Below are 55,203 nucleotides of genomic sequence, written 5' to 3' on the forward strand. Positions count from 1 at the left end.
CGGCGGTCCGGTAGCCCTGTCCGGCCCAGGCGGCGCGCTGCTCGTCGTCCAGCAGCGCGGCCAGGATCATCGTGGCGTGGCCGACCTGGGCGGCGGCCTTGCCGACGGTCATCGGGACGTGCGGGTTGAGCAGCAGCAACGGGACGCCGTCCGGGACCGGGCCCGGCTCGTCCGGCGGCAGTTCGCTGCCCGAGATCTGCAGTCGCGCGACCTCCTTGGGCGTCTCGGGGACCAGGCCGGGCAGCAGGGCCCGCGCCTCGGCGCCATCGACCTCGACGGTGATCCCCGGCAGGTCCTGGACGGCCGCCCAGTGCGCGCCCCGCGCCCGCCGCGCGACCTTCCGGATCCGGTTGTCGAGCCACGCGTGCACCGGCTCGGCCCACTCGCCGCCAGGCCGGGCCCGCTCGTCGAGACAGACCGCGAGCGCGGCCGCCGCGGCGGCCTCCAGCAGCGGGGTGCGGCCCGGCGGCTCGGCCCGCTCGATGCGGAGGATCACCGGCATCGCCCGGACTTCGTCGGGAAGCTCGTCAGAGGTGTCCGAAGTGTCTTCGGCCGGAAGCCCCAGCCAGTAGGCATAGCGGGCGCCCAGAGGATCGAGAAGGCTGCTCACGGACGCGTCAGCTCGAGCCCGTCGGCGGCGTCGGCCGCTTCGACCTCGCCGCGGGTGAGGCCGAGGACGAACAGCACGGCGTCGAGGTACGGGTGCGACAACGCGGTGTCGGCCACTTCGCGCAACGCGGGCTTGGCGTTGAACGCGACGCCCATGCCGGCGGCCGCGAGCATGTCGATGTCGTTGGCGCCGTCCCCGACCGCGACGCACTGCTCGAGCGGGATGTCGTACTCGTCCGCGAAGCGGCGAAGCACCTTCGCCTTGCCCGCCCGGTCGACGACGTCGCCGACCACGCGCCCGGTGAGCTTGCCGTCGGCGATCTCGAGCTCGTTCGCCGCCGCGAAGTCGAGGCCGAGCTCCGCCACCAGGCCGCCGATGACCTGGCTGAACCCGCCGGACACCACGCCGGTGCGGAAGCCCATCCGCTTGAGCGTGCGGATCGTCGTCCGGGCGCCGGGGGTCAGCTCGATCGCCGCCGCGACCTCGTCGATCGCCGAGGCCGGGAGACCGGCCAGCAGCGCGACCCGCCGTTCGAGCGATTCGGTGAAGTTCAGCTCGCCACGCATGGCCGCTTCGGTGATCTCGCGGATCTCCGGCTCGACCCCGGCGTGCGCGCCCAGCATCTCGATGACCTCGCCCTGGATCAGGGTCGAGTCGACGTCGAACACGACCAGCCGCTTCGCGCGGCGCATGATGCCCGCCCGCTCCACGGCGATGTCGATGCCCGCCTCGACCGCCGCGTCGGCGAGTTCCGTGCGCAGCGCGGCGTCGGCTTCGGGGGTGTCCCGGTCGACCGAGACGTACAGCTCCAGCCCCGTCACGGGGTAGTCGGCGACGCTGCGGATCGCGTCGATGTTGGCGCCGAGCGACGCGATCCGGCGGGCGACCTCCGAGAAGCCCCGCGCGGTGACCGGGCGGCCCAGCACCACCAGCACGTGGGAGGAGTCCCGGCGGCCGAGCGCGAACGGGTCGTCCCCGATCGCCGCCCCGATCTTGACGTCGACCTGCATGCCGACCGACGCCATGGCCTGCTCGACGGCCTCCTGCAGGCCCTCCGGGTCGCGGTAGACCCCGGCGAGCACGCCGAGCACGAGCTGCCCGCGGATGACGACCTGTTCGACGTCGAGCACGTCGACGTCGTGGCGCGTCAGCACGGCGAACAGCACGGACGAGACGCCCGGCTTGTCGGGACCGGTCGTCGTGATCAGGACGGGGGTCTGGGTCACTGGTCATCCCTCGTTCGGCAACGCTGCACAGCCAGTCTGCCGGTCCGGGCCCGGACATAAGTAGAGCGCGTGCCCGGCTTCACATCAGCCGGGCACGCGCTCACTCGATCAGGTTGTTACTTCTCGTCCTGCTCGCTCGCGTTGTCCTTGGAGTGGTCTCCCGGGATCACCGCTTCGGTCAGCAGCTGCGACGGCGCCGCGTGGCTGTTGACCTTCTGCTTGCCGAAGAAGCCGATCTCGCCCTCGTTGTGGATGCGCTCGATCATGTGCGGGTAGTGCAGCTCGAACGCCGGCCGCTCGGAGCGGATCCGGGGCAGCTCGGTGAAGTTGTGCCGCGGCGGCGGGCAGGAGGTCGCCCACTCGAGCGAGTTGCCGTAGCCCCACGGGTCGTCCACCGTGACGATCTCGCCGTACCGGTAGCTCTTGAAGACGTTCCAGATGAACGGCAGCGTCGAGGCACCGAGGATGTACGCGCCGATCGTGGAGATCGTGTTCAGCGTGGTGAACCCGTCGCTGGCCAGGTAGTCGGCGTACCGGCGCGGCATGCCCTCGGCACCCAGCCAGTGCTGGACGAGGAACGTGCCGTGGAAGCCGATGAACGTGGTCCAGAAGTGCCACTTGCCGAGCTTCTCGTCCATCATCCGGCCGGTGATCTTCGGGAACCAGAAGTAGATGCCGGCGAAGGTGGCGAACACGATCGTGCCGTAGAGCACGTAGTGGAAGTGCGCGACGACGAAGTAGCTGTCCGACACGTGGAAGTCGATCGCCGGCGCGGCCAGCAGGATGCCGGTCAGGCCGCCGAAGAGGAACGTGACGATGAAGCCCATCGAGAAGATCATCGGCGTCTCGAAGGACAGCTGGCCCTTCCACATCGTGCCGATCCAGTTGAAGAACTTGATGCCGGTCGGGACGGCGATCAGGAACGTCATGAAGGAGAAGAACGGCAGCAGCACGGCGCCGGTGGCGTACATGTGGTGCGCCCACACCGCGACCGACAGCGCCGCGATGGCCAGCGTCGCCCAGACCAGGCTCTTGTAGCCGAACAGCGGCTTGCGGCTGAACACCGGGAAGATCTCCGACACGATCCCGAAGAACGGTAGCGCGACGATGTAGACCTCTGGATGGCCGAAGAACCAGAACAGGTGCTGCCAGAGGATCACGCCGCCGTTTTCGGGGTCGAACACGTGCGCCCCGAGGTGCCGGTCCGCCAGCAGGCCCATCAGGGCCGCGGTCAGGATCGGGAAGGCGAGCAGGACCAGGATGCTCGTGACCAGGATGTTCCAGGTGAAGATCGGCATCCGGTACATCGTCATGCCCGGCGCGCGCAGGCAGACCACCGTGGTGATCATGTTGACCGCGCCGAGGATGGTGCCGAGACCACCGACGATCAGGCCGGAGATCCACAGGTCCGCGCCGACGCCCGGCGAGTGGATGGCGTCCGACAGCGGGGTGTAGGCGAACCAGCCGAAGTCGGCGGCGCCACCCGGCGTCAGGAAGCCGGACATCACGATCAGGCCGCCGAAGAGGTACAGCCAGTACGAGAACGCGTTCAGCCGCGGGAAGGCGACGTCCGGGGAGCCGATCTGCAGCGGCAGCACGAAGTTCGCGAAGCCGAAGAGGATCGGCGTCGCGTACAGCAGCAGCATCACCGTGCCGTGCATGGTGAACAGCTGGTTGTACTGCTCCTGGGACAGGAACTGCTGCCCGGGCCGCGCCAGCTCGGTGCGGATCAGCATGGCCATCGCGCCGCCCGCCATGAAGAAGGCGAACGACGTGACCAGGTACATGATCCCGATCTGCTTGTGGTCCGTCGTGCGGAACAACCGCAGCAGGTACGAACCCTTAACCGACTCGCGCGCGGGGTACGGGCGCGTGGCGATCGGCTTGGGGGCTACGGCCGTCACTCCTGCCTCCAACACTGAAACCTTGTGGTGGTCATCGTCCGGCCACCGGGCCCGGGAGACCCGGATCCGGCGGCTTGAGGGGATCGTAGCCCTCGCTACCGACAGTCGCGCGCACCGGCTGGCAAGATCGGGGCGTGGCCGACGACTACACCCGCGCGGCGGTGCGCGCGGCCCGCGCCGTCACCGCCCGGCTCGGCCTGCCCGACCACGATCCCGACGTGCTCCACGAACGGTCGAACGTGCTGGTGAGGCTGGGTCCGCTGGTCGCGCGGGTGCCGGCGACGACCCGGCTGCTCCGCCCGGAACCGGCGGCCTGGCTGGAGCGCGACGTCGCGCTCTCGAGGTTCCTCACGGACCGTGGTGTGCTCGTCGTCTCACCCGCCACGGATCCCCCGGCGGGACCGCATTTCGCGGACGGGCTGCCGGTCACGCTCTGGCACCACACCCCGCACGATCCGGATCACCGGTACGCACCGGACGTCGTCGCGCGCTCGCTCGCCGAGGTGCACGCGGCACTGCGCGAGTACCCGGGCGAGCTGCCCCGCCGCGGGCCGCTGGACGACCTGGACCGGCTCTTCGACCGGTATGACCTCGACCCTCGCTTGCGTTCGGAAGCCGCGCGGATCGAAGGCGCGTTGCCGGACGGCCCGGTCCAGCCGCTGCACGGCGACGCCCACCCCGGCAACCTGATCGCGACGGCGGCCGGGCCGTGCTGGCTGGACTTCGAGGACACCTGGCTCGGCCCGCTCGCCTGGGATCTCGGCATCCTGGCGCGGCAAGGCGGCCCGGAGTACCTGGCCGTCTACCCCGGCTCCGTGTCCGATGAGGCCCTTGGCGCGTATACGCAGTTGCGGGAACTCTTCGCCGTCGCGTGGCGCTTCGTCATCGCCCGGCGGTTCCCGCACCGGCTTCCGGAGGCCCGCTCCGCGCTCGCCGGCTACTTCTCGCTCTCGTGAGTCGCGGGGTACCAGGACAGGATCGCCTCGACGACGCCCGCGGGGTCCTCCAGCGGGGTCAGGTGGCCGGCGCCCGGCAGCACGACGAGCGTCGCGCCGGCCATGACCTGGGCCATTTCGCTCGCCGCCGCCACCGGGGTGATCGGGTCCTCTTCTCCGACGACGACGAGCGCCGGAACCCCGCAGTCCCGCAGCAGGTCCAGCGAATCGGGCCGGGTCCGCAGCGCCAGTGCCGTCCACGAAACCCCGGCGGCCGGCTGGGATTCGATGATCTCCCGGACGGTTTCGACGACCTCGGGACGCTGTTCGCGCGTCGAGGCGGCCAGCAGGTTGGGCAGGTTGGCCTCGGCCAGCCAGGTCTTGGTGCCTTCCCGCTCGACGCGGTTCGCGACGTCCAGCCTCGACTGCGCGGCCTCGGGTGTGTCGGGCGTGGCCTTGGTGTCGATGAGCACGAGCCCGCCGACCCGCTCCGGAGCCAGCCGCAGCACGGCCATCGCGAGGTAGCCGCCCATCGAGCAGCCGCCGAGCACGACGCGGTCCAGTTCGAGCTTGTCGAGCAGGGCGACGACGTCCCGCGCGGCGTCTTCGAGACTCGGTTCGCGCGGGGACTCCGGCAGCGGGGAGCGACCGAGTCCGCGCTGATCCGGCGTGATCACCCGAAGGTGTGAAGCGAGGGGCTCGCGCACCGCGTTCCACATGCGGGAATCCAGGGGAAAGGCGTGGAGGAGGACCAGTGGCAGTTCGGTCATGCCCGTCATTTTGTCGGACCCCCTCGCTAGCTTCGCCGATGTGTTCACCGACATCGAAACCGACCGGCTCCTGCTGCGTCCGCCCCGCGAGGCGGACCGGCAGGCGATGGTCGACATCCACACCGACCCGCGCACCAACCGCTTCAACCCCGCACCACCCGGCGTCCCGGAGGCGTCCGAGATGTTCTCGACCTGGCTGGCGCACTGGGCCGAGCACGGCTTCGGCTACCCCGCAGTGCTCGAACGCGACGGCACCGAGGTGATCGGCATGTGCGGTGTGCGGCTGCGGGAGTTCCACGGCGAGAAGGTGCTGAACCTCGGCTACCGGTTCCGGCCGTCCGCGTGGGGCAAGGGCTACGCGGTCGAGGCGGGGCAGGCGGTCCTGGCGTGGTGCGCCCGCGAGCTGCCGTCCGTGCCGGTGCTGGCGAGCGTGAGCATCGCGAACAAGCCGTCGCTGCGGGTGGCCGAGCGGCTCGGCTTCACCGAGTACACGGAGGAGATGTACGACGGCGCGATGTCACGGCACTACCGGCGCTGAGCCGGGCGTTGTTTGACAACTCCAGAGCGAATCACCGACGGCGGTGCGGCCGCCGCCTCGCCCGCGCTTCCCAGCAGGCGCGGTGCCAGTGCCGCCGGTCGGCGACCGAGCCGGTCTCGTCGGCGGGCCAGACGACGAGGTGCGGTGTACCCGGCCGGATCTCGTGGTCGCAGCCGGGGCAGCGGTAGACCTTGCCGGCCTGGGCCCCCGGCACGGTCCGGACCAGCCAGTCCCCGTCGGCACCGGACTCGGCGCGCGCCCAGCCGGTCGCGGCACCGAGGTCACGCTCGGGCGGCCCGCCGTCCGCCCGGCGGCCGGGACGGTTGCGTCGAGGCACGCCCGAAACGGTAGCGGCCCACCACCCCGCCCGCGGTCACCCTCCCGCCTCCCGAGCCGACCCTCCAGGCACGCAAACCGACCCTCCAGGCACGCAAACCGACCCTCCAGGCACGCGAGTCGACCCTCCAGGCACGTGTGATGACCCTCCAATCACGTGTGATGACCCTCCAATCACGCGAGATGCCTCTCTGATCACACGTGATGCCCCCTCAGGCCGCGCGGCCACCCACCGCAGCCGGTGGCCCGTCCCGGCCGAGCCGAGAGATCCCGCGTGGAGAGGTGCACGGGCAGCTCCAGCGCGGCGAGGTGGGCGGCCACGGGCCGCCCCTCACCACCGGCCCCGATCCCGTCCAGCCCCGCTCATTCCGCCCACTCCCGTCAGTCCGGCGCGCAGTGGACAGGCCGGCACGGGGAGCGGGAAAGTTCCCGGGTACGGGGGTCAGCCTTGGGCGAGGGCCAGCGGGACCAGCTGTTCGGCGGTGGTGAGCGAACCGTGCTGGCCGACCAGCGACGACTCCACGGCTTCCGCGAGCCCCCGCACCATCCCGAACCGGTCCCGGGCCGCGGCGACGACGTCGCCGATGCGCGGCAGCACCCGGTCGCTGACCGTGTGCCCGAACCAGCCTTCGGCGACGGCCTCCTCCCGCGAGCGCACCCACGCCCGTTCGCCCAGCACCTCTCGCCAGGCCGCGAGGACGTCCGCGGCCGCGCCCGGCTCGGTGTAGACGTGCCGGGCCCGGACCTCGCCCCCGAACGTCCGGACACCCGAAAGGAGCTCCGGGGCCTCTTCGAGGTCGAGCTTGTCGTCGAGGGTGACCATCCCGTGGTCGGCGACGACGGCGAGCAGCGCACCGGGCGGCAGACCGTCCACAAGGGACTCGACGAGCCGGTCGATCTGCCGCAGCTGCATCCGCCAGGCGGCCGAACCCGGGCCGTAGACGTGCCCCAGCAAGTCCAGCTCGCTGTGGTAGGCGTAGCAGAACGCCCGGCCTTCGAGCACCGACAACGTCCGGGCGGCGAGGTCGCCCAGCGCGTGCACCCCGGCGTACCGCGCCCCGCTCTGCGTGGCCCGGGTCAGAGCCGTGTCGGCGAACTGGGCCGAAGACACCACCGCGGCGTCGATCCCGGCCGCGGCGGCCCGTTCGAACGTCGTCGGCAGCGGCTGCACCTCGCGGGGCGGGAGCGCGCCGCGGAGGTCGCTGCCGTCCTCGTGGCTGCGCCAGCGCAGCGCGTTGAGCACGCCCGTGCCGGGCATTTCGAACGTGTAGCCGACCATGCCGTGCTCACCCGACGCGAGCCCGGTGCCGATCGCGGCGACCCCGGCGGCCGTCGTCGACGGGAAACCCACGCGCAGCGGCTCCCGGGCGAACTCGGCCAGCACCGGGGCGTCCGCGGCGTGCTCGGCGAGCAATTCCCAGCCGAGCCCGTCGACGAGGAGCACCCCGGCGCTGCGTGCCTCCGGCAGCGCCAGCGTGTTCCCGCAGCCGGGGACTCCGAGGGTGGCCAGCAGGGACGAGACGACCTGGCCGAGGTGCGGGACGTCGGCGAGCGAAGGCGGCTGCACGCGCCCAGCTTGCCACTCGCCGGCGTTCGCGGGGGCCGAGCCCGGCCGAGGGTGGCACGGCGGGCCGCTCCGGCGATAATCGCGGTATGCCGACCTACGCCTACCGCTGCCGTGAGTGCACCGAGACCTTCGAACTCCTGCGCCCGATGAGCGAATCGAGCGCACCGGCGGCCTGTCCGGAGGGGCACGCCGACACCGTCAAGCTGCTCACCACGGTCGCCCTCACCGGGGCCGCGAGCGGTCCCTCGGCCCCGGCGGGCGGCGGCGGCGGTGGCTGCTGTGGCGGCGGCTGCTGCGGCTAGCGCGTCTCTACAGCGTCTTCAGTGCCTGCTCCAGATCGGCCCACAGGTCCTCGACGTCCTCGAGGCCGACGGACATCCGGATCAGCTGATCGGACACCCCGGCGCCGCGGCGGTCGCCCTCGTCGACGATCCGGTGGCTGATCGAACCGGGGTGCTGGATCAGCGTGTCGACGCTGCCCAGGCTGACGGCAGGCGTGATCAGCCGGACCGCCCCGATCAGGGCGTGCGGGTCACCGTCGACCTCGAACGCCACCAGCGGCCCACCCAGCCGCGGGTAGTGGACGGCGGTCACGGCCGGGTGCTCGCCGAGCCGTGAAGCCAGCGTCGCCGCGGTCGCGGACGCGGCGTTGACGCGCAGCGGCAGCGTGGAAAGCCCGCGCAGCAACAGGTATCCGGCGAGCGGGTGCAGCACGCCGCCGGTCGCGAAGCGGATCTGCCGCAGCCGCGCGGCTTCCGACGAGTCGCACGCGACGATCCCGCCCATCACGTCGCCGTGGCCGCCGAGGAACTTCGTCGCGCTGTGCAGCACGATCCGGGCGCCGTGCCGGCCGGGGCGCTGCAGCACCGGCGTGGCGAACGTGTTGTCCACCGCCAGCGGAACGTCCCCGCAGGCCTCCGCGAGTCCGGCGATGTCGACCTCGGCCAGGGTCGGGTTCGCCGGGGTCTCCACGAACACCAGCCCGGTGTCCGGCCGGATCGCGGCGGCGACGGCGTCCGGCGCGGCCCAGGTGACCTCGGTGCCGAGCAGCCCGGACTCGAGCAGGTGGTCGCTGCAGCCGTACAGCGGGCGCACGGCGACGACGTGCCGTTTCCCTTGCGCCACCGCGGAAAGCAGGCAGGCCGAGACGGCGGCCATGCCGCTGGCGAAGGCGACGCCGTGGTCGAAGCCCTCGAGCTCGGCGAGCGCCCGCTCGAACCGTTCGACGGTCGGGTTCCCCACCCGGCCGTAGATCGGCGGCCCGTCGAGTTCGCCGCCGGCGGCGAACTCGTCGATCCGGGCGGCTTCGGCGGCACTGTCGCGGGACGGGTAGGTCGTGGACAGGTCGAGCGGGGCGGCGTGCACGCCGAGGTCCGTGAGATCGTCACGGCCGGCGTGGACGGCTCGCGTGCGGAGCGAGGAAGTCATGGCAGCATGGTCGAGCTTTCACCGGACCGGGAGCAACACTCTCGGATATCATTCGGCGATGTCCGCTTCCGTCGAACTCAGTCCGGTGGACCTCGAGATTCTGCGCCTGCTGCAGAACGATGCCCGGATCACCAACAAGGACCTGGCGGCCGCGGTCGGCATCGCGCCGTCGACGTGCCTCGACCGCGTCGCCCGGCTGCGGGACACCGGCGTGATCACCGGGCAGCACGCGTCGGTCGACGCGGCCAAGCTGGGACGGCCGCTGGAGGCGTTCCTGTTCGTCCAGGTCCGCCCGCACCGGCGGCCGCTGGTGGACCCGTTCGTCGACCACCTGCTGTCGCTGCCGGAGGTGCGCGCGGTCTACCACCTGACCGGGCCGGACGACTTCCTCGCGCACGTCGCGACCAGCTCCGCCGGCGAGCTGCAACGCCTGGTCCTCGATGAGCTGACCGCGCGCGACGAGGTCGCCCGCGTCCACACGAACCTGGTGTTCCAGCACTGGAGCGGCGGCCCGCTGCTCCCGCCGAGCACCTGACCTCAGAGCGTCTCGAGCCAGCGGCGGGTCTCGCGCGGAGTGGTCAGCCGGACGATCGCCGGACCGCCCGGGTCGGCGGCCAAGGCACGGATGCGCTCCCGCTTGTGCGTGAACGACCGGAAGTGCCAGCGGATGATCGAGTCCGCGGAGAACATCTGGCGGAACGACTCGACGTTGCCGTTGCAGATCCGTTCGCGGGTCAGCGAGCGCACGGCCGTCCGGCGCAGCAGGCGGCCCAGCGAAAGCCAGCGCGGGTAGTCGAGGCCGACGACGAGCTGGGCGCGGGCCAGCACGATGTCGTGCCACTTCCCGTACGCGGCGTCGAGGACCCAGCGTTCTCCCGCGCACAACTCGGTGATCCGGCGGCGCTGCTCCTCGTCGGGCACCGGTACCCAGCCCGGCTGCCAGGTGAGGTCGTCGGCGGGGTGGTAGGGCAGGCCGGTCCGCTCGGCGATCCGGGCCGCGAGCGTCGACTTGCCCGAGCCGGTCACGCCGTCGACGACGATGCGCTCAGGCGTCAAGGTCATGCGCCGAGGTTATCCGCGGGCTCCCGGGGGCCGCGGTAAGGCAGGGTCTGGCTGTAGACGACGTTGGTGGTCGTGCCGCCGAACTGGGCCAGCTCGTCCATCGTGCGCTCGAGGTGGGCCATGGAGGCGGCGGCGACCTTGAGCGTGTAGCAGTCGTCGCCGGTGGTGCGCAGGCATTCCAGGATCTCGGAGCGCTCGCCGAGCAGCTTGTGCAGCGCCTCGTGCCTGCTGCCCGGGTACTTGAGCCGGACCACGGCGAGCACCGGGTAGCCGACCTTGCCGAGGTCGACTTCCGCGCGGTAGCCGGTGATCACGCCGGTGGCCTCGAGCCGCCGGAGCCGTTCGGTCGCCGCGGACGCGCTGAGGTTCACCCGGCGGCCCAGCTCGGTGAGCGGCAGCCGGGCGTCCTGCTGGAGCTCGACCAGGATGGCCCAGTCCGTCGGATCGAGACTCTCGGTCATCCGCCGAACATACCGTGGGATCCACGGCCGGCAGCGCCGAACGCCGTGATCGTTCCCTTCCGGATCCGGGCAAGACGTCGATAGCCTTTCCCGGTGAAATTCGGCGTGAACGTCCCCAACTTCGGGCCCGGCACCGACCCGGGTGTGCTGCGCGCCTGGGCTCAGACGGTGGAAGGTCTCGGCTTCGACCTGCTGATGGTGTCCGACCACGTCACGATCACGCCGGACGTCGCCGAGCAGTACCCCGCGCCGTTCTACGAGCCGTTCACGACGCTGTCGTGGCTCGCGGGCGTCACCCGGCGGGTGCGGCTGGGCACCACGGTGCTGGTCGTGCCGTACCGGCATCCCCTGCTGGTGGCGCGGATGGCGGCGAACCTCGACGCGCTCAGCGGCGGCAGGTTCGTGCTCGGCGCGGGCATCGGCTGGGCGAAGCAGGAGTTCGACGCGCTGGGCGTGCCGTTCGAGCAGCGCGGGAAGCTCACCACCGAGTACCTGCGGACGATCCGCACCGCGTGGGCCGGGCACGACGACTACCGCGCGGGCCCGATCCCACTGTGGATCGGCGGGCACAGCGACGCCGGGCTGCGCCGCGCGCTGGAACTCGCCGACGCCTGGCACCCGCTGCGGCTGACCATGGCCGGCTTCCGGGAAACCCTGGCACGGTTGGAAAAACTGGCCGGCGACCGGCCGGTGCCGTCCTTCGCGCCGCGGATCCTGCTGCGGTTGACCGGCGCCCCGGTGACCGGGCCGGACCGCCGTGCCGGCGAGGGCACGCTCGACCAGGTCCTGGACGACCTGGCGCAGCTACGAGCACTGGGGGCGGACACCGTCGTGCTCGACCCGTTCGACTCGGACCCGGCCGAAACCCTCCGCCCGGAGGCGGCGTGGCGGGACCTCGCGGCGGTGGCCGCGTCCTGGAAGGAGAACCGGTGAAGGACACCGAAGAAGCCCTGCTGCGGCGGGCGATCGAGCTCGCCCGCGAAGCGCGCGAGGAGCACGGCAACCCGCCGTTCGGCTCCCTGCTGGCCGACGCCGACGGCAAGATCCTTGCCGAGGACCGCAACACCTCGCTGACCGACAACGACATCACGGCGCACCCGGAGCTGAAGCTCGCCCGCTGGGCGGCGCAGAACCTGGACCCGGAAACCGCGGCGGCCACGACGATGTTCACCAGCACGCAGCCGTGCGGGATGTGCACCGGTGCGATCGAGCGGTCCGGCCTCGGCCGTGTCGTCTACGCGCTTTCGACGGAACAGTTCCTCACGCTGCGCCCGCCGGTCACCTGGGGGTACGAGCTGGAGGGCCCGGCCCTGTTCGACGAGGCCCGCGTCCCGGTCGAGGGCTACTACCGGTGACGAGTTACGAGGTGCGCCCGGTGGCGCGCATCGAGTCGTCCCTGACGGACCGCGCGACGGCCCCGAAGCAGGGCGACGAGGGCGCGCCGCCGTCGCGGCTGGTGTTCGCGCATGAGTTCGCCCCGGCGGCGGCCGACGTCCGGCCGGGCGATCGCCTGGTGCTCCTGACGTGGCTGCACGAAGCGGACCGCGACGTCCAGGCGGTCCACCCCCGTGGCGACCGGAACCGCCCGAGCACCGGAGTGTTCTCGACACGCTCACCGGACCGCCCGAACCCGATCGGCCTCCACACGGTCACGGTGACGGCGGTCGAGGGCACGACGCTCACGGTGACCGGCCTGGAGGCGATCGACGGCACCCCGGTGCTCGACGTGAAACCGGTCCTCGGCGAGGTGGCCGAGCGCTGAACAGCTGATCAGTAGTCCTTGAAGCCCTTCCCGGTCTTCCGGCCCAGCCGCCCGGCCGTCACCAAGTGCTCCAACAACGGCGCCGGCGCGAAGCCCTCTTCGCGGAACTCGTTGTACAGCGTCCGCTGGATGGCCAGGGAAACGTCGAGACCGACCACGTCCAGCAGCTCGAACGGGCCCATCGGCAGGCCGCAACCGACCTTCATGGCCGTGTCGATGTCGTTCGCGCCCGCGTAGTGGGCTTCCAGCATCTTCACCGCGTCGTTCAAATACGGGAACAGCAACGCGTTGACGATGAAGCCCGCGTGGTCGCCGCAGTGCACCGCGTGCTTGCCGACCGCCGCGCAGACCGCGCTCGCCGTGGCCACCACGTCGGGCGCGGTCGCGATCGTCGACACCACCTCGACCAGCTTCATCACCGGTGCGGGGTTGAAGAAGTGGAGGCCGACCACGTCGGACGGCCGGGACGTCGAGGCCGCGCACTCGATCACCGGGAGGGACGACGTCGTCGTCGCCAGGACCGCGCCCGGGCGGACCACCTCGTCCAGTGCCGCGAACACCGCCTGCTTGACCGGCAATTCCTCAGCCACCGCCTCGATCACCAGGTCGACGTCGGCCAGGGCTTCGAAGTCGGTGACCGGGGTGATGCGGGCCAGTGCCAGCGCAGCGTCCTCTTCGGACAGTTTGCCCTTGACCACGGCCTTGTCGAGCGACTTCTTGACGCGAGCCACCGACGCCTGCGCCTTCTCCAGGCTCCGCGCCCGCAGGACGACGTCGAGGCCGCGCTTGGCGAACACCTCCGCGATGCCGGTGGCCATCGTCCCCGTCCCGACCACACCGACCTTCGCCACCGGCCGCGGCGGCACCGATTCCACGGTGGACACGACATCGGAAGAGACCACGTTGGGCGAGTCCGGCGCGTCATAGGTGTAGAAGCCACGGCCGGTCTTGCGGCCCAGCATGCCCGCCGTGATCATCTGCTTGAGCAACGGCGCCGGCGCGTGCAGGCGGTTGCGGGACTGGTGGTACATCGTGTCGAGGATTTCGTTCGCGGTGTCCAGCCCGATCAGGTCGAGCAGCGCGAGCGGGCCCATCGGGTAGCCGCAGCCGAAGCGCATCGCGGCGTCGAGGTCCTCGCGCGTGGCGTAACGCTGCTCGTACATCCGCACCGCGTGGTTGAGGTAGCCGAACAGCAGCGCGTTCGCGATGAACCCGGCCCGGTCGCCGATCACCACCGGCACCTTGCCGAGCCGCTCGGCGAACTCGACCACCTCGGTGACCACCTCCGGCTCGGTCACCACGGTCTTCACGATCTCGACGAGCTTCAGCACCGGCGCCGGGTTGAAGAAGTGCATGCCGACGACCTTGCCGGGACGCGCCGTGTGCACGCCGATCTCCGTGATCGACAGCGACGACGTGTTCGACGCGAACACGACTTCGGGCCGGGTGATCTTGTCCAGCTCGGCGAAGACGTCGGCCTTCAGCTCGAGGCTTTCCGGGATCGCCTCGATCACCAAGTCCACTTCGGACAGGTCCGACAGCGACGTGCTGTACCGGATCCGGCCCAGCAACGCCTCCCGGCCGGCAGAGTCCAGCTTGCCGCCGGAGAGTGCCCGTTCGGTGGAGTGCTCGAGGTGCCCACGGCCGCGTGCGACGCCGGCGTCGTCGAGTTCCACCGTGACGACGTCGAGCCCGCTGCGCGCGAGCACCTCGGCGATTCCGGCCCCCATGGTGCCCAGGCCGACCACACCGACCGTCGAGATGTCCCGCGCCATCGAGGCCTCCAGAGATGTTACTCGCCGGTAATTGCCCCGACTCTCCCACACGGCACCGCCGGAAGCCCAGACGGAATCGAGTCAGTACCGCTCAAGTCACCCAGTCGGCGACGATGGCTTCACTCGCCGAAATCGCCGTCGACCAGCTCCTTCGCCTTGTCCAGCGCGGCAGACGCCTGCGGGCCGCGCGCCCGGACGCGGATCCGGTCACCCTGGCGGGCACCGAGCGACATCAGGGCCAGCACGCTGTGGCCGTCGGCCTCCTGGTCACCGAGCCGGACGGTGACCTCGGCGTCGAACTCGCTCAGCGCGCGCACGAGCAAGGCGGCCGGCCGGGCGTGCAACCCGACGTCGTTGCGCAGCTCCAGCTCGATTTCGGCACTGTCGGCCGTGGCCTCCGCGGGCGCCAGGTCCTCGGGTAGCCCGGCCGTCGCGGCGGCCTCCGCCACCGCCTTGCGGTCCTTCCCGGCCTGCGCCGCGACCGCCGCGGCGATCGCGCCCTCCACCAGCGGGCCGTCCGCGACGACGGCCGCCGACGGGTCGGCCAGCGACTCGACGGCGAGCTCGGCGGTCATCTGCGCGCTGCCGAGGTCGTACAGGAGCACGACCCCGTCGCCGTGGTCGGCGCGCTGGGTGGCCGCGACGACCTCGTCGTAGTCCGTGCCGATGGACCCGTCCGCCAGGCCGCCGGCGGGCACGATGGTGACGTCCGGCGCCATCTGGGCGGCCAGCTCGGCCAATCCCTCGGCGAGCTTCGCACTGTGCGACACGAGCACGATCCCAACGCTCACCGGGCGGCCTCCGCGAACGCCCGCAGCAGCAGCGCCGACGAACGGGCGCCGGGGTCCATGTGCCCGACCGCGCGCTCGCCGAGGTAGGACGCGCGGCCCTTGCGCGGCACAAGGTCCACTGTGGACTCCGCGCCGCGGTCGGCCGCGTCGGCGGCAGCGGTCAGCACCGCGGCGACGTCGCCGCCGTCCTCGGCCGCCTTCTCAGCGGCCGACACCGCGGGGATCAGGGCGTCGACCATGGTCGCGTCGCCGCCCACGGCCTTCCCACGGGCTTGGACGCCTTCGAGACCGGCGCGCAGCGCGTCCAGCAGCGCCGGGACGTCGAGATCGGAGGCCGCACCGAGCTTCGTCGAGGCACGCAGGAAAGCCGTGCCGTACAACGGGCCCGCCGCTCCGCCGACCTTGGAGATCAACGTCGTCGCGACGAGCTTCAGCACCCCGCCCGGCGTGTCCGGAACAGCGGAATCGAGCGCCGCGACGACGGCCGCGAACCCGCGGTTCAGGTTCTCGCCGTGGTCGCCGTCGCCGATGGCGCGGTCGAGGTCGATCAGCTCGGCGCGGTGCTCGGCGACCACCACCGCGGCGGCGCGCACGGCCGCCGCGACCCCTTCGGCCTTGCAGCTCATCAGAGCCCCCACCGCAGCGCCGCGGTGTTGACCGGGGCGTCCCACAGCTCGGTCAGGTCGTCGTCCAGTTTGAGCACCGTCAGACTCATCCCCTGCATCTCGAGGCTGGTGATGTACGGCCCGACCAGCCGGCGTTCGACCACGATCCCACGGTCGGCCAGCAGCCGCTCGGCGATGCCGTGGGCCAGGTACAGCTCGACGAGCGGGGTGCCGCCCATGGAGTTGGTGAACAGCAGCACGCGGTCGCCCGAGGCGAAGGGCAGGTCCGAGACGACCGCCTCGACCATCCGGGCCACGAGCGCGTCGGCCGGTTCGGCGGGAATCCGCTCGCGGCCGGGCTCGCCGTGGATGCCGATGCCGAACTCGACTTCGCCCTCGCCGAGGTCGAAGCTCGGCGTGCCGGCGTGCGGCACGGTCGGCGCGGTGAGCGCGACGCCGATCGACCGGACCTGGCCGATCACCTTCTGCGCCAAGGCGGTGACGGCGTCGAGCGAGTCGCCGCGCTCGGCGGCGGCGCCGGTGATCTTCTCCAGCAGCACCGTGCCGCCGACCCCGCGGCGGCCCGCGGTGTACGTCGAGTCCTTGACCGCGACGTCGTCGTCGATCACGACGCTGCGGACGTCGAGGCCGTCGGCGGCGGCCAGCTCGGCGGCCGTCTCGAAGTTCAGCACGTCGCCGGTGTAGTTCTTGACGATGAGCAGCGCGCCCGCGTCGCCGGTGGTGGCGCTGACCGCGGCCTGCACGGCGTCCGGCGTCGGCGAGGTGAACACCGCGCCGGGCACGGCGGCGGCGAGCATGCCCCGGCCGACGAAGCCGCCGTGCAGCGGCTCGTGCCCGGACCCGCCGCCGGAGATGACGGCGACCTTGCCCGCGACCGGCGCGTCGGCTCTGATCACGACGTCCGGGTCGTACTGGACGCGGAGGATGTCGGCGTGCGCGGCGGCGAGCCCCCGCAGCGACTCGGCGACCACGTTCGCCGGATCGTTGATGATCTTCTTCACGGCAGCCTCCGGCACATCGGCGGGTGGGTGCCCCCTTCCTACCTCCCCGCGCGGCCCGCCGCCAGAGCAGGACCGGATCAGGGTTTGGGGAGCTTGGTGACCACGTTCTTCGCGACGGTCACCGCCTTGCCGCACGGGTCGCCGCCACTGTCGGCATAGCCCCGGTACTCCACCTGGGCCAGTTCGACGTCGTCGCCCTGCCACGGCCGGTGCTGCCACTGGACCCGGCACCGGGCCGAGCTCCCGGTGTCGGGCTTCTGGAACCCGGTGACGCCGTTGCCGAGGTCCACCTTGGAGTAACCGTCGCCGGCGAGCGGGGGCAGGCCCGGCAGGAACCCGACCGTCACCCCCGGGCCCGCGACGCTGCCCTTCCACTCGCAGGAGTGCAGGCCCGACGGCGCGGACTTCGCCGACGGCACGGCGGAGGCGACCACCGCGGTGTCGGCCATCGCGCACGGGTCGGCGGTCAGCACGGTGCCCGGCGGGGTCGAGTACTTCTCCGGCGAGTTGTGCACCTTCTGCACGACGGCCTCGACGAGCGCCTGCCCGGGACGGCAGGGGTCGCCGGCGTAGGTGACCGACACCGCGAGCGCCAGATCCGGGTTCAGCGCGGTCATCGCCGCGACGGTGCAGTCGGCGTCGCCGGTCTTGTTCACGCGCAGCGGCAGCCCGCCGGCCTGACCGGTCGTCTTGTCCGCCCGCGGCAGCAGGGTGGCGCTGCCGATCCCGAGGTCGAGGCGCATCTCCTTGCCACCGGGGTCCTTCACCTTGTTGCTGCAGCTGTCGAAGGCGATCGACGACGGCGACGGGTCCTCGTCGACCGTGCCGAGCCCCAGCGCGCCGAGGGCGTCCTTGGTCAGGAACTGGCACGGCTGGATCACGCGGAGCACGTCCGCCGCCACGGCGGCGTCGGTGATCGGCCCGTCGGCGACCTGGCCGGTGCCCGCCGCGGCGGGCACCGTCGTCCGGGCGAAGTTGGACTTGCCGAGGTCCTGCCCGCACGCGGTCAGCGGCAACGCGAGGGCGGTGACCAGCAGGAACAGCTTCGGGAGACGGCGGCGCCGAACGTCGGGGAACACGCCGAGCACGGTAGCGGCAACGTCGGCCCGCTGTCCGGACAACCCGGCTATTCGCCCGCGGCGGCCGGTGTGTCGTCGCCCTCGGGCTCGGCCGGCACGACGAGCGGCCGGAGCTTGGCCCAAAGGATGAACAGCGCCGAGACCACCAGCATGCCGATGCCGGCCCACAGGTTGATGTTCACGTCGGCCGCCTTCGCGATCTCCTCGTCGGAGGTGAAGGCGGCGCCCATGATCGTCAGGATGACGCCGTACACGCCGATCAGCAGGGCGATGATCAGCCGGATGTCGAACGCGCCCGCCTTGTGCGCCCGCGGCTGCGACTCGGTAGCCATTCCGACCTCCTAGAAGATGGCGTTCAGGGCGATGGTCAGGATCAGCACGATGCCCGCGAGCAGCCCCGGCTTGCGGTACCAGCCCGCGTTCTCGCCGGTGGCGTCGTGCTGCCGGGTTTCCTTCGGGGTCAGCGAGTAGACCAGCCCGACCAGCTCCTCGTCCGGCTTCGGCCGGGTCGCCAGCGACACGGCGACGCTCACCACGATGTCGACGACGAACGCGGTCCCCGCGGCGACGAAGCTGATGCCCTGGCCGGTGAGGCCCAGCACCCCGGCCTTCGACAGGGCCCAGACGGTGACCGCCGAGCCGGTGCCGAGGACCAGGCCGCTCCAGCCCGCGTGCGGGGTCATCCGCTTCCAGAACATGCCGAGGATGAACGTCGCGAACAGCGGCGCGTTGAAGAACGAGAACAGGTCCTGCAGGTAGTCCAGGATATTGCTGGACTGCGACGCGATGAACGCGGTGCCGATCGCGAGGATCGTGCCGGCCGACGTCACCACGCGGCCGAAGTTGAGGTAGTAGTGGTCCGGCTTGTCCTTCTGGACGTAGGTCTGCCAGATGTCGTAGGTGAAGACCGTGTTGAACGAGCTGAGGTTCGCCGCCATGCCGGCCATGAACGAAGCCAGCAGACCGGCGATCGCGATGCCCAGCATGCCGTTCGGCAGCAGGTCGCGCATCAGCAGCAGGAGCGCGTTGTTGAACGTCACGCCGCTCGGCGCCGTGCCGCCGTCCAGGAGGATCTGCTTGTCCTTCACGTACTCCGACACGGTGACCGCGGCGATCATGCCGGGGATGATCACGATGAACGGGACCAGCATCTTCGGGAACGCGCCGATGATCGGCGTGCGCCGCGCGGCGGACATGCTCTTCGACGCCATCGCGCGCTGCACCTCGACGAAGTTCGTCGTCCAGTACCCGAAGGAGAGCACGAAGCCGAGGCCGAAGACGATGCCGAGGATCGACAGGATGTTGTTGCCGAAGCCGGTCAGGTTGTCACCGGGCCACGAGTGCAGCTGCGCGCTGCCGCCCGGGCTGTTGGTCACCTTCTCGACCAGGCCCTGCCAGCCGCCGACCTTGACCAGGCCGATGATCGTCAGGGGCACCAGCGCGATGACGATCACGAAGAACTGCAGGACCTCGTTGTAGATCGCCGCGGAGAGGCCGCCGAGCGCGGTGTAGGAGAGCACGATCGCGGCGGCGACGACGATCGACACCCACAGCGGCCAGCCGAGAAGCAGCTTCACGACACTGGCCAGCAGGAACAGGTTGGCGCCCGCGATCAGGATCTGGGCGGTGGCGAAGCTGATGCCGTTGACCAGGTGAGCCGGCTTGCCGAAGCGCCGTCGCATGAACTCGGGGACGCTGCGGACCTTCGAGCCGTAGTAGAACGGCATCATCACGATGCCGAGGAACAGCATCGCGGGGATGGCGCCGATCCAGAAGTAGTGCACGGTCGGCAGGCCGTACTTGGCGCCGTTGGCCGACATGCCCATGACCTCGACCGCGCCGAGGTTCGCCGAAATGAACGCGAGACCCGTGACCCAGGCGGGCAGCGAACGGCCGGACAGGAAGAAGTCGAGGCTGCTCGACACCTGCCGTCGCGCGAGATATCCGATGCCCAGCACGAGCACGAAGTAGAACGCCAACTCGATGTAGTCGATCGCGCTCGCGTCGAGTCGCAGGTTCGCATCGGCTAGGACGAGCACCCGACCCACCTCCGGCAGTACCTTTTCAGACAGGACAATATCCGACAGGAATCACCACCACCCTGTCGGATCCGGACAGTACTGCATGGATTCAGGGTCGGCACGCTGACGCGTCCAAAGTGCACAGAGGGCGCGTCTTCCCGGCCTTGACCAGGGAAGACGCGCCCTCGTTCACGCGCGCCGCGGGAGCGGTGCGCCGATCAGCGGTCGGTCGGAACGGCGAACTCGGACCCCTCTTCGTGGATCAGGACGGCGAGGACGTCGTCGGGCAGATAGGTCCGGTGCGGGAAGCCCGGGCCCCACGAGTTGAGGATCGGCACGGCACCCAGCTCGTCGGCCCGCGGGTTGGCGAGCACGGTGTGCACCTCGGCGACCGACTTCGCCCAGCGGAACATCGTGATGCCCTCCCCGGCGTCGGGTGTGTAGTTCTCCCGGGCCTGCCAGTCGTCGTCGGCGTCGGCGGGGTCGAAGACGACGTGCCCCTTTTCCTTGAGGACCTCGGCCGCGGCGCGAACCGACGTGCCGTTCGTGTCGCCGGGGTTGGTCTCGGGCCACTCGTCGCGCTTCTTGGCCTGGTCCCAGAGCCAGCGGGCCGCGTACTCCTTGCCATTGAAGATCGACATGCAGCGCGACCAGCCGAACCCGACACAGGCACCCTCCTGGCCCTGGTCGTAGAACTTGTACCAGTCGTCGATGTCCTGCTTCGCGCCGCCCGGTTCGAGGCACACACAGTGGCCGCCGCGGATGTGGCCGATCTTCTTGGCGCCGTCCTTCGCGATGAAGTACTCGCCGGACCTCTCGTCCTTCTCCGGCTGGTCGAACGCGGAGTACCAGTTGATCCCGATCACGACCGGCCTGGGGCCGAGCGGCTTGCCCGCGGGCATCGCGGACAGCGGATACCTTTCCACGTGCCGCCAGTCGTCCGGAATCAACCGGCCCAGGCGCGGGTCGGCCGGATCGGAACCGAGTGGGCGATAACGCATGACATCCTCCTTCGTGCAGATGAAATCGCGCGCATACCGGCCGGATGGCATGAGCACACCGAGCTCGAAGGCGGACTGAAACGTTGGCACGACAACTAAAGACGGCCGAGCACGCCACCCTCCGGCCACGCCGGACGCACCGGCGGAACCCCTCGAAATCGAGTGTCGCACGAGGACAGCCAAAGGGATCCGAAACTCACCCGAACAGCGCAGGAATCGCCGTGAAAAAAATATCTGCCACCACTACGGGGGCTATCGGGTCAAGAATTTCCTGGTGGAGTATTCAACGAAGAATCAGATACATTGATTTCGGCATCGATTCGGTATCGGCGCCAGGAGGTGCCCTTTCGGGCGATCCCGGGACCAATTTTTCAACGGTACGGCTTCAGTCCGTCACGCGCCGGAACCGCGGCACCGGGCCGCCGGCGGTTTCGACGGTCTCGGTGAACATCGCCACCGGGCGGACCCAAAGCCCCATCTCGCCGTAGAGCGCGCGATACACCACGAGCTCCTCTTCGGTCTCGCTGTGGCGGGCCACGCCGAGCACCTCGTACTCGCCGCCCTTGTAGTGGACGTGACGACCGGGCTCGACCACGTCAGAACAGCCGGAACTCGTCGGACTCGATGCCGCGCAGCTCGTCGTAGTCCAGCGTCAGGCAGCGGATGCCGCGGTCCTCGGCCAGCGTGCGGGCCTGCGGCTTGATGATCTGCGCCGCGAACACGCCCTGCACCGGAGCCAGCAGCGGGTCGCGGTTGAGCAGCTCCAGGTAGCGCGTCAGCTGCTCGACGCCGTCGATTTCGCCGCGGCGCTTGATCTCGACCGCCACCGACCGGCCGTCGGCGTCGCGGGCCATGATGTCGACCGGGCCGATCGCCGTCGGGAACTCGCGGCGGACCAGCGTGTAGCCGTCGCCGAGGGTCTTGATGTGCTCGGCCAGCAGTTCCTGCAGGTGCGCCTCGACGCCGTCCTTCTGCAGGCCCGGTTCCGCGCCCAGCGCCTGGGAGTAGTCGTGGAAGACCTCCTCGATGGAGATCACCAGCTTCTCGCCCTGCTTGTTTTCGACGATCCAGAGCGGGCCGTCCTCGATCAGCCAGCAGGGCGGGCTCATCCAGTTCAACGGCTTGTACGCACGGTCGTCGGAGTGCACCGACACCGAGCCGTCGGACTTGACGAGCAGCAGGCGGGTGGCCATCGGCAGGTGGGCGGTCAGCCGGCCGGCGTAGTCGACCTGGCACCGCGCGATCACGAGACGCACCCGAGGAGGGTAGGACAGGGTCGGTGATACTGGGCGCGTGGACCCCATTCAGCGTGTCGCGTCCCGCGAGGTGTACCGGAACAACTGGATGACCGTGCGGGAGGACGAGATCCGCCGCTCCGACGGCTCGGCCGGCATCTACGGCGTGATCGACAAGCCGGCCTACGCCCTCGTCATCGCCCAGGACGGCGACCGGTTCCGGCTGGTCGAGCAGTTCCGCTACCCGATCGGCGAGCGACGCTGGGAGTTCCCGCAGGGCACCGCGCCCGGGCTGGCGGACGTGCCGCCCGCCGAACTCGCCGTGCGCGAACTGCGCGAGGAGACCGGGCTGCGCGCCGGCTCGATGGTCGCGCTCGGCAAGCTCGACGTCGCGCCCGGGATGAGCAGCCAGCGCGGCTGGGTGTTCCTCGCCACGGACATCACCGAAGGCGAGCCGGAGCGCGAGCACGAGGAGCAGGACATGCGCAGCGCGTGGTTCTCCCGCGCGGACGTCGAGAAGATGATCCTCGCCGACGAGATCACCGACGCGCAGTCGATCGCCGCGTGGGGCCGGCTCATGCTCGTCGAGCGGCACCGGCCTTGAGCATCCCGCGGATCACCAGGTGGTGGAACGGCTTGATCAGCGCGAAGTAGGCCGGCCCGACGCGGTTGTGGAAGTGCACGACCGTGCCGACCCGGAAGCCGCGTGGCACCGCTTGGACCGTCAGGTTCGGCCTGCTCCACGAACCGCGTGGTGCATCCGGCCTCGAAGTGCTCCGGCAGCGCGGTGCGGTAGCCGCTCAGGCCCTTGAAATGGTGGTAAAAGGAGCCCTTCGACAGCCCGAGCAGCTCGGTGAGCCGCTCGATGGTCCACCCGGCCGCGCAAAACGTTCCCTGTGAAAGTGACGCTTCGAGGGTTAGTCGGGCCAGGACGGCTTGCGCTTCTCCAGGAACGCCGCCATGCCTTCGCGGGCGCCGGGCAGCTGCGACGCCGCGGCCATGACCTCCAGCGCGATCGCGTACGCGTCGGCCTCGGGCCGGTCGAGCTGGGCGTAGAGCGTCACCTTGCCCATCGACTTGCTGGCGCGGCTGCCGCGCGTCGCCCGCGACAGCAGGTCCCCGACGGCGTCGTCGAGCTGATCGTCGGGCACCACCCGGTTGACCAGGCCCCAGTCGAGCGCGGTCGCCGCGTCGACGACGTCGCCCGTCAGTGCCATCTCCATCAGCCGCTTGCGGCCGATCGCGCGCGCCACCGGCACCGCCGGCGTGTGGCAGAACCAGCCGCCCTTGCCGCCCGGCAGCGCGAAACCCGCCGACTCGGCGGCCACGGCCAGGTCGCACGACGCCACGAGCTGACAGCCCGCCGCGGTCGCCAGGCCATGCACCCGCGCGACGACCACCTGCGGGATCGACTGCATGGTCTTCATCAGGTCGGTGCACAACGTCAGCAGCTCGCGCACGCCCATCAGGTCGCGCTTGGCCACGTCGCCGAAGTCGTGCCCCGCGGAGAACACCGGTCCCGCGCCGGCCAGCACGACGCCGGTCGCGTCGGACGTCCCCGCCGCGCGGAACGCGACGAGCAGCTCGGCGAGGTGGTCCGCGGACAGCGAGTTGCGCCGCTCCGGCCGGTTCATGGTGATCGTGACGGTATCGCCGTCCCGGCTCATCAGGAGGTGCTCGTACATTCCCCGACCGTAGCCCCTCCGGAGCGGAATGTGCGCCGGTAACTGTCCGGGCCGACGCCCACCTCGGCCCGCATCCGCCGCCGCAGGTTGGCCGCCGTGCCCAAACCCGACCGCTGCGCGACCCGCTCGACGGGCAGCGCCGTCGTCTCCAGCAGCCGCTGCGCGTACCGGACGCGCTGCACGCGCAGCCAGCGGCCCGGCGTCACGCCCGTGGCCGCGGCGAACTCGCGGTGGAACGTCCGCTCGCTCATCCGCGCGTGCCCGACGAGGTCCTCGACGCCGATCCCGGAGCCGAGGCGGGCCAGCGCCCAGTCCATTGTGGACGCCATTCCGGGCTGGGAAGCCGCCGGCGGCAACGGGTTGTCGACGTACTGCCGCTGCCCGCCTTCACGGGCCGGTGGCATCACCAAGCGCCGGGCGAGTGCGGCGGCGACGTCCGCGCCGTGGTCGCGCCGGACCAGGTACAGGCACAGGTCGAGGCCGCCGACGACACCCGCGGACGTCAGCACGCCCCCGTCGTCGGTGTACAGGACATCGCGGTGCAGGTCCGCCCGCGGCGCGACGCGGGCCAGGGCGTCGAGGTCGCGCCAGTGCGTCGTCGCCGGACGGCCGTCGAGCAGGCCGGCGGTGGCGAGGGTGAACGCCCCGGAGCACAGCCCGGCGACGGTCCGCCCCTCCCGGTGAGCCCGCCGCAGCGCGGTGCCCGCCGCCGCGGGCACGGCGGCGAGCGGGTCGTCGCGGCCGGGTGCCAGCACGAGGTCGCAGCCGTCGAGCCCGGCGAGCCCGTGGGTCGCGGCGACGTCGCCGAACGGCGACACGGCCGTGCGGACCCGGCCGGGGCTGCACAGCCGCACGGTGAAGGGGCCGATCCCGCTGTCGGTCCGGTCCTGGCCCCACACCTCGCCGATCACCGCGAGGTCGAACATCCGGGTGCCCGGCAGCAGCAGGACGCCGATGGTGCGCATGGCAGGAAAGTACCGCATCGCGCGTCTTCTGCCACTCCCCCGAGCCCGTCACGATCGCGAGACTCGAGGGCATGACCGAAACGGCACTCATCCTCATCGACGTCCAGCGCGGGTTCGACGACCCGGAGTTCTGGGGCCCGCGCAACAATCCCGGCGCCGAAGCCAACATCAAGGCGCTGCTCGACGCCTGGCAGGAGCGGCGGCTCCCGGTGGTGCTCGTGCACCACGACTCGCCGAAGCCCGGCTCGCCGCTGCGCCCCGGTCAGCCGGGCAACGACTTCAAGCCCGAACTCGACGGCGCGCGGGCGGACCTGGTGTTCGGCAAGAAGGTCAACTCGGCCTTCATCGGCGACGTCGACCTCGACGCGTGGCTGCGCAAGCGCGGCATCACGAGCTTCGTCCTGGCCGGCATCCAGACGAACTTCTGCTGCGAAACCACCGCGCGGATGGGCGGGAACCTCGGCTACGCCGTGACTTTCGCCCTCGACGCCACGTTCACGTTCGACCTCGAAGGCCCCGACGGCAGTGTGCTCGCCGCCGACGAGCTGTACCGCGCGACGGCGACCAACCTGCACGGCGGCGGCTTCGCCACCGTGCGGTCCACAAAGGACATCCTGGCCGGGCTCAGCTGAGGCCGTTGCGCTCCCGGATCAGCGAGACGATGCCGTCCATGATCCCGGTCAGCTCGTAGTCCTTGGGCGTGAACACCCGGGCGATGCCGCGCTCGGTCAGCAGCGCGGCGTCGTCCGGCGGGATGATGCCGCCGACGATCACCGGCACGTCGCCCGCCCCCGCGGCGCGCAGGCCGTCGACGACGTGCGGGACGACCTCCAGGTGCGAGCCGGACAGCACCGAGAGCCCGACGACGTGCACGCCCTCCTGCACCGCGGCCGCGACGATCTGCTCGGGTGTCAGGCGGATACCCTGGTAGACGACCTCGAACCCGACGTCGCGCGCCCGGACGGCGACCTGCTCGGCGCCGTTGGAGTGGCCGTCGAGGCCCGGCTTGCCGACCAGGATCCGGAGCCGCTCGCCCAGCTCGGCTTCGGTTTCCCGGACCCGCGCGCGCACCCGCTCCAGCTCCGGGTCGCCCGCGCCGGCGACGGCGGACGCGGACACCCCGGTGGGCGCCCGGTATTCGCCGAACACTTCGCGCAGCGCGCCGGCCCACTCGCCGGTGGTCACCCCGGCCCGCGCACAGTCCACAGTGGCCTCGAAGAGGTTTTCCGTGGTCTGCGCGCGTTCCTTCAGCGCGGTCAGCGACCGCTCGACGGCGCCGTCGTCGCGGTGGGACCGCCATTCCTCGATCGCGGTGACGGCGGCCTTCTCGACGGCGGGGTCGATCGTCTCGATCGCCTTGGCGCCCTCGGCCTGCAGCGGCGACGGCTCTGTCGTCTCGAACTTGTTGACGCCGACGAGGACACGCTCGCCGTTCTCCACCCCGCGGCGGTACTCGGCCAGGGAGGTGACCAGCTGCGACTTCATGTAGCCGCTCTCGACGGCGGCGACCGCGCCGCCGAGGTCCTGCACGCGGGCGATCTCCTCGCGGGCACCGGCCATGATCTCGTCGACCTTGGCCTGGATGACGTGCGAGCCGTCGAAGATGTCCTCGTACTCCAGCAGGTCCGTCTCGAACGCGAGCACCTGCTGCATCCGCAGGGCCCACTGCTGGTCCCACGGCCGGGGCAGGCCGAGGGCTTCGTTCCACGCGGGCAGCTGGATCGCGCGGGCGCGGGCGCCGCGGGAGAGCGACACCGCGAGCATCTCCAGCACGATCCGCTGGACGTTGTTCTCCGGCTGGGCCTCGGTGAGGCCGAGCGAGTTGACCTGGACGCCGTAACGCAGGCGGCGCGCCTTCGGATCCGTTACGCCGTAACGGTCGCGGGTGAGCTCGTCCCAGAGCGCGGTGAACGCGCGCATCTTGGCCATCTCCTCGACGAACCGGACGCCGGCGTTGACGAAGAAGGAGATCCGCGCGACGACCTTGGCCATGTCGGCCGCGTCGACCTGCCCCGAGTCCCGGACGGCGTCGAGCACGGCGATCGCGGTGCACAGCGCGTACGCGACCTCCTGCGTCGGCGTCGCGCCGGCTTCCTGCAGGTGGTAGCTGCAGATGTTGATCGGGTTCCATTTCGGCACGTGGTGCACGGTCCACGCGATCATGTCGGTGATCAGCCGCAGGCTCGGTCCGGGCGGGAAGATGTAGGTCCCGCGGGACAGGTACTCCTTGATGATGTCGTTCTGCGTGGTGCCGGTGAGCTTGGCGAGGACTTCGTCGACGTCCCGGCCCTCGGCTTCGGCCTGCTCACGCGCCACGGAGACGTACAGCGCGAGCAGCCACATGGCGGGCGCGTTGATCGTCATCGACGTGTTCGCCTCGGCGAGCGGGATGCCGTCGAAGAGCCGCCGCATGTCGCCGAGGTGCGACACCGGCACGCCGACCTTGCCGACCTCGCCGCGGGAGAGCTGGTGGTCCGGGTCGTAGCCGGTCTGGGTTGGCAGGTCGAAGGCCACCGAGAGCCCGGTCTGCCCCTTCGCGAGGTTGCGCCGGTAGAGCTCGTTCGACGCGGCCGCGGAGGAGTGCCCGGCGTAGGTCCGCATCACCCACGGTCGGTCTCGCTCGCGGTCCGTTGGGTACGGCACTGGGCACCTCCGGCGGTGGACGTTTCATGGAGTGTACCGGCCGGTAACTTATGCGGGCAGTGGAATCGGACACGTCCGGGTGAGGTCAGGCCGGCCGGGCCTGCGCCCGCGCGATCAGGTCACGCACCCGCTCGGCCTCCGGCACGGCGACCAGGCCCGTCACCATCAGGCCGAACGACGAGGGACCGGGCCCCGGAGCGATCCGCGAGAACCTGCCGAAGTCGACGGTTCCGCTGCCGTCCTGCCGGATCCGGGCGACCGGCGGCGGCAGCGTGGCGAGATACGTCGACGCGCCAGTCCTTCCCGAGAAGCGATCGGCCAGCACGATCCGCCGGTCGGTCACGACGTACTCGACGCGGCGCCGCGCCCGCAACCTGGCGACGACCGGCCCCCAGGTGAACGCGAGACCACTCAGCCCGAGGGCCCATTCGAAGATCGACATCGGGTCGTGCCTGGCCACCGGGACCACGAGGGTCGCGATCCCCCAGACCAGGCCGATTGCGAACTGGTACAAGTCGAACCGAGCAAGGGTGAGACGCTGCGGCCGTCCCGACCACAGCAGCCGCTCACCCGGCAGCAGAACGTTCGTCGGCACATCCACCGCGACCTCCCGGCGCTCCTTGCCGGGCTGACGCTCGTGAGGGTCGCGCAGGTTGCCCCGCTCAGGCGGCTGAGCTGTCCGCTTCCGGCGGGGCCTGGCGGCCCTTGGCCTCGTCGATGGCCTTGGTGAGCAGGTCGCGGACCCGCTTGGGCTCGCCGACGCCCATCAACGTCACCGAACCGGACTCGCCGAACGCGATGGTGCCGGTGCGGGACGGTCCCGGCTTGAGGACCGGCGCCGACAGGCCGGCCAGCTCGCTGGAGCGTTCCTTCTGCCGGAACAAGCCGGTGCGCGCGATGATCCGGCTGTCCGTCACCGCGTAGGTCGTGCGCCCGAGCGCCAGGTACCGGACCACGGACCGGCCGACCGCGCCGTAGCCGCCGAGCACCAGCGCCACCACGGCCGCGGCCATCGTGAGGCCGCTCGGCTGCTTCGTGAGCAGGTACCAGAGAGCGGCGGCGGCGAGGACGAGTCCGGCCGGGGCGATCACCCCGTCCGCGGAGACGTAGAGCGGACGCTGGACCGGCTCTCCCGCCCAGAGCACGCGTTCACCGGGCAGAAGATCGATTTCGCCAGCTGACATGGCCGAACACTACTCTGCGGAGGCCCCTCCCGCCGAGTCCCGCGCGCGGCGCACGTGTTCGTACACCTTCTGTGCGTGGTCGATCGCGCGGAGCACCAGGTCGCGCTCGGCATACCGGTCGAAGTGGACGACCCGGCGCAGGCGCCGGTCCTCCGCGCCGGCGAAGGTGATCGTCCCGGTGCCGTCGGGGTGCTGCCGCAGCACCGCTTCAGGCAGCTCGGCCATCGGGTAGACCCGCTCTTCGAACTTCCCTTCTTCGTCGGTGTGGACCACGATCCGCCGGTCGGTCACGAAGTACTCGACCAGCTCGATGGCGTTCTGCCGCTGCCGGGCGACGAGCGCGGCGACGCTACCCACGGCGATCGAGACGACCGCGCCCGTGACGTCCCCGAAGACCACGAACCAGCCGGTCACGCTCAACCAGAGCACGAACAGCGCGACGAGCAGCTTCCTGTTCTTCACCACGGCCGGCACGAGCCGCGGCGAACACTGCCAGAGCAGGTTTTCGCCGTCGGCCAGCCTGAGTTCCCCCCGGTTCACGCAGCCCAAGCTACGCGATGAACCGTGTGACGGAAATCCGCGAGACCCAACCGGTACCCGTCGATTAGCGTGGACAGCCGTGACGTGGAGTGTGTACGGGAGTTACCTGGTCATCGTGGTCCTGATCGTGCTCGCGCCGGGACCGGACACGATGGTGATGCTGAAGAACGCGCTCTCCGGCGGGTTCCGGGGCGGGCTGCTCGCGTCCCTCGGCATCGTCACTGGGAACGCCGTCCAGGGCACCGCCGCGGCGCTCGGGCTGGGCGTCCTCATCGCACGGTCGCAGCCGGTCTTCCTCGCGCTCAAGTGGGCCGGCGCGGCCTACCTCGTCTTCCTCGGCGTCCAGGCGCTGCGCGGCGCGTTCCGCGGCAGCTACGCCCCGGTCGAGGAGGTCCAGCGACGCCGGGGCGGCGGCTTCCGGCGGTTCCGCGAAGGGTTCCTCTCCAACGTCACCAACCCGAAGGTGCTGGTGCTGTTCCTGTCCGTGCTGCCGCAGTTCCTGACGGCCGAGTCGACCGTCGGGGACTCGCTGCTGCTGGCTTACACCGTCGCCGTGCTCGGCGGGCTGTGGCTGCTGGCGCTGCTGCTTTTCGTGCACCGCGTCCGGACGTGGCTGGGACGCCGCCGGGTGCGCCGTACCCTGGACGGCGTCACCGGCACCGCGCTGCTCGGGTTCGGCGCCGCCCTCGCCTTGGAGTCCTGATGACCTGGAGCACGTACGCCGCTTTCGCCGGAATGATGGCGTTCCTGGCCATGATGCCGGGCCCGGACACGATGGTCGTGCTCAAGAACGCCCTGACCGGTGGCCCCCGCGGCGGCTGGGCGTGCGCCGGCATCTCCGTCGCGAACGTCCTGCAGGGCACGGCGGCGGCGCTCGGGCTGGGCGCGGTGATCACGCGCTCCCAGCCGGTGTTCGAAACGGTGAAATGGCTCGGCGCGGCATACCTGGTCTTCCTGGGCGTCCAGGCCCTCCGCGGCGCCTGGCGCGGCGACTACGAAGCGCTCGACGACGTCCGCAAGGCCCGCGCGTCCCGGGGACGGCGGTTCCGCGAAGGGTTCCTGTCCAACATCACCAACCCCAAGGTGATCGTGCTGTACCTGTCGGTCCTGCCGCAGTTCCTCACCCCCGGCGTGACGGGCCAGGGTGACGCGCTGCTGCTGGCTTACACCGTCGCCGCCTTCGGACTGGTGTGGCAGGTGCTGCTGCTGTTCTTCGTCCACCGGGTCCGGGGCTGGCTGCAGCGCCGCCGGGTGCGGCGGACGATGGACGGCGCCACCGGGGTGGCGCTCGTCGGTTTCGGCGCGGCACTCGCCCTCGAGGGTTAGAGCGTCCGGTCCAGCCAGTCGTAGATCCGGCCGGCCGCGAGCCGCTGGGCGCCGACGTGGCAGTGCGCGTCCGCGCCTTCCTCCGCCGTGAACGTCATCAGCGTCTTCGGTGCGTTCAGGTGCGCGTACAGCCGCCGCGGCTCGGTTTCGGTCTCGCCGCCGAAGAACAGGTCGTCCGCCGCTTCGCAGACCAGCGTCGGGCACGCGATCTTCTCCGCGACGCCGCCTTCGAGCGTGTACTCGAGGTACTTCGCGACGAACTCGCGGTCGGTCGCCGCGCCCAGGACGTAGCGGCCGTGGTCGCACGCCCAGCGCAGCGTCGGGCTCGCCTGCCGTCCCGCGGCGAGCAGCGCGTCGAACTCCTCGTCGTGCTCCGCCCGGGCGCGGCGGGCGATCTCCTCGCGGGGCCACGGCAGCGTCGACGTCACCGCGGCACCCGCGTCGTAGACGCCGTCGACCGCGACGACCGCCGCCAGCCGGGGCTCGAACGCCGCCGCGCGCGGAGCCAGCATGCCGCCGAGGCTGACGCCGAGCAGCGCGATCCGCGCCGGGTCGACGCCGTCGAGCCCGAGCACGAAGTCCACCACCGGCGTGACGGCGTGCTCCCAGTCCGGGCGGAACACCAGCTTCTCGCGCCGGACCGCGCTCGGCTGGCCCGGGCCGTCGAAGGTGAGTACGTGGTAACCGCGCTCGGCGCCCGTCGCCGCACCCATGAAGTGGAGCTCCTCGGCGCTGCCGTCGAACCCGTTGTGCATGATCAGCACCGGCTTCGGGCCCGCACCCGGCGCGCGGTAGAGGTAACCGCGCAAAACCGTTCCGTCGTAAGGGATTTCGACCGGCTCGGCGACCTGCGCCCGCCGGAAGCATTCGACGCTGCGGTCGTAGGCCGCCGCGATCCGCGGGTCCGCCGGGTCACCGTGCAGGAAGAACTCGGACGAGAAGTAGTACGTCGACGCGCGCAGCAGCAGATCCCGCGCGGTCACCGGGCCGGCGTCGGCCGCTTCCGCGTACAGGCGGTCGGCCAGGGCGCGGTAGGCGTCGTGCCAGCTGTCGTAGTCGCCGGCCGTCACGCTCGACGCCGCGGCGAGCACTTCGCCGAAGTCCGAGCCGCCGTAGGCCGCGTGGCCGAACAGGCGCAGGGTTTCGAACCAGAACTGCCGGTCCTCTTCGAACAGGAGCTGCTTCATCGGATCTCCTTTGCCACGAAGGTTTCGAACGCGCGGGCGGGCCGCCCGGTGACCTGTTCGACGGCCGCGGTGACGCGGTCTTCGGCGCCGTGCCGGATGTCCTCGTCGAGCGCGGCGAGGACGGCGGCGAACTCCTCCGGCAGCCCGGAAGCCGTCAGCCGGGCGGTGAACTCCGCGGTGCCGACCGCGCGGTGCCGCACCGGGCGCCCGGTGTGCGCGGCGACGATCTGGGCGGCTTCGGCGTAGCTCAGGGCCGCCGGCCCGGTGAGGACGTGTTCAGTGTTGTGCGGTTCGGGGTCGGTCAGCGCGCGGACGGCGACCGCCGCGATGTCGCCGGCGTCGACGAACGCGACGCGGGCATCGCCGGTGGCAGTGACGATCTCGCCGTCGCGCACCCCGCGGGCGACCAGGTGCTCGCCGGTGAAGTTCTGCATGAACCAGCTCGGCTTCAGCACGGTCCACTCCGGCGCCGCGCGCACCAGCCGCTGCAGGTCGCCGAGCCCGGGGCTGTCCTCGGTGACGGCCGACGAGCTGAGCAGGACGACCCGCCGCACCCCCGCGTCGAACGCCTTCGCCAGGAACGGCTCCACCAGCGCCGCCGGCGCGGCCTCGCCGATCGGCGCGACGAGGTAGACGGCGGTGGCGCCGCGCACCGCGTCCGCGTGGGTGGCGCGATCGGTCCAGTCGAACCGGACCTGACCGGCCTCGCCCGGCTTCCGCGTGGCGGCCCGCGCCGGGACGCCCCGCTCGCGGAGGCCCGCGACGACCCGGCGCCCGGTGGTGCCGGTGCCGCCGAGGACCAGGACGTCAGCCACGGGCACCGCCCGCGAACGCCGCCGTCAGCTCTTCGACGCCGCCGAGGACCTCGGCCGCGGCGAGCGGGCTCCAGTAGTCACGGTAGCGCCGGATTTCACCGTCCTCGACCGTGATCACGGCGATGTACGACAGCTCGTACGGCTTCCGCGACGCCACCACGACTCCCGCGACGGTGAACTCGACGACGACCACGGCCGGGTCGGCGGTTTCGTGCACCGTCTTGGCCGTGACCTCGCGGATGTCGAGGAGGTTCGGGTAGTCGCGGAGGTACTCGCGGATCGCGTCACGACCCTCGACTCGCGTCGGGTAGCCCGGCCCGGCGAACGGGAACTCGAGGACGCCGTCGGCGGCCCAGAGCCCGGCGAACCCGGCCATGTCGTGCTCGAGCAACCGGCCGAGAGCGTGCTCGACGAGGTCTCGTGGCTGCATGGGAACTCCTTCGAAAACGTTAGGACGAGACGGTACCGTCTCGACGTCAAGAGTAGACGGGACGGTACCGTCCCGTCCACCCGCTAGACTGCGACCCATGCCACGCACCCCGACCGGCGCCGCGGTCCTCCAGCCCGAGGTCACGCAGGCCATCACCGAAGCCGTCATGTGGGAACTCGCCGAGCAGGGCTACGGCCGGCTCTCGATGGAAGCGGTGGCGAAACGCGCCGGCGTCGGCAAGAGCGCGCTGTATCGGCGGTGGGTGTCGAAGGACCACATGATCGCCTCCGTGGTGACGGAGTTCAGCGTGAACCGCGCAGCAGAAGTGAACACTGGTTCACTGCGGGGCGACCTGCGCGAAACGATGCAGGCTCTGATCGACTGGCTCACGCACCCGCTGTTCTCGCGGATCCTGCCGGACCTGGTCGCGGAGGACGCCCGCCACCCGGGCTACGGCGACGGCTTGCGCGGGGCCATCGGCGGGCCGCGGCGCGAGGTCGGCGAGGCGATGCTGCGCCGGGCCATCGCGCGCGGCGAACTGCCCGGGGACCTCGACATGGAGCTGGCGCTCGACGTCCTGGCCGCGCCGATCTACTGGCGCCTGGTGGTCCGGCAGGCCGAGGCGGAGCCGGACTACGTGGACCGGCTGGTGGAGTACGCCCTGCGCGCGCTCGGCGCGCAGGGCTGAGACGACCAGGGCTCCGCCCCCGGGAATTCGTTAACTGCCGTTAACTCACTTCCGGTCGGGCTCGCCGGCGACGCGCTTGATGTCGGCACCCAGCCGGTTCAGGTTCTCCACGAAGTGCGGGTAGCCGCGGTCGATGTGGAAGACGTCCCAGACCTCGGTGACGCCGTCCGCGCACAGGCCCGCCAGCACCAGCCCGGCGCCCGCGCGGATGTCCGACGCCCAGACCGGCGCGCTCGAGAGCCTTTCGACCCCGCGGACCACCGCGTGGTGGCCGTCCGTGCGGGCGTCGCCCGACAACCTGACCATCTCCTCGATGAACCGGAAGCGCGCCTCGTAGACGTTCTCCGTGATCATCGACGTGCCTTCCGACACCGCCGACAGCGCGACCGCGAACGGCTGCAGGTCGGTCGCGAACCCGGGGTACGGCAGCGTCACCCAGTCGACCGCCTTCGGGCGGTCCGGCTGGACCACGCGGAAACCCTTGTCGCCGAACGTCTCGACGTCCGCGCCGGCCAGCTGCAGCTTGTTCAGCACCAGGTCGAGGTGGTGCGGGTTGACGCCGCGGACGGTGATGTCGCCGCGGGTCATCGACGCGGCGAACGCCCAGGTCGCGCCCACGATCCGGTCGCCGATGACGCTGTGCTGGGTCGGGTGGAGCTTCTCGACGCCGTGGACCGTCAGGGTCGACGTCCCGGCGCCTTCGATCTTCGCGCCCATCTCGGTGAGCATCGTGCAGATGTCGGCGATCTCCGGCTCGCGCGCGGCGTTGTCGATCACCGTCGTGCCCTCGGCCAGCACGGCCGCCATGAGGATGTTCTCGGTCGCGCCGACGCTCGGGAAGTCCAGCCAGATCTGCGCGCCGACCAGCGTCTCGGCCTTCGCGACGACGCAGCCGTGTTCGATCGTGCTCGTCGCGCCCAGCTTGCGCAGGCCGTTCTGGTGCATGTCCAGCGGGCGCGAGCCGATCGCGTCGCCGCCCGGCAGCGCGACGACGGCCTGCTTCAGCCGTCCGACCAGCGGCCCCAGCACGCAGACGGACGCGCGCAGCTTGCCCATCGCCGCCGAGTCCGCGCGGTGCGACAGCTCGGCCGGCGTGGTGATGGTGGCGGTGTCGCCCTCGATGACGACCTCGCAGCCGACGCTCCGCAACACGTCGCCCATCAGCGGGACGTCGAGGATCTGCGGGCAGTTCGTGATGGTCGTGGTGCCCTCCGCGAGGAGGGCGGCGGCCATCAGCTTCAGCACGCTGTTCTTCGCGCCGACCACGTCGACCTCGCCGACCAGCCGGGCTCCGCCATGCACGTCGAAGTGCTCGCTCATGGCCGCCAATCATGCCCTCTCGCCCGGATTCGGCCCGGGCGGGGGCCGCTATGGTGGGTTCATGGTCGTTCGCATCAACCGCGTGTACACGAAGGTCGGCGACAACGGCACGACCGCGCTCGGCGACGGGTCCCGCGTGCCGAAGACGTCACCGCGACTGGGTGCGTACGCGGACACGGACGAGACGAACTCGGTGCTGGGACTGGCGATCGCGGTCGGCGGGCTGTCCGGCGAGGTCGCGGACGTGCTGCGGACGGTGCAGAACGATCTCTTCGACGTCGGCGCCGATCTGTGCCTGCCGATCTCCGACGACCCGCCCTACCCTCCGCTGCGGATCACCGAGACCTACGTGGAGCGCCTGGAAGGCTGGTGCGACGAGTTCAACGAGCGCCTGCCGAAGCTGACGTCGTTCATCCTGCCGGGCGGGACGCCGGGGGCGGCGTTCCTGCACCAGGCGAGGACGGTGGCGCGCCGGGCCGAGCGCTCGGCGTGGGCGCTGTGCGAAGCGGAGCCGGAGACGACGAACCCGATCGCGGTGAAGTACCTGAACCGGCTGTCGGACCTGCTGTTCATCCTCGCCCGGCTGGCCAACCCCGAGGGTGACGTGCTGTGGCAGCCGGGCGGGCAGCCCGCTTAGATCCCCCAGCTCCGCCGCAGGGTCCCCAGCGCCTGGTGGAAGCCGGGGAACGTCTTCTTCACGCATTCCGGATCATCCAGGGTGACGTCGTCGACCAGCAAGCCCGTGATGCTGAACGCCATCGCGATCCGGTGGTCACGGCGGCACGCCACGAGCGTGCCCGTGGGCCGGCCCGGCTGGATCTCGATCCAATCGCGGCCCGTCTCGACCTCGACGCCCATCGCGCGCAGGTTCTCCTCGCACGCGTCGAGCCGGTCGCACTCCTTGATGCGCGTGTTGTAGACGTCCTCGATGCGGACCGGACCGGACGCGAACGGCGCGATCGCCGCCAGGGTCGGGACGGTGTCAGAGATGTCGCGCATGTTCACCGTGATCCCGCGCAGTCCGTCCGACGGGCCGGCCACCGTCACCGAGTCCGGCGCCAGCTCCACGTGCGCGCCCATCTGCTCCAGCACCGACGCGAACCGCACATCACCCTGCAGGGCGTCCGAGCCGAGGCCCGGGATGGTCACCGTGCGGCCGGTGACCGCCGCCGCGGCGAGGAAGTAGCTCGCCGTCGACGCGTCCGGCTCCACCGGGTACTCGCACGCCTGGTACGGCTGCGCCGGGACCACGAAAGTCTGGCCCTCGCGGCGGACGTCGACGCCGAAGCGGCGCATCATCTCCAGCGTGATCTCGACGTACGGCACCGAGACGAGGTCGGTCACCGTGATCCGCAGGCCTTCCGCGGTCAGCGGCCCGACCAGCAGCAACGCGGTCAGGAACTGCGACGACAGGCCCGCGTCGAGGGTCAGCTCGCCGCCCTTGATGCCGTTCGCGCGGACCGTCAGCGGGTGGTGGCCCGGCTCGCCCCCGAAGGCCAGGTCGACGCCCAGCTCCTGCAGGGCGTCGGTCAGCGGCCCCAACGGGCGGCGGCGCATCTGGCCGGACGCGTCGAAGTGGAACGTGCCGGTGCCGGCCGCGGCCAGCGCGGGCAGGAACCGGGCCGTCGTGGCGCCGTCCCGGCAGAAGACGTCGGCTTCGGCGACACCCGGACCCGACGGCCTGCCCTCGATGGTCCACGCCCCCGGCTGCCGGTCGACGCGGTAGCCCAGCTTGACCAGACCCTCGGCGAAGCCCTCGGTGTCGTCCGAGTGCAGCGGACGGCCGAGCACGGTGGTGCCGTGCGCGGCGGCGGCCAGGAACAGGCCACGGGCGGTGACGGACTTGGAGCCGGGGATCTCGACGAGGGTCACACCCCTAGTTTAGTGCGGGGAAATCTCGGCCATCGGGCCCCAGTCGGAGGCGTCCTGGACGTTGATGATCCGCGGGTTGTCGGAGATGTACTCGCCCAGCGTCGCGACAGCCGTCTTGAAGTGCTCGGAGCCGACGTGCGCGACGGCCGCGTCCTGCCCTTCGAAACCCTCGACGAGCACATACGTGTTCTTGTCGTCGACGCTGCGGGACCATTCGAAGAACTTGTTGCCCGCCTCGGCGCGGGTGCTGCGCGTGAAGTCCCCGACGATGTCCAGCCAGGAGTCCGCGTACTCGGGCTTCACCGGCCACTTGACCACGATGAGAATCATGGCTTCAACGGTAAGCCCGCGAAGCGCCACAGAACGTCTCGGAATGAGACAGCGTTAAGAGGCACGAGGGAGGCGTCGCCCGGGCGGGGCGGACTCGAGCCAGGAGAGGAAGCCCGTCAGCGCGCCCGGCCCCATGGCGATCTCGATCGCCTCCTGGGTTTCGGACTCGCAGCGCAGCACCGTCGAGCCCTCGGGAACGGCGTAGGCCTCGGTGCCGGACGGGTCACGGCGGTCGGCGATCAGCATGCTCTCGCGCTGGAAGACGCGGTCCGCGCCGGTCCGCAGGCTCCACACCCGGTACCAGACGAACTCGTCGCCCTCGTAGCGGCCCAGCCCCAGGTGCCAGCTGGACCGCGGGCTGTCCGGACGCCACCGCAGCGCGACGCTCACGCCGCCACCGCGGCGCATCCGGATCCACCGCTGGCCGTACCAGGCGGCCAGCACCGCGAGCACGATCAGGAGCCCTGCTACGACCACGGTGATCTTCACGGCCCGGCTCCTGCCCGTCTCGCGCTCAGGCCGACTGACCCGCTGCGCGGAGCTGGGCCGAGGCCCTCGCCCGCTCGGTTTCGTCGTCCCCGGTCAGGGCCGCCTTGGCTGCTTCGACGTCGATCTCGTCGGAGAGCTCGGCGCTCTCCGCGAGGATGCTCACCCCGGTGCCGGTCACGGAGAGGAACCCGCCGTGCACGGCCGCGCAGACCGTCTCGCCGTCGGTGGTCGCCACCTTGACCACGCCACCCTCGACGAGCTGCCCGAGCACGGGTTCGTGACCGGCCATGATGCCGATCTCACCCTCGGTGGTCTGGGCCACCACGAAAGTGGCAGTACCCGACCAGAGACGGCGCTCGACGGCCACCAGCTCCACGGACATCTCAGCCACGTAGCACTCCTTCGCTCGGGGTGTTACCACCGAGTGTAATAGGTCTGACTCAAGCCCCGCCGACGTACTTCTTCCCGCGGAGGCGGCTTGGATTCAAATAGGCGAACGGCGGGGGCTAGAGTCCATAGTGGACACTGCCCCCGCCGTCGTCAGGACATCACTTCTTGGTGATTTCCTTGTACTTCTTATCGAGGTCCTCGAGGCCACCGATACCCAGGAACGCCTGCTCCGGGTAGTGGTCGAAGTCACCCTTGGTGATGCGGTCGAACGACTCGATGGTCTCCGACAGCGGCACCGTCGAGCCCGGGATCTGCGTGAACGCCTCGGCGACCAGCATGTTCTGCGACAGGAACCGCTCGATGCGGCGCGCGCGCTGGACGGTCAGCTTGTCCTCTTCCGACAGCTCGTCCATACCGAGGATCGCGATGATGTCCTGCAGCTCCTTGTACTTCTGCAGGATCCGGATGACCTCGGACGCGACGCGGTAGTGGTCCTCACCGACGATGGCCGGGTCGAGGATCGTCGACGTCGACGCCAGCGGGTCCACCGCCGGGAAGATGCCCTTCTGGAAGACACCACGCGAGAGCTCGGTGGTGGCGTCCAGGTGGGCGAACGTCGCGGCCGGGGCCGGGTCGGTGTAGTCGTCCGCGGGGACGTAGATCGCCTGCATCGAGGTGATCGAACGGCCACGGGTCGAGGTGATCCGCTCCTGCAGCTGCCCCATCTCGTCGGCCAGCGTCGGCTGGTAACCCACGGCCGACGGCATGCGGCCCAGCAGGGTCGACACCTCCGAGCCGGCCTGGGTGAACCGGAAGATGTTGTCGATGAACAGCAGCACGTCCTGGTTCTGGACGTCGCGGAAGTACTCCGCCATGGTCAGCGCGGACAGCGCGACGCGCATACGCGTGCCCGGCGGCTCGTCCATCTGGCCGAAGATGAGGGCGGTGTCGTTGATGACGCCGTCCTCGGACATCTCCAGGAAGAGGTCGTTGCCCTCACGGGTGCGCTCGCCTACGCCGGCGAACACCGAGGTACCACCGAAGTTCCGGGCGACGCGGGTGATCATCTCCTTGATGAGCACCGTCTTGCCGACGCCGGCACCGCCGAACAGGCCGATCTTGCCACCCTCGACGTACGGGGTCAGCAGGTCGACGACCTTGAGGCCGGTCTCCAGCATCTTCGTCTTGCCTTCGAGCTGGTCGAAGGACGGCGCGCTGCGGTGGATGCCCCAGCGCTCGAGGTCCTCGCCGTAGCCGGGCTCGTCGAGGCACTCGCCGAGGGCGTTGTAGACGTGGCCCTTGACCTTGTCGCCGACCGGGACCGTGATCGGGCCGCCGGTGTCGGTGACCTCCGCGCCGCGCACCAGGCCGTCCTGCGGCTGCAGGGAGATGGTGCGGACGAGGTTGTCGCCCAGGTGGCTGGCGACCTCGAGGGTCACCGTCTTGCGCAGCTGCTCGAACTCGATCTCGACCTTGAGCGCGTTGAACTGGTCGGGCACGGAACCGCGCGGGAACTCGACGTCGACGACCGGACCGGTCACCGACACGATGCGCCCCTTGGCGCGCGGGGCTTCAGTACTGGTCATCAATCATCACTTCCTGCTGCGGTGAGCGCGTTCGCGCCACCGACGATTTCGGAGATCTCCTGGGTGATCTGCGCCTGGCGGGCCTGGTTCATCTCCCGCGTCAGGTTGCCCACCAGGTCGTTCGCGTTGTCCGACGCCGACTTCATCGCCGTCCGGCGGGCGGCCAGCTCCGAAGCCGCCGACTCCAGCAGCGCGGCGTAGATCCGCGTGTTGATGTACTTCGGCAGGAGCGAGTCCAGCAGCTTGTCGGCGCTCGGCTCGAACTCGTAGCTGGGAAGCAGCTCGCCGGGCTCCGGCTTCTGCTCCTCGTCCGTGTACTCGACCTCGAGCGGCGCGACGCGCTTGGCGGTCGGCCGCTGCGTCAGCATCGACACGAACTCGGTGTAGACGATGTGGATCTCGTCGACACCGTTGATGCCGTCACCGTCGCCGTGCGCGTCGTCGGCGCCGAGCATGAACGACTCGACCAGGGTCTCGCCGGCGGAAACCGCGTTGGCGTAACCCGGCTGGTCGGAGAAGCCCGTCCAGCTGTCCTCGACCGGGCGGTTGCGGAACCGGTAGTAGTTCAGCCCCTTGTTCCCGGTGACGTAGACCTGCGGCTCCTTGCCCTCATCGCGGAGGAGGGCGAGCAGCTCTTCGGTCGCGCGCAGCACGTTGGAGTTGTACCCACCGCACTGGCCCTTGTCACTGGTCACGACCAGGACGGCGGCCCGCTTCGGGTTCGGGCGCTCGACCAGCAGCGGGTGGTCGAGGTTGGCCGCCGCACCGGCCAGCGCCGAGAGCACCTTGGTGATCTCGTCCGCGTACGGCCGGGAAGCGGCGACCTTCGCCCGCGCCTTGGTGATGCGCGCGGTGGCGATGAGCTCCATCGCCTTCGTGATCTTGCCGATCGACTTGGTCGCCTTGATGCGCGACCGGAGTTCCCGGAGTTGTGCGGCCATGAGCTATCAGCTCACTTCTTCGGGGCGGGCTTGTTGACCTTGACGGTCTCGTGCCCGACCTTGTCGGCGTCCATCGCGTCGGCGTCCGCCTCGACCAGGGACTTGCCCTCGGAGGTGGTGAACTCCTTCTTGAACTCGTTCACCGCTTCGACGACGGCTTCGCGGGTCTCCTGCGGGAACTTGCCCGACTCGCGGATGCCCTTGATCAGGTCGGCGTGCTTGCGGCGGGCCGAGTCGATGAACTCGTGGTTGAACCGGCGCACGTCCTCGGTCGGGACCGAGTCGTAGTGGCCGTTCGTGCCCAGGTACACCGTGAGGACCTGCTCCTCGACCGGGATCGGCGAGTACTGCGGCTGCTTGAGCACCTCGTACAGCCGCGCACCGCGCTCGAGCTGCGCCTTCGACGCGTCGTCGAGGTCCGAGGCGAAGGCCGCGAAGGCCTCCAGCTCGCGGTACTGCGACAGGTCGATCCGGAGCGAGCCCGCGACGTCCTTCATCGCCTTGACCTGCGCGGCACCACCCACGCGGGACACCGAGATACCCACGTCGATGGCCGGGCGCTGGCCGGCGTTGAACAGGTCCGACTGGAAGAAGCACTGGCCGTCGGTGATCGAGATGACGTTCGTCGGGATGTAGGCCGACACGTCGTTCGCCTTGGTCTCGATGATCGGCAGGCCGGTCAGCGAGCCGGCACCCAGCTCGTCCGACAGCTTCGCGCACCGCTCGAGGAGACGGGAGTGCAAGTAGAAGACGTCGCCGGGGAACGCCTCGCGGCCCGGCGGGCGGCGCAGCAGCAGCGAGATCGCGCGGTAGGCGTCGGCCTGCTTGGTCAGGTCGTCGAACACGATGAGGACGTGCTTGCCCTCGTACATCCAGTGCTGGCCGATGGCCGAGCCGGTGTACGGCGCGATCCACTTGAAGCCGGCCGAGTCGGACGCGGGGGCCGCGACGATGGTGGTGTATTCCAGCGCGCCGGCGTCCTCGAGGGACTTCTTCACGGCGGCGATCGTGGAGCCCTTCTGGCCGATCGCGACGTAGATGCAGCGAACCTGCTTCTTCGGGTCGCCGGTCTCCCAGTTGGCCTTCTGGTTGATGATCGTGTCCACGGCGACGGCGGTCTTGCCCGTCTTGCGGTCACCGATGATCAGCTGGCGCTGGCCGCGCCCGATCGGCGTCATCGCGTCGATGGCGGTGATGCCGGTCTGCAGCGGCTCCGACACCGGCTGGCGCTCGACCACCGAGGCGGCCTTCAGCTCCAGCGCGCGGCGGTCGGTGGTCTCGATGTCGCCGAGGCCGTCGATCGCCTGGCCCAGCGGGTTGACGACGCGGCCGAGGTAGCCGTCGCCGACCGGCACCGACAGGACCTGCCCGGTGCGCTTGACCTGCTGGCCCTCTTCGATGCTTTCGAAGTCACCGAGGATCGCGGCACCGATGGAGCGCGCGTCCAGGTTCAGGGCGACGCCCAGGACGCCGCCGGGGAACTCGAGCAGCTCGTTGGCCATGGCCGAGGGAAGGCCCTCGACGTGGGCGATGCCGTCACCCGCGTCGATCACGACGCCAACTTCTTCCCGGCTCACGTCCGGGGCGTAACTCGAGACGTAGTTCTCGATCGCGCTACGGATCTCATCCGAGGAGATCGTCAGCTCGGCCATGTCTTTCCCGCTCTCGCTTCGTTCTTGCCAGTATGCAAAGTCTTGTGTGACCTGGGGCTATGCCCGGGCCAGCCGCCTGCGCAACGCCGCCAGCCGGCCCGCCGCGCTCCCGTCGATGACCTCGTCGCCGACGCGGACGACGAGCCCGCCGCCGAGCCGGGGGTCGACCTCGATGTGCAGCGCGATCGATCGGCCGTAGATGGCGTTGAGCTTCGCACCCAGCTGGGCGGTCTGCTCGTCGGTCAGGGCGCTGGCGCTGGTCACGTAGGCGACCGAGCGCTCGCGGCGTTCCGCGGCCAGCTTGACCAGCGCGTCGAGCCCGATGCCGACGCCGCGGCCCTTCGCCCGGCGCACGACCTGCTCGACGAGGGTTTCGGTGACCACGTCCACCTTGTCGGCGAACAGGCCGCGCACCAGCGTCCGCTTGGCGTCCGCAGGGGCGGCCAGGTCCGACAGCGCGGTTTCGAGTTCCGGGTGGTTGGCCACGACGCGTGCGACCTGGAACAGCTGAGTCTCGACGGCGTCGATGTTGCCGGTCTTCTCGGCCGCGGAGAGCAGCGCGGAGTGACCGAGCGATTCGAGTCCGTCGACCAGCTGACGCGGGCTGGACCAGCGGCTGCCCGCCACGGCGTCGAGCACCTTCAGCGCCGGTTCGGACAGCTTGCCGTCGAACAGCCGGCGCACCAGCGCGGTGCGCGCCTCCGGCGTCACCGAGGCATCGCTCACCGCCCGGCGCAGGCCGATCTCCCGGTCCAGCAGGTCGACGACCGAGAGCAGCTCGTCGCCGACCGAGGAAGACACCGTGGCGTCGGCGTCGGCCAGAACCTCGCCGAGGCGTTCCTCGGCGAGGCTGAGCGCTTCACGGCTCGCAGCATGCAGCGTCATCTCTGGTTACTTCCCCGCTCCGTTGGAGGCACCGGCGGTCTCCAGTTCCGCCAGGAACCGGTCGACGGTGCCGCGGCGGCGCACCTCGTCCTCGAGCGACTCGCCGACGATCCGGCTGGCCAGCTCGACGGCGTTGCGGCCCATGTCGGCCCGCAGTTCGGCGATGATCTGCGCCTTCTGGGCCTGGAGCTGGGCCTGGCCCTGGGCGACGATGCGCTGGGACTCGGCTTCCGCCTCGGCCCGCAGCTCCGCCTTGATCTGCTCGGCTTCGAGCCGGGCGTCGTCGCGGATCTTGGCGGCCTCGGTCCGGGCCTCCTTGAGCTGCGCCTGGTACTTCGCCAGGGCCTCTTCGGCCTGGGCCTGGGCCTTCTCGGCCTTCTCGATGCCCCCCTCGATCTTCTGCGCACGCTCTTCGTACGCGGCCTCGAAGCGAGGGACGACGTACTTCTTGAGGATGAACAGCAGGATGAGGAAGGCGACGATGCCGAGGATCAGCTCCGAGATGTCGGGGACGATCGGCAATGGCGTCTCCGACGCCAGCACCAGTTCGTTCGTCACGGCAAGGCCTCCTTAAACGATGAGCGGACGACTCAGCCTGCGGAGGCGATGAAGTAGATGACGATGCCGATCAGGGCGAGCACCTCGGTCAGAACGAAGGTGGAGAAGCCGATGCCCTGCAGCTTGCCCTGGGCCTCCGGCTGACGCGCGGTGCCGTTGATGACGGCGGCGAAGATCAGGCCCACACCGATGCCCGGGCCGATCGCGCCCAGGCCGTAACCGATGGCGGCGAGACCGGGGTTGATGTTGGCGGCCTGCTCCGCGGCGGCCTGGGCCAGAACGATGTTGCTCACGTGCATTTCCCTTCACTTCGGTCCACGCGCTCGCGTGGATCGGGGGCTTGTGTTCTCAGTGCTCCGACGCCAGCGCGGCGCCGATGTACCCCGCCGAAAGCAGGGCGAAGATGTAGGCCTGCAGCACCTGGATGAAGGCCTCGAGGAACGTCATCCCGATGGCGAAGATCCAGGCGACCAGGGAAACCGGCTTCAGCGCCCAGCCCGACGTCTCGGTCAGCAGGAAGGTCCCGCCGAGGGTGAACACCGCCAGGATCAGGTGACCCGCGAACATGGCGGCGAAAACACGGATGGCGAGCGTGAGCGGGTTGAGGAAGAACTTCTCCGCGAACTCGATCAGCGCGAACAGCGGCAGCACCAGCGGCGGCACGCCCGGCGGGGCCAGCTCCTTCTTGAAGTAGCGGCCCAGGCCGTGCTTCTTGATCCCGGCGTAGTGGTACACCGGGTAGACGACGAGAACCGACAGGGCGACCGGGAAGCCGAATCGCGCCATGGTCGGGAACTGGAGGAACGGGATGATCCCGTAGAGGTTGTTCACCAGGATGAAGGTGAACAACGAGAAAACGAGCGGAATGAACCGCTTGAAGTCGTGCGAGCCGATCTGTTCGCGCGCGATGTTGTTGCGGCTGAAGTTGTAGATCGACTCGGCGACGAACTGTCCCTTGCCCGGAACGACCTTCAGCTTGCGGGTCGCCAGCAGGAAGTACGTCGCGATGATCACGACCGAGAGCACCACAAGCACCATCGGCTTGGTTACCGAGCCGAAGATCGGCGGCAAGATGAAGCTTCCGGCGCCGGGGGGCTCGAACGTCGCACCCTCGGCCAATACCAGCGCGCCCACTGGGCTCCTTCCGGTTCTCCCGGCCGGCGTTCACTCCGCCGGGGGAATCGTCACGATCTGGACTTAACGTACCCGATACGTATCGGGACGTCGGAGGCGGCTGCCCCACTGTGCGATGAACACGGCTTCACGTTCTGCACACGGGGTTGTCTCGCGTGAACACTGCCCTGCTGTCTACTTCGGACCAGCGGCGAGAGGCGGAACGACACGGTCGCCACACTGCTGATCGCGGTTCGTCTGAGGGAGCGTGCGGCCGAGGCCGCCACCCTTGACGCGGACCATACCAGCAGGTCAATCAGTGCCGGACAGGCGTACTCCTAACCAACCGATCAGCCCAGGACTTAGGTCCCGGGTCGACCCGGGACCCAGGTCCGGCGCGAGCCGGGACCAGATCCGGATCACCGCAGGCGACGGGTCCCGGTCACCGTCCGCAGTACGCACGAAAGCGCACCTTTGTGGCGCCGGTCACACTCAAGCGGCCGCAGGTCGGTGCACGAAGAGTGACGGAAGCCGCGGGCAGCGTCAGGAGGGGATGATCGTCGGGATCTTGGTCTTGCGGAAGGCCGCGAACTCGGCCGCCGCGGCCAGCAGGATCGCCACGATCATCGTGATCCCGAGCGACATCGGGTGCAGCGCCGTGACGCCCTTCAGCAGCGTCAGCGCGCCGAACAGCAGGACGACCTTCACGACGTACCCGCCGAGCGCGATCACCATGACGAACATCGGGTCCTGGCCGGCGCTGAACTTCATCAGGCCCAGCGTGGACAGCGACGCCAGCATGGCGAGCACCCCGCCGACGAGCGAGCCCAGGAAGCCGTGCAGGCCGAAGAGGATGCTGAACAACGCGATGCACACCACCACGGCGGGCGGGGTGATCAGCAGCGAGGCCTTCGTCATCGCGCGGGCCGCCTGCAGCACCACCTTGGCGTGCGGGTTCTCCTGCTCGTGCGGTTCGGTTTCGGTCACACTGGCTCCCTGCTCGGTTCCGCACCGAGTGTAGAGACCCCGGTGAACTAGGTGCCGGGCTGGTTGCGCGAGCGCAGCCGCGGGACGATCGAGACGACCACCGCGAAGACCAGGCCGGCCCCGATGATCCACAGCGCCGCGGCGTCGTCGAACAGCGTCACCGACACCGCGCCGAACGCGAGGAGCCCGGCCCACAAGTAGATGAGCAGCACCGCGCGGCGCTGCGAGTGCCCGATCTCCAGCAGCCGGTGGTGCAGGTGCATCTTGTCGGCGGCGAACGGGCTTTCGCCGCGGCGCGTGCGCCGGACGACCGCCATGATCAGGTCCAGCAGCGGCACGAACAGCACCGCCGCGACGACCACCAGCGGCGACAGCAACGCGATCGCGTCCTTGCCGCTGAACTGCGGGTACGGCACGCGCCCGGACGCCGACGTCGTCGCGCCGGCGAGCATCAGGCCGATCATCATCGAGCCGGAGTCGCCCATGAAGATCTTCGCCGGTTGGAAGTTGTACGGCAGGAAACCCAGACAGGCGCCGGCGAGCGTGGCCGCGATCAGCGCGGGCGGGTAGGTCCCGACGTCGCCGCCGGAGCTGTCGAGCAGGCCGAGCGAGAAGGCGCACGTGGCGGCGGCCGCGATGAAGCCGAGGCCGCCCGCCAGCCCGTCGAGGCCGTCGACGAAGTTCATCGCGTTGACCATCACCACGACCATCACGACGGTGAGCAGCGCGCCCTGGTTCTTGTCGAGCACCAGCACCGAGCCGAACGACGCGCCGGTGCCGCCCCACGGCACCCAGAACGACACCCACTGCACGCCGAAGATGACCAGGATCCCGGCGCACATGACCTGGCCGGCCAGTTTCGTCCAGGCGTCCAGCTCGAACCGGTCGTCGAGCGCGCCGATCAGCGAGATCACGCCGGCGGCCAGCAGCACGCCGACCGAGTCGAACGAGGCGTCGAAGCCGTGCGACAGCGCGGGCAGCTGGTGCGCCAGGCCCATCGCGGCGGCGACGCCGAGGTAGATGCCCACCCCGCCCATCCGCGGGATCGGGGCCACGTGGACGTCGCGGGCGCGGGGGTTGGCGATGGCGCCGACCCGGATCGCGATCCGGCGGACGACGCCGGTGAGCAGGTAGGTCACGGCCGTCGCGGTCAGCGCGACGAGGATGTACTCCCGGATGGGGAGGAGACCGGATATGGGCGGCACGGGGGCGTCACGCTCGCGGGGTCGGGGTCACCCGCGACACGCTATCGTGCCGCGGAAACTGCCGTGATCCGGCTTCAGGCCAAGGATTCCGCGGGAACACCGAGCACCTCCGCGACCGCGGTCCTGGCGACCGAACCCTCGCGCAGCACCACCGGCTCGGTGCCCGTGAGGTCCACAATGGTCGACGCGACGGGCTCGCCGCTCGACCCGCCGTCGAGGTACACGGCGACCGAGTCGCCGAGCTGTTCCTGCGCCTCCTGCGCGGTGCTCGCCGGCGGGCGGCCGGAGACGTTCGCGCTCGAGACGGCCATCGGCCCGACGTCGCGCAGCAGCTCCAGCGCGACCGGGTGCAGCGGCATCCGGAGCATCACCGTGCCGCGGGCGTCGCCGAGGTTCCACTGCAGGCTCGGCGCGTGCGGGAGCACGATGGACAGGTCGCCGGGCCAGAAGGCTTCGATGAGCGCGCGGGCCTGCGGCGGCACACCGAGCACGAGTCCGTCCACAGTGGACCAGGAGCCGACGAGGACGCCGACCGGCATGTCCGGGCCGCGGTTCTTCGCGCGCAGCAGCGCCTGGACGGCCCCCGCGTCGAAGGCGTCGGCACCGATGCCGTAGACCGTGTCGGTCGGCAGGACGACCAGCCTGCTCGACCGCACCGCACCCGCGGCGGCGGCCAGCCCGTCGGCCCGGGTCTCCCGCTTGCTGCAGTCGTAGACCACGCTCATGGGCGCCAAGAGTAGTCCGGCCGCCGGAGCGGGCGTTCGCCGCGTCACACCGGTGCCCTTGGGGGCGCCCCCCGTCTTCCACGCTACCGGCGGGCACCGACAGTTTCCGGCGCTCCCGGCGCGCGGGGCCGGACCTGTCCACAACGCCCGCCCGGGTGGCACCGCACCGAGCCCACCATGCCAGGCTGACAACCCAGCCAGACTTTCGTCGTGGGGCAAGCGGGTAAACCTCCCGTCGCGGCAGAACTCCGGCAGCGCGGCTCAATACGGTCGATCACCGGGAACCACCAACCCCCGTGGGTTCCCAGTGAAGGAGCCGCACATGCGCCCCAGAACCGCGAAAGCGCTCGCCCTGCTCGCCGCGGTCACCGTCCTGACCGGGCTCGGCACCGGCACCGCCGCGGCGGAACCGCTCACCCGTGACTGGCCGGCCCCGATCGACGCCGCGCACTGGGAGAACCAGGACCACATGACCTGGTCCGACTACCGCAAGGTCCCCGGCACGAACTGGGCCGATCCCTCGCTCAAGCCCACCCAGCGCACCTTCAAGGGCGCTGTCGTCCTCGCCGACTACCCGGACCAGGACTTCGTCGTCACGAAGCCGGCGAAGTCGACCATCTTCGGCAACCCCGGCCCGGCCGCCGCGAACATCCCGCGAGCCCAGGTCGCGCAGTACTACCAGGACTTCCTCAACAAGCCCGAGGCGCTCAACAACGGCCACACCATCAACGAGTACTGGATGGAGGACTCGGGCGGCCGGTTCGGCGTGCAGCTGACCGCGTTCGGGCCGTACCGGATGCCCGGGAAGTCCTACGAGTACGGCATGGAGTTCCAGCCGAGCGCCTGCCCGCCCGGCGCGAACTGCACCCGCGACATCCGCAAGGACGCCGGGGACGCCTGGCGCGCCGACGTCGGCGACACCGCGAAGCAGTTCGACTTCGTCTTCTACCTCTCCGCCGGCCAGGACGAGAGCTCGACCTGGCAGGAGTTCGGCGAGATGAAGTTCGGTACGAAGGAGACCGTGCCCGACAGCTTCGGCCCGCCGAACCACGACCTGCCCAACTACGCGGCGACCCGGTACGTGCCGTGGACGTCGTGGGCGTCGGCCGCCAGCATCTGGCCGAACGCCCAGGACGGCAGCTCGGTGCAGGCCGAAAGCTCCGGCCAGTCGACCTACGCCCACGAGTTCAGCCACATCCTGGGCATCGGCGACAACTACAACAACCCGTTCGGCGTGCCGCCGTCCCGCAGCTACAGCGGCCCGTGGGACATGCTGTCGCGCGGGACGTTCAACGGCCCGGGCGGCCCGCACACGCGCTGGCAGATCCCGGCGACGCAGGGCAGCTCGATGGGCGCCCAGCACCAGCTGCGCAACAAGCTGAAGCTCGGCATCGTCGACCCGGCGGACGTCCTGCAGCTGGACCGGAACGACCTCGCCAAGACGGGTCCGGTGTCGGCGCGCATCACCGCGCGGGAGGCCGAGGCGCAGCCCGGCGCGTTCACCGGGATGAACATCAAGCTCACGGACGGGGACAAGGCGCCGAAGTGCGACCGGGCGAAGGACCCGTTCTGCGACGGCGGCGGTTACGACAACTACACGGTCGAGGTCGTCGACCGGATGGGCTCGGACTCGTTCGCCCCGGACTCCGGCGTCATGATCACCAAGACGAAGAACAAGGACAACGCGCCCTTCGACTGGGTGATCGACGCGAACCCGCAGGACATCGGGATCACCGACTACACCAAGCCGGACGGCACCCCGGTGAAGATCACCATCGGCGACTACCGGCAGCTCAACGACGCCCTGTTCAAGGCGGGCACCGAGGCGGCGAGCCCGTACGAGTACACCGACCAGGCGAACCGCCTGCGGTTCTTGATCACCGACCTGGCCCGTGACCGGCGGGGAATCCTGTCGTACACGGTGACGGTGGCTTCGCTGGACGGCGCGGGCAGCCAGGCCCGCGGCGCGGCATTGACCCCGGCGTTGCCGTCCATCGCCCGCGGCGGACTCGCGACGTGCGACTTCGGCCTGCTCAACACGGGTTCGGCCCGCGGCGCGCAGGCGCCGTACGACACGGACACGTACCGGCTGAGCGTCTCGACGGACGCGCGAGGCTGGCAGGTCCGCCTGCCGAACGAGCTGGCCACGGCGAAGTTCGGCGGCCACGTGAAGGTACCGGCGTACGCGAAGCGCGGTGCGGGCGGCGACCTGGCGGCCCGGGTGAAGCTGACGGCGACGTCGGTGAGCGACTCGTCGAAGACGGCGACCGCGAGCTGCACGGCGTTCGGCTTCTGAGCGTGAGGCCGGGGGAGGCTGCCGCGGCGGCCTCCTCCGGCGTCTCGTTCACGACGTTGCGGACCCGCCCGTAGGCGGACTTGCCGGGAGTGGCTCAGCCCAGCCGGCGGGCGGTGACGAACCGGGCCCGGCCGGTCAGGTCCGCGTGGTCCTCGACCCCCGTCAGCACGCGCCGCGCCCGGACCAGGGCCGGGACCGCCGAACCGTGCGTGTCGTCGTGCTCGATCGCCAGGCCGCCGCCCGGGCGCAGCAGCCGCGCGCCCGCCGCGATCGCGTGGCGGATCACCGCCAGCCCGCTCTCCTCGGCGAAAACCGCGCGCGGCGGGTCGTGCTCCGCCACCTCCGGGGGCACCGGCGTGCCCTCCGGGACGTACGGCGGGTTGCACAGCACCAGGTCGACCAGGCCGTCGAGCTCGGCGAACATCGTCGGGTCGCCGATGTCGCCCGAGTACAGGCGGATCGGCGTGTTGCCCGCGTCCGCGTGGACGTCGGCGTTGTGGCGCGCCCAGGCCAGCGCCTGCGGGTCGACGTCCACCGCGTAGACCACCGCGTCCGGCCGCGCGTGCGCGACCGCCAGTGCCAGCGCGCCGGAGCCGGTACACAGGTCCACCACCACCGGGAACTCCCGGCCCTGCAGGAACTTGACGCCCCACTCGAGCAGCAGCTCGGTCTCCGGGCGCGGGACGAACACGCCGGCGCCGACCGCGACGGTGATGTCCCCGAGCGCGGCCCACCCGGTCAGGTACTGCAGCGGGATCCGCTTCGCGCGCTGCTGGACGAGCTGGCCGATGGCCTCGACGACCGGCGGGTCGACCAGCGGCACCATCGGCAGCCGCCCGCGTTCGACCCCGAGCACGTGCGCCGCGATCACCTCGGCGTCGAACCGCGGCGAGGCGACGCCCGCGCGCTCGAGGATCCGGGTGGCCTCAATGATGGCCAGGCGCAGCGGCTGCCGATTCACTCGTCGTCCTTCACCTCGTCAAGCCTGGCACACCAGGCGGAACTCCCTCGCGAGGACACGCGCCGGTCCTACGCCGTCCAGCGTATCGAGGCAGCCTCAGCGCCCGGCCGACAAGTACCCGGCCAGCGCGTCCCGGCGCCGCTGCAGCGCCCCGATCCGGTCGTCCATCGCGGTCAGCTCGCGACGCAGCAACCGGGACAGCTCCGGGCACACGTCCAGGCGGGCTTCCTCGCCGCTCGCGCACTGCAGGGCCGAGGCGATGACCCCGGTGGTCAGCCCGGCCCCGAGCAGCCGCCGGATCTGCCGGACGCGGATGACGGCGTCGCCGGCGTAGGCGCGGTACCCGTTGTGGTCGCGCGAGGCCGTCAGCAGGCCCTGCTCCTCGTAGTACCGCAGCAGCCGCGTGCTGACGCCGGTGCGTTCCGCGAGCTCGCCGATCCGCACTTCCCGCCCCCCGAAAGTTGACCTTCACACTGATGTGAATGTCTAACGTCACCGGCATGACCGAACATTTCCTGGAAGTCGTCCTGCCGAGCGAGGAACCGGACCTCGACCCCGCGCGGCCGGCCGAGCTGGCCCGGCTCGCCGAGGACCTCGGCTACCACGCCGCCTGGCTGCCCGACCACCTGATCCCGCCCGGCGCGTACGGCGAGGTCTTCGGCGGCGTCTACGAGCCGCTGGTCACCCTCGCGCACATCGCCGCGCTGACCAGCCGGATCCGGCTCGGGACGTCGGTGCTGATCGTGCCGCTGCGGGAGCCGTACGCGCTGGCCAAGCAGGTCGCGACGCTCGACCGGCTGTCCGGGCACCGGTTCACCCTCGGCGTCGGCAGCGGCTGGAACGAGCCCGAATTCGCCGAGGTCGGCGCCGGTTTCGGCGACCGGGGCAAGCGGACCGACGCGACGCTGGACCTGCTCGCCGAGCTGTTCCGCACCGGCCGCGGCCCCGGCGGCGGGTACTTCGAGCCGCGGCCCGCGGGCCCGGTGCCGATCTCCGTCGGCGGCAACTCGGCCGTGGCGCTGCGCCGGGCCGCGCGGATCGGCGCGGGCTGGACGAGCGCCGGCCTGTCCCCCGCCGAGTTCGGCGAACGCGCTCGCGAACTGAAGGCCATGACGACCGGCGGTGAACCGCCGTTAACTGCGGGAACGCAGGACCGTGAACGGCGGTTAACCGCCAGGATGGAATGGGACGGCACCGATCTCGCCGCCGCGGTCGCGCTGTTCCGCGCGTATATCCTGGCGGGGGCGGACGCGGTGGCCGTCCACTTCGGCCCGGCCGGGACCTTCGAGCAGCGGATGACCACCTTCGCCGAGGCCGTCGCCGGACCCTAGGATGCCCGAGACGCCGACCCACGGGAGCGCCAGTGCCGACCGAGCCGACCACGCGCCGCCGGGTCGCGTTCATCTTTCCGATCTACAACGAGGAAGCGAACATCGACGTGCTGCACCGCACGGTCGGCGAGGTCACCGCGCCGCTGGCCGGGCGGTACGAGTTCAGCTTCCTCTACGTCGACGACGGCAGCCGGGACGGCTCCCTGGCCCGGCTCACCGAGCTGGCCGGGCGCGACCCGCGCGTCACGGTCATCGAGTTCTCCCGCAACTTCGGGCACCAGATGGCCGTCACCGCCGGGCTCGACCTGGTCGACGCGGACGCGGTGATCGTCATGGACAGCGACCTGCAGGACCCGCCCCGCGTGGCGCTCGAGCTGCTCGAGAAGTGGGAAGAGGGCTACGACGTCGTCTACGCGCAGCGCCGGTCGCGCCAGGACCCGCCGTTCAAGCGGTACACCGCGAGCGCGTTCTACTGGTTCCTGCAGAAGATGGCCGCGGTCGAAATCCCGAAGAACACCGGCGACTTCCGGCTGGTGGACCGCAAGGTCGTCGACGAGCTGCGCAAGTACCGCGAACGCGACCGGTTCCTGCGCGGGCTCGTCAGCTACGTCGGGTTCAAGCAGACAGCCGTGCTGTTCGACCGCGACAAGCGCTACGCCGGCGTCACGGGCTACCCGCTGACGAAGATGCTGCGCTTCGCCGCCGACGGCATCCTCGGGTTCTCGGTGACGCCGCTGCGGATGATCACGCGGATGGGGTACCTGATCTCGCTGCTGAGCTTCGTCGGCGTGCTCTACGTCGTCGGGGTGAAGCTGTTCGCGCCGGAGACCGCGGTGCCCGGCTGGGCGTTCATCACCATCGCGATGTTCTTCCTCGGCGGCATCCAGATCATCATGCTCGGCGTGCTCGGCAGCTACATCGGCCGCACGTACTCGCAGGTGCAGAACCGGCCGCTGTACACGGTGGCGTCGGTGCGCACGGGGGTCCCCGAGTCCGCCGAAGACAGCCGGAGCGCGGCCCGATGAAACTCCTCACGGCCACGCAGGTGCGCTTCGGGATCGTCGGGATCGGCAACACGCTGGTCGACGCGCTCGGCTATGCGCTGCTGGCGACGCTGGGCCTGCCGGTGTTCGTCGCCAACTTCATCTCGACGACGGCGGGCATGCTCCTGTCGTTCACGCTGAACCGGAACTTCACGTTCCGGGCGAAGGACGGCGACCTCCGCCGCCAGGCGCTGCTGTTCTTCGGGGTCACCGCGTTCGGGCTCTGGGTGGTGCAGTTCTTCGTCATCTGGCTGGTCAGCCACCTGTTCACCGGCGTTAACCTGCTGGTCCCGAAGGGGGCCGCGATCGTCGTCGGGCTGTTCTGGAACTACCTGCTCTACCACTACGTCGTGTTCCGGCACCGCCCGGTGAGCCCGGTACCCGGTGCCGCACCCGCCGACTCAGCGTGATCTCGTACGCTCTTCCGGGTGCGATCCCGTGAACTGCGCTTCGGCCTGGGCGTCTTCGTCCTGTCCCTCGGCGTTCTGCTGCTCCGGTTCCTCGTGCCGAGGCCGATCGGGATGGCCGACAACGGCGACGGCTGGCGCCTGCTGTGCGACCTCGGCGGCCGGCACCCCGAGATCAAGCCCGAGTACTACGTGCACTTCAGCTACGGGCCGGGCCAGGTGTGCCACACCGACTACATCTCGAGCCAGGCGTGGCTCGACTGGTTCGCGAGCAAGCTGGGGAAGGTGCTCGGCTCGTCGGCGGAGCTCAACCTGCTGGTGCTCGGCGCGATCACGTGCGTGCTCGTCGCGGCGGGCGTCGCGGCCACCGTCCTCGGCCTGGAGCTGAGCCGCCGCAACCGCGTCATCGCCGCTGTGCTGCTGCTGCTCGTGATGGCCGACTCGGCGTTCTTCGGCTACTTCGCCTCGGTGCTCAGCGAGGGCGCCGGGTTCCTGGGGATGCTGCTGACCGCGGGCGGGCTGCTGCTGATGCACCGCACGGGCGCGTGGCGGTACTGGGGCGCGGCGCTGACCGTGGTGGGCGCGCTGATCGGCATCAACGCGAAGTCGCAGACGCTGCTGCTGATCCCGCTGTTCGTGCTGGCGCTGGCGCTGGTCCGGCCGCTCGGTGCGAAGGGCCGCGCGCGGTGGCTGGTGCCGCTGGGCGTGCTGCTGGTCGTCGGCGCGGGCACGGCCGCGGTGCAGTCCCACGGCGACCCGGCCAACGCCGAGTACCGCGAAGCGAACATGTACCACGTGGTGTTCGACAGCATCGTCGACGGCAAGCACGACACGGACGCCGACCTCGCGGCGCTGGGCCTGCCGCCGTCCGCGAAGAAGTTCATCGGCACGGGCTGGTGGGAAGTGAGCCCGTGGAAGGACGCGGACTACAACGGCTTCCGCGACAAGATCAGCCGCCGCAACGTGGTCAAGTACTACGCGTCCCACCCGGGCCGCACGCTGCAGATCCTCCAGCAGGGCGCGGTCGACACGCTCACGGCGCGCCCGTCCCGGCTCGGCAGCTTCGCCGACACCTCCGGGCTGCCGCCGATGGCGCAGGAGTTCCGGGTCCCGGTGCTGTCCGGGCTGTCCGCGCTGGCGGCCCCGCTGGGGCTCTTCCTGCTGGTCCCGTTCTGGCTGCTGGTCGGCTGGGCCGGGGTCCGCGCGTTCCGCCGCCGGGCCCGCGAGTACGGGATCGTGGTGTTCTTCCTGCTGCTGTTCGCGGTGGGCCAGTTCGGGCTGTCCGCGCTGGGCGAGGGCGTCGAGGGCGTGAAGCACCAGTTGCTGACGCTCTTCCCGACGTTCCTGGCGGCGGTGTTCGCGGTGCTGAGCTTCTTCCCGCGGCCCGCTCCGCCGGTTGCGGAAGAGCCGGACGAGGAGCCCGAGCCGGCGACCGAGGTGTTCGACGCGTTCCGCGAGCCCGAGGAGCCCGCGGTCCGCTGACACGTACGGCGCGCTCCGGCAGACTGGGGCGATGCGGAT

The 55,203-nt window shown here is 70.6% G+C and carries 65 protein-coding genes (2 of these 65 running past the window's edge); 19 read left to right on the forward strand and 46 right to left on the reverse strand.

Annotated elements, in window-relative coordinates:
• The 3 genes from CF165_RS15295 to ctaD form a co-directional block, all read right to left on the reverse strand.
• Positions 1-610: the 5' portion of a peptidyl-tRNA hydrolase gene (locus tag CF165_RS15295; protein WP_093948167.1), read on the reverse strand. The gene continues 170 nt to the left of window position 1, outside the view; the window shows 610 of its 780 coding nt (coding positions 1-610); its start codon is at positions 608-610; its stop codon lies beyond the left edge, outside the window.
• Positions 607-1,836, reverse strand: a complete 1,230-nt coding sequence (serB, locus tag CF165_RS15300; protein ID WP_093948168.1) for a phosphoserine phosphatase SerB — start codon at positions 1,834-1,836, stop codon at positions 607-609. Before serB ends, CF165_RS15295 begins: the two co-directional genes overlap by 4 nt.
• A gap of 116 nt (positions 1,837-1,952) precedes the next feature.
• Positions 1,953-3,740 carry an aa3-type cytochrome oxidase subunit I gene (gene ctaD, locus CF165_RS15305; protein WP_093948169.1) on the reverse strand — a complete coding sequence of 596 codons (1,788 nt, stop codon included), beginning with the start codon at positions 3,738-3,740 and terminating at the stop codon, positions 1,953-1,955.
• A 134-nt stretch (positions 3,741-3,874) separates the two neighbouring features.
• On the opposite strand from ctaD, the gene CF165_RS15310 reads away from it, so the two are divergent.
• Positions 3,875-4,696 carry a phosphotransferase gene (locus CF165_RS15310; protein ID WP_093948170.1) on the forward strand — a complete coding sequence of 274 codons (822 nt, stop codon included), beginning with the start codon at positions 3,875-3,877 and terminating at the stop codon, positions 4,694-4,696.
• Here CF165_RS15310 and CF165_RS15315 read toward each other — a convergent pair.
• Entirely contained in the window at positions 4,678-5,445 is a 768-nt protein-coding gene (locus tag CF165_RS15315; protein ID WP_093948171.1) for an alpha/beta fold hydrolase, read from the reverse strand. The two genes, CF165_RS15310 and CF165_RS15315, sit on opposite strands and share 19 nt — an antisense overlap.
• On the opposite strand from CF165_RS15315, the gene CF165_RS15320 reads away from it, so the two are divergent.
• The gene (locus CF165_RS15320) at positions 5,444-5,983 is read left to right on the forward strand and encodes a GNAT family N-acetyltransferase (RefSeq protein WP_093948172.1); all 540 of its coding nucleotides are present in this window, start codon (positions 5,444-5,446) and stop codon (positions 5,981-5,983) included. The two genes, CF165_RS15315 and CF165_RS15320, sit on opposite strands and share 2 nt — an antisense overlap.
• A gap of 31 nt (positions 5,984-6,014) precedes the next feature.
• On the opposite strand, the gene CF165_RS15325 is transcribed toward CF165_RS15320, so the two are convergent.
• Positions 6,015-6,320 (reverse strand): Rv1322 family protein, encoded by a 306-nt coding sequence (locus tag CF165_RS15325; protein ID WP_093948173.1) that lies wholly within the window; start codon positions 6,318-6,320, stop codon positions 6,015-6,017.
• 441 nt (positions 6,321-6,761) lie between these two features.
• Positions 6,762-7,886 (reverse strand): alkaline phosphatase family protein, encoded by a 1,125-nt coding sequence (locus CF165_RS15330; RefSeq protein WP_093948174.1) that lies wholly within the window; start codon positions 7,884-7,886, stop codon positions 6,762-6,764.
• Between the two features lie 86 nt (positions 7,887-7,972).
• Between CF165_RS15330 and CF165_RS15335 the strand changes: the two genes are divergently transcribed.
• Positions 7,973-8,188 (forward strand): FmdB family zinc ribbon protein, encoded by a 216-nt coding sequence (locus CF165_RS15335; protein WP_093948175.1) that lies wholly within the window; start codon positions 7,973-7,975, stop codon positions 8,186-8,188.
• 7 nt (positions 8,189-8,195) lie between these two features.
• Here CF165_RS15335 and CF165_RS15340 read toward each other — a convergent pair whose 3' ends face one another.
• Positions 8,196-9,314: a trans-sulfuration enzyme family protein gene (locus CF165_RS15340; RefSeq protein ID WP_093948176.1), complete on the reverse strand. Its 1,119-nt coding sequence runs from the start codon at positions 9,312-9,314 to the stop codon at positions 8,196-8,198.
• Between the two features lie 58 nt (positions 9,315-9,372).
• Between CF165_RS15340 and CF165_RS15345 the strand changes: the two genes are divergently transcribed.
• Complete coding sequence (locus CF165_RS15345) at positions 9,373-9,849, forward strand: Lrp/AsnC family transcriptional regulator (protein ID WP_093948177.1); 477 nt, start codon at positions 9,373-9,375, stop codon at positions 9,847-9,849.
• A gap of 2 nt (positions 9,850-9,851) precedes the next feature.
• On the opposite strand, the gene CF165_RS15350 is transcribed toward CF165_RS15345, so the two are convergent.
• Together CF165_RS15350 and CF165_RS15355 are read right to left on the reverse strand one after the other, a co-directional pair.
• A complete protein-coding gene (locus CF165_RS15350; protein WP_093948178.1) occupies positions 9,852-10,376 on the reverse strand; it encodes a P-loop NTPase family protein in 525 nt (174 codons plus the stop codon).
• The gene (locus CF165_RS15355; protein WP_093948179.1) at positions 10,373-10,837 is read right to left on the reverse strand and encodes an Lrp/AsnC family transcriptional regulator; all 465 of its coding nucleotides are present in this window, start codon (positions 10,835-10,837) and stop codon (positions 10,373-10,375) included. Before CF165_RS15355 ends, CF165_RS15350 begins: the two co-directional genes overlap by 4 nt.
• Before the next feature lie 93 nt (positions 10,838-10,930).
• Between CF165_RS15355 and CF165_RS15360 the strand changes: the two genes are divergently transcribed.
• Genes CF165_RS15360 through tsaA form a run of 3 tightly spaced genes read left to right on the forward strand, consistent with a single transcriptional unit; the run spans position 10,931 to position 12,599 of the window.
• Positions 10,931-11,770, forward strand: coding sequence for an LLM class flavin-dependent oxidoreductase (locus tag CF165_RS15360; RefSeq protein WP_093948180.1), 840 nt, complete (start codon positions 10,931-10,933; stop codon positions 11,768-11,770).
• The gene (locus CF165_RS15365) at positions 11,767-12,192 is read left to right on the forward strand and encodes a nucleoside deaminase (RefSeq protein WP_093948181.1); all 426 of its coding nucleotides are present in this window, start codon (positions 11,767-11,769) and stop codon (positions 12,190-12,192) included. The genes CF165_RS15360 and CF165_RS15365 overlap by 4 nt, the downstream gene beginning before the upstream one ends.
• Positions 12,193-12,203: 11 nt before the next feature.
• On the forward strand, positions 12,204-12,599 hold the full coding sequence (gene tsaA, locus CF165_RS15370; protein ID WP_093948479.1) for a tRNA (N6-threonylcarbamoyladenosine(37)-N6)-methyltransferase TrmO: 396 nt from the start codon (positions 12,204-12,206) through the stop codon (positions 12,597-12,599).
• 8 nt (positions 12,600-12,607) lie between these two features.
• On the opposite strand, the gene CF165_RS15375 is transcribed toward tsaA, so the two are convergent.
• The 10 genes from CF165_RS15375 to nucS all read right to left on the reverse strand — a co-directional run bounded on the left by CF165_RS15375 (position 12,608) and on the right by nucS (position 22,149).
• Complete coding sequence (locus CF165_RS15375) at positions 12,608-14,374, reverse strand: 3-hydroxyacyl-CoA dehydrogenase family protein (protein WP_093948182.1); 1,767 nt, start codon at positions 14,372-14,374, stop codon at positions 12,608-12,610.
• A 119-nt stretch (positions 14,375-14,493) separates the two neighbouring features.
• Positions 14,494-15,165 carry a dihydroxyacetone kinase phosphoryl donor subunit DhaM gene (dhaM, locus tag CF165_RS15380; RefSeq protein WP_093948183.1) on the reverse strand — a complete coding sequence of 224 codons (672 nt, stop codon included), beginning with the start codon at positions 15,163-15,165 and terminating at the stop codon, positions 14,494-14,496.
• Positions 15,162-15,791, reverse strand: coding sequence for a dihydroxyacetone kinase subunit DhaL (gene dhaL / locus CF165_RS15385; RefSeq protein WP_093948184.1), 630 nt, complete (start codon positions 15,789-15,791; stop codon positions 15,162-15,164). Before dhaL ends, dhaM begins: the two co-directional genes overlap by 4 nt.
• Complete coding sequence (dhaK, locus tag CF165_RS15390; RefSeq protein WP_093948185.1) at positions 15,791-16,792, reverse strand: dihydroxyacetone kinase subunit DhaK; 1,002 nt, start codon at positions 16,790-16,792, stop codon at positions 15,791-15,793. The genes dhaL and dhaK overlap by 1 nt, the downstream gene beginning before the upstream one ends.
• Before the next feature lie 77 nt (positions 16,793-16,869).
• Positions 16,870-17,871: a DUF3558 domain-containing protein gene (locus CF165_RS15395; RefSeq protein ID WP_240521617.1), complete on the reverse strand. Its 1,002-nt coding sequence runs from the start codon at positions 17,869-17,871 to the stop codon at positions 16,870-16,872.
• A 47-nt stretch (positions 17,872-17,918) separates the two neighbouring features.
• Positions 17,919-18,203 carry a hypothetical protein gene (locus CF165_RS15400; protein WP_093948187.1) on the reverse strand — a complete coding sequence of 95 codons (285 nt, stop codon included), beginning with the start codon at positions 18,201-18,203 and terminating at the stop codon, positions 17,919-17,921.
• A gap of 9 nt (positions 18,204-18,212) precedes the next feature.
• The gene (locus tag CF165_RS15405; protein ID WP_093948188.1) at positions 18,213-19,910 is read right to left on the reverse strand and encodes a sodium:solute symporter family protein; all 1,698 of its coding nucleotides are present in this window, start codon (positions 19,908-19,910) and stop codon (positions 18,213-18,215) included.
• A 200-nt stretch (positions 19,911-20,110) separates the two neighbouring features.
• The gene (locus CF165_RS15410) at positions 20,111-20,893 is read right to left on the reverse strand and encodes a hypothetical protein (RefSeq protein ID WP_093948189.1); all 783 of its coding nucleotides are present in this window, start codon (positions 20,891-20,893) and stop codon (positions 20,111-20,113) included.
• 385 nt (positions 20,894-21,278) lie between these two features.
• Positions 21,279-21,488, reverse strand: a complete 210-nt coding sequence (locus CF165_RS15415) for a DUF1653 domain-containing protein (RefSeq protein ID WP_093948190.1) — start codon at positions 21,486-21,488, stop codon at positions 21,279-21,281.
• A 1-nt stretch (position 21,489) separates the two neighbouring features.
• Positions 21,490-22,149, reverse strand: coding sequence for an endonuclease NucS (nucS, locus tag CF165_RS15420; protein WP_167441446.1), 660 nt, complete (start codon positions 22,147-22,149; stop codon positions 21,490-21,492).
• Positions 22,150-22,186: 37 nt separating this feature from the next.
• Between nucS and CF165_RS15425 the strand changes: the two genes are divergently transcribed.
• Entirely contained in the window at positions 22,187-22,732 is a 546-nt protein-coding gene (locus CF165_RS15425) for an NUDIX domain-containing protein (protein WP_093948192.1), read from the forward strand.
• On the opposite strand, the gene CF165_RS15430 is transcribed toward CF165_RS15425, so the two are convergent.
• From CF165_RS15430 to CF165_RS15445, 3 genes are all read right to left on the reverse strand, one after another.
• On the reverse strand, positions 22,704-22,856 hold the full coding sequence (locus tag CF165_RS15430; protein WP_500676261.1) for a DUF2867 domain-containing protein: 153 nt from the start codon (positions 22,854-22,856) through the stop codon (positions 22,704-22,706). The genes CF165_RS15425 and CF165_RS15430 overlap by 29 nt on opposite strands.
• A gap of 189 nt (positions 22,857-23,045) precedes the next feature.
• On the reverse strand, positions 23,046-23,813 hold the full coding sequence (locus CF165_RS15440; RefSeq protein ID WP_093948193.1) for an enoyl-CoA hydratase-related protein: 768 nt from the start codon (positions 23,811-23,813) through the stop codon (positions 23,046-23,048).
• Positions 23,795-24,778 carry a GlxA family transcriptional regulator gene (locus tag CF165_RS15445; protein ID WP_093948194.1) on the reverse strand — a complete coding sequence of 328 codons (984 nt, stop codon included), beginning with the start codon at positions 24,776-24,778 and terminating at the stop codon, positions 23,795-23,797. The genes CF165_RS15440 and CF165_RS15445 overlap by 19 nt, the downstream gene beginning before the upstream one ends.
• 71 nt (positions 24,779-24,849) lie before the next feature.
• Between CF165_RS15445 and CF165_RS15450 the strand changes: the two genes are divergently transcribed.
• Positions 24,850-25,410, forward strand: a complete 561-nt coding sequence (locus CF165_RS15450; RefSeq protein WP_093948195.1) for a cysteine hydrolase family protein — start codon at positions 24,850-24,852, stop codon at positions 25,408-25,410.
• On the opposite strand, the gene CF165_RS15455 is transcribed toward CF165_RS15450, so the two are convergent.
• The 4 genes from CF165_RS15455 to CF165_RS15470 all read right to left on the reverse strand — a co-directional run bounded on the left by CF165_RS15455 (position 25,403) and on the right by CF165_RS15470 (position 29,145).
• Entirely contained in the window at positions 25,403-27,421 is a 2,019-nt protein-coding gene (locus CF165_RS15455) for a protein meaA (RefSeq protein ID WP_093948196.1), read from the reverse strand. The genes CF165_RS15450 and CF165_RS15455 overlap by 8 nt on opposite strands.
• An 85-nt stretch (positions 27,422-27,506) precedes the next feature.
• Entirely contained in the window at positions 27,507-28,022 is a 516-nt protein-coding gene (locus tag CF165_RS15460; RefSeq protein WP_093948197.1) for a hypothetical protein, read from the reverse strand.
• Positions 28,023-28,083: 61 nt separating this feature from the next.
• Positions 28,084-28,605, reverse strand: coding sequence for a PH domain-containing protein (locus CF165_RS15465; protein ID WP_093948198.1), 522 nt, complete (start codon positions 28,603-28,605; stop codon positions 28,084-28,086).
• Positions 28,606-28,614: 9 nt separating this feature from the next.
• Positions 28,615-29,145 carry a hypothetical protein gene (locus CF165_RS15470; RefSeq protein WP_143268597.1) on the reverse strand — a complete coding sequence of 177 codons (531 nt, stop codon included), beginning with the start codon at positions 29,143-29,145 and terminating at the stop codon, positions 28,615-28,617.
• Between the two features lie 79 nt (positions 29,146-29,224).
• On the opposite strand from CF165_RS15470, the gene CF165_RS15475 reads away from it, so the two are divergent.
• Both CF165_RS15475 and CF165_RS15480 read left to right on the forward strand, forming a co-directional pair.
• Positions 29,225-29,848: a LysE family translocator gene (locus CF165_RS15475; RefSeq protein WP_093948200.1), complete on the forward strand. Its 624-nt coding sequence runs from the start codon at positions 29,225-29,227 to the stop codon at positions 29,846-29,848.
• The gene (locus CF165_RS15480; RefSeq protein ID WP_093948201.1) at positions 29,848-30,471 is read left to right on the forward strand and encodes a LysE family translocator; all 624 of its coding nucleotides are present in this window, start codon (positions 29,848-29,850) and stop codon (positions 30,469-30,471) included. The genes CF165_RS15475 and CF165_RS15480 overlap by 1 nt, the downstream gene beginning before the upstream one ends.
• On the opposite strand, the gene CF165_RS15485 is transcribed toward CF165_RS15480, so the two are convergent.
• From CF165_RS15485 to CF165_RS15495, 3 genes are read right to left on the reverse strand one after another with little or no spacing between them, the layout of a single operon-like run.
• Positions 30,468-31,658, reverse strand: coding sequence for an alpha/beta hydrolase family protein (locus CF165_RS15485; protein ID WP_093948202.1), 1,191 nt, complete (start codon positions 31,656-31,658; stop codon positions 30,468-30,470). The two genes, CF165_RS15480 and CF165_RS15485, sit on opposite strands and share 4 nt — an antisense overlap.
• Positions 31,655-32,473 carry an NmrA family NAD(P)-binding protein gene (locus CF165_RS15490; protein WP_093948480.1) on the reverse strand — a complete coding sequence of 273 codons (819 nt, stop codon included), beginning with the start codon at positions 32,471-32,473 and terminating at the stop codon, positions 31,655-31,657. The genes CF165_RS15485 and CF165_RS15490 overlap by 4 nt, the downstream gene beginning before the upstream one ends.
• Positions 32,466-32,903 carry a nuclear transport factor 2 family protein gene (locus tag CF165_RS15495; RefSeq protein ID WP_093948203.1) on the reverse strand — a complete coding sequence of 146 codons (438 nt, stop codon included), beginning with the start codon at positions 32,901-32,903 and terminating at the stop codon, positions 32,466-32,468. Before CF165_RS15495 ends, CF165_RS15490 begins: the two co-directional genes overlap by 8 nt.
• Positions 32,904-33,000: 97 nt before the next feature.
• On the opposite strand from CF165_RS15495, the gene CF165_RS15500 reads away from it, so the two are divergent.
• Positions 33,001-33,591: a TetR/AcrR family transcriptional regulator gene (locus tag CF165_RS15500; protein ID WP_093948204.1), complete on the forward strand. Its 591-nt coding sequence runs from the start codon at positions 33,001-33,003 to the stop codon at positions 33,589-33,591.
• A gap of 45 nt (positions 33,592-33,636) precedes the next feature.
• Here the strand turns inward: CF165_RS15500 and murA are convergent, their stop codons facing one another.
• A complete protein-coding gene (murA, locus tag CF165_RS15505) occupies positions 33,637-34,911 on the reverse strand; it encodes a UDP-N-acetylglucosamine 1-carboxyvinyltransferase (RefSeq protein ID WP_093948205.1) in 1,275 nt (424 codons plus the stop codon).
• 61 nt (positions 34,912-34,972) lie between these two features.
• On the opposite strand from murA, the gene CF165_RS15510 reads away from it, so the two are divergent.
• Entirely contained in the window at positions 34,973-35,548 is a 576-nt protein-coding gene (locus tag CF165_RS15510) for a cob(I)yrinic acid a,c-diamide adenosyltransferase (protein ID WP_093948206.1), read from the forward strand.
• Here CF165_RS15510 and aroA read toward each other — a convergent pair.
• From aroA to CF165_RS15580, 14 genes are all read right to left on the reverse strand, one after another.
• Positions 35,545-36,783 carry a 3-phosphoshikimate 1-carboxyvinyltransferase gene (gene aroA / locus CF165_RS15515; RefSeq protein WP_093948207.1) on the reverse strand — a complete coding sequence of 413 codons (1,239 nt, stop codon included), beginning with the start codon at positions 36,781-36,783 and terminating at the stop codon, positions 35,545-35,547. The two genes, CF165_RS15510 and aroA, sit on opposite strands and share 4 nt — an antisense overlap.
• A 9-nt stretch (positions 36,784-36,792) precedes the next feature.
• Positions 36,793-37,113, reverse strand: a complete 321-nt coding sequence (locus CF165_RS15520; protein ID WP_093948208.1) for a putative quinol monooxygenase — start codon at positions 37,111-37,113, stop codon at positions 36,793-36,795.
• 54 nt (positions 37,114-37,167) lie between these two features.
• Positions 37,168-37,602, reverse strand: coding sequence for a DUF2550 domain-containing protein (locus CF165_RS15525; protein ID WP_093948209.1), 435 nt, complete (start codon positions 37,600-37,602; stop codon positions 37,168-37,170).
• A gap of 25 nt (positions 37,603-37,627) precedes the next feature.
• Positions 37,628-37,993 carry a F0F1 ATP synthase subunit epsilon gene (locus CF165_RS15530; protein ID WP_093948210.1) on the reverse strand — a complete coding sequence of 122 codons (366 nt, stop codon included), beginning with the start codon at positions 37,991-37,993 and terminating at the stop codon, positions 37,628-37,630.
• A gap of 157 nt (positions 37,994-38,150) precedes the next feature.
• Positions 38,151-39,578, reverse strand: a complete 1,428-nt coding sequence (gene atpD / locus CF165_RS15535; protein WP_093948211.1) for a F0F1 ATP synthase subunit beta — start codon at positions 39,576-39,578, stop codon at positions 38,151-38,153.
• Positions 39,578-40,519, reverse strand: coding sequence for a F0F1 ATP synthase subunit gamma (locus CF165_RS15540; protein WP_093948212.1), 942 nt, complete (start codon positions 40,517-40,519; stop codon positions 39,578-39,580). The genes atpD and CF165_RS15540 overlap by 1 nt, the downstream gene beginning before the upstream one ends.
• Before the next feature lie 11 nt (positions 40,520-40,530).
• Positions 40,531-42,171: a F0F1 ATP synthase subunit alpha gene (gene atpA / locus CF165_RS15545; protein ID WP_093948213.1), complete on the reverse strand. Its 1,641-nt coding sequence runs from the start codon at positions 42,169-42,171 to the stop codon at positions 40,531-40,533.
• A gap of 57 nt (positions 42,172-42,228) precedes the next feature.
• Complete coding sequence (locus CF165_RS15550; protein ID WP_093948214.1) at positions 42,229-43,056, reverse strand: F0F1 ATP synthase subunit delta; 828 nt, start codon at positions 43,054-43,056, stop codon at positions 42,229-42,231.
• A 6-nt stretch (positions 43,057-43,062) separates the two neighbouring features.
• Positions 43,063-43,614: a F0F1 ATP synthase subunit B gene (locus CF165_RS15555; protein ID WP_093948215.1), complete on the reverse strand. Its 552-nt coding sequence runs from the start codon at positions 43,612-43,614 to the stop codon at positions 43,063-43,065.
• Positions 43,615-43,646: 32 nt separating this feature from the next.
• The gene (locus CF165_RS15560) at positions 43,647-43,907 is read right to left on the reverse strand and encodes an ATP synthase subunit C-like protein (RefSeq protein WP_093948481.1); all 261 of its coding nucleotides are present in this window, start codon (positions 43,905-43,907) and stop codon (positions 43,647-43,649) included.
• Positions 43,908-43,962: 55 nt separating this feature from the next.
• Positions 43,963-44,748, reverse strand: coding sequence for a F0F1 ATP synthase subunit A (atpB, locus tag CF165_RS15565; protein ID WP_093948216.1), 786 nt, complete (start codon positions 44,746-44,748; stop codon positions 43,963-43,965).
• 522 nt (positions 44,749-45,270) lie between these two features.
• A complete protein-coding gene (locus CF165_RS15570) occupies positions 45,271-45,714 on the reverse strand; it encodes a Cg1360 family ATP-synthase-associated protein (protein ID WP_093948217.1) in 444 nt (147 codons plus the stop codon).
• Between the two features lie 47 nt (positions 45,715-45,761).
• Complete coding sequence (locus CF165_RS15575) at positions 45,762-46,919, reverse strand: glycosyltransferase family 4 protein (protein WP_093948218.1); 1,158 nt, start codon at positions 46,917-46,919, stop codon at positions 45,762-45,764.
• Positions 46,920-46,993: 74 nt separating this feature from the next.
• Positions 46,994-47,644 carry an L-threonylcarbamoyladenylate synthase gene (locus CF165_RS15580; protein ID WP_093948219.1) on the reverse strand — a complete coding sequence of 217 codons (651 nt, stop codon included), beginning with the start codon at positions 47,642-47,644 and terminating at the stop codon, positions 46,994-46,996.
• A 322-nt stretch (positions 47,645-47,966) separates the two neighbouring features.
• On the opposite strand from CF165_RS15580, the gene CF165_RS15585 reads away from it, so the two are divergent.
• Positions 47,967-49,940: a M6 family metalloprotease domain-containing protein gene (locus CF165_RS15585; protein WP_093948220.1), complete on the forward strand. Its 1,974-nt coding sequence runs from the start codon at positions 47,967-47,969 to the stop codon at positions 49,938-49,940.
• A gap of 94 nt (positions 49,941-50,034) precedes the next feature.
• On the opposite strand, the gene prmC is transcribed toward CF165_RS15585, so the two are convergent.
• Both prmC and CF165_RS15595 read right to left on the reverse strand, forming a co-directional pair.
• Complete coding sequence (prmC, locus tag CF165_RS15590; protein ID WP_093948221.1) at positions 50,035-50,901, reverse strand: peptide chain release factor N(5)-glutamine methyltransferase; 867 nt, start codon at positions 50,899-50,901, stop codon at positions 50,035-50,037.
• 96 nt (positions 50,902-50,997) lie between these two features.
• A complete protein-coding gene (locus tag CF165_RS15595) occupies positions 50,998-51,345 on the reverse strand; it encodes a MerR family transcriptional regulator (protein ID WP_093948222.1) in 348 nt (115 codons plus the stop codon).
• Between the two features lie 56 nt (positions 51,346-51,401).
• Between CF165_RS15595 and CF165_RS15600 the strand changes: the two genes are divergently transcribed.
• The 5 genes in view from CF165_RS15600 to CF165_RS15620 are tightly spaced (at most 32 nt apart) and all read left to right on the forward strand, a layout consistent with a single transcriptional unit that may run on beyond the window.
• Complete coding sequence (locus tag CF165_RS15600; protein ID WP_205660868.1) at positions 51,402-52,232, forward strand: TIGR03619 family F420-dependent LLM class oxidoreductase; 831 nt, start codon at positions 51,402-51,404, stop codon at positions 52,230-52,232.
• 32 nt (positions 52,233-52,264) lie between these two features.
• The gene (locus CF165_RS15605; RefSeq protein WP_093948224.1) at positions 52,265-53,257 is read left to right on the forward strand and encodes a glycosyltransferase; all 993 of its coding nucleotides are present in this window, start codon (positions 52,265-52,267) and stop codon (positions 53,255-53,257) included.
• A complete protein-coding gene (locus tag CF165_RS15610) occupies positions 53,254-53,685 on the forward strand; it encodes a GtrA family protein (RefSeq protein WP_093948225.1) in 432 nt (143 codons plus the stop codon). Before CF165_RS15605 ends, CF165_RS15610 begins: the two co-directional genes overlap by 4 nt.
• Positions 53,686-53,703: 18 nt before the next feature.
• Positions 53,704-55,164 (forward strand): glycan biosynthesis hexose transferase WsfD, encoded by a 1,461-nt coding sequence (wsfD, locus tag CF165_RS15615; protein ID WP_093948226.1) that lies wholly within the window; start codon positions 53,704-53,706, stop codon positions 55,162-55,164.
• Between the two features lie 31 nt (positions 55,165-55,195).
• Positions 55,196-55,203, forward strand: partial view of a VOC family protein gene (locus CF165_RS15620; protein ID WP_093948227.1) — the 5' portion only. It continues 379 nt past the right edge of the window; only the first 8 of its 387 coding nucleotides appear in the window; the start codon lies at positions 55,196-55,198; the stop codon falls past the right edge of the window.

The organism is Amycolatopsis vastitatis, from assembly GCF_002234595.1.
Taxonomy (GTDB): domain Bacteria; phylum Actinomycetota; class Actinomycetes; order Mycobacteriales; family Pseudonocardiaceae; genus Amycolatopsis; species Amycolatopsis vastitatis.

Coding starts and splice junctions, on each gene's coding strand:
- CF165_RS15580 (WP_093948219.1), bottom strand. CDS start 47,644: ATGAGCGTGGTCTACGACTGCAGCAAGCGGGAGACCCGGGCCGACGGG.
- CF165_RS15315 (WP_093948171.1), bottom strand. CDS start 5,445: ATGACCGAACTGCCACTGGTCCTCCTCCACGCCTTTCCCCTGGATTCC.
- CF165_RS15445 (WP_093948194.1), bottom strand. CDS start 24,778: ATGCGCACCATCGGCGTCCTGCTGCTGCCGGGCACCCGGATGTTCGAC.
- CF165_RS15520 (WP_093948208.1), bottom strand. CDS start 37,113: ATGATTCTCATCGTGGTCAAGTGGCCGGTGAAGCCCGAGTACGCGGAC.
- CF165_RS15410 (WP_093948189.1), bottom strand. CDS start 20,893: ATGCGTTATCGCCCACTCGGTTCCGATCCGGCCGACCCGCGCCTGGGC.
- CF165_RS15600 (WP_205660868.1), top strand. CDS start 51,402: ATGACCGAACATTTCCTGGAAGTCGTCCTGCCGAGCGAGGAACCGGAC.
- CF165_RS15335 (WP_093948175.1), top strand. CDS start 7,973: ATGCCGACCTACGCCTACCGCTGCCGTGAGTGCACCGAGACCTTCGAA.
- CF165_RS15340 (WP_093948176.1), bottom strand. CDS start 9,314: ATGACTTCCTCGCTCCGCACGCGAGCCGTCCACGCCGGCCGTGACGAT.
- CF165_RS15495 (WP_093948203.1), bottom strand. CDS start 32,903: ATGCAGCCACGAGACCTCGTCGAGCACGCTCTCGGCCGGTTGCTCGAG.
- CF165_RS15345 (WP_093948177.1), top strand. CDS start 9,373: ATGTCCGCTTCCGTCGAACTCAGTCCGGTGGACCTCGAGATTCTGCGC.
- CF165_RS15375 (WP_093948182.1), bottom strand. CDS start 14,374: ATGGCGCGGGACATCTCGACGGTCGGTGTGGTCGGCCTGGGCACCATG.
- atpD (WP_093948211.1), bottom strand. CDS start 39,578: ATGACCAGTACTGAAGCCCCGCGCGCCAAGGGGCGCATCGTGTCGGTG.
- CF165_RS15500 (WP_093948204.1), top strand. CDS start 33,001: ATGCCACGCACCCCGACCGGCGCCGCGGTCCTCCAGCCCGAGGTCACG.
- CF165_RS15510 (WP_093948206.1), top strand. CDS start 34,973: ATGGTCGTTCGCATCAACCGCGTGTACACGAAGGTCGGCGACAACGGC.
- dhaL (WP_093948184.1), bottom strand. CDS start 15,791: ATGAGCTGCAAGGCCGAAGGGGTCGCGGCGGCCGTGCGCGCCGCCGCG.
- murA (WP_093948205.1), bottom strand. CDS start 34,911: ATGAGCGAGCACTTCGACGTGCATGGCGGAGCCCGGCTGGTCGGCGAG.
- CF165_RS15480 (WP_093948201.1), top strand. CDS start 29,848: ATGACCTGGAGCACGTACGCCGCTTTCGCCGGAATGATGGCGTTCCTG.
- CF165_RS15350 (WP_093948178.1), bottom strand. CDS start 10,376: ATGACCTTGACGCCTGAGCGCATCGTCGTCGACGGCGTGACCGGCTCG.
- CF165_RS15485 (WP_093948202.1), bottom strand. CDS start 31,658: ATGAAGCAGCTCCTGTTCGAAGAGGACCGGCAGTTCTGGTTCGAAACC.
- CF165_RS15465 (WP_093948198.1), bottom strand. CDS start 28,605: ATGTCAGCTGGCGAAATCGATCTTCTGCCCGGTGAACGCGTGCTCTGG.
- CF165_RS15610 (WP_093948225.1), top strand. CDS start 53,254: ATGAAACTCCTCACGGCCACGCAGGTGCGCTTCGGGATCGTCGGGATC.
- CF165_RS15540 (WP_093948212.1), bottom strand. CDS start 40,519: ATGGCCGCACAACTCCGGGAACTCCGGTCGCGCATCAAGGCGACCAAG.
- CF165_RS15355 (WP_093948179.1), bottom strand. CDS start 10,837: ATGACCGAGAGTCTCGATCCGACGGACTGGGCCATCCTGGTCGAGCTC.
- CF165_RS15400 (WP_093948187.1), bottom strand. CDS start 18,203: ATGGCTACCGAGTCGCAGCCGCGGGCGCACAAGGCGGGCGCGTTCGAC.
- CF165_RS15585 (WP_093948220.1), top strand. CDS start 47,967: ATGCGCCCCAGAACCGCGAAAGCGCTCGCCCTGCTCGCCGCGGTCACC.
- CF165_RS15450 (WP_093948195.1), top strand. CDS start 24,850: ATGACCGAAACGGCACTCATCCTCATCGACGTCCAGCGCGGGTTCGAC.
- CF165_RS15320 (WP_093948172.1), top strand. CDS start 5,444: ATGCCCGTCATTTTGTCGGACCCCCTCGCTAGCTTCGCCGATGTGTTC.
- CF165_RS15440 (WP_093948193.1), bottom strand. CDS start 23,813: ATGTACGAGCACCTCCTGATGAGCCGGGACGGCGATACCGTCACGATC.
- CF165_RS15550 (WP_093948214.1), bottom strand. CDS start 43,056: ATGACGCTGCATGCTGCGAGCCGTGAAGCGCTCAGCCTCGCCGAGGAA.
- atpA (WP_093948213.1), bottom strand. CDS start 42,171: ATGGCCGAGCTGACGATCTCCTCGGATGAGATCCGTAGCGCGATCGAG.